The sequence below is a fragment of the Snodgrassella sp. W8132 genome (assembly GCF_016100865.1).
Lineage (GTDB): Bacteria > Pseudomonadota > Gammaproteobacteria > Burkholderiales > Neisseriaceae > Snodgrassella > Snodgrassella alvi.
In genome coordinates this window covers 1,234,785-1,292,455 of sequence record NZ_JACFRQ010000001.1, presented here as the reverse complement: position 1 = coordinate 1,292,455, position 57,671 = coordinate 1,234,785, and the positions used below count along the sequence as shown (strand labels likewise).

The following is a 57,671-nucleotide window of genomic DNA, read 5'->3' as shown; positions in this document are numbered from 1 at the left end:
TTGGCATCAGTGGCTTTATCCATTGCCAGACGCAGGCGTGGATTGGCATTCGGATCGCCACCGCCCAGACGGGCTGCAATGGTAATTTCTTTAATCAGGCGGGTGAAGATTTTGCCGCGTTTGGCATCCTGACGACCTTTACGATGCTGGATATTGGCCCACTTACTATGTCCTGCCATTTTAAATTCCTTATTGCTGTGTTGATTTTACGTACCAAAACAATGCCAAAGCTGAGCGCTTTGGCAAGTTTTAATACCATCAAATAATTGAAATATGGTATTAATTTTACCATATTGCTCTTTTATTGAGTAGATTCTATCCGGATAGTATAAACGGCGGGTAATCTGGATTACTGTTTGCCTGCTGAGGTTTGCCAGTATTTAAGCCATGCCTCGCAGCCGGCATGGATAATGGTGCAGGTTTCTGTAAAATTACCGCTGAAATAAGGGTCTGGTACGTAGTCATATTCGCTGTCTGGTAATAAATCGGTAATTTTGTAGACTTTATCCGGACGGCTACACCCAAAAATACGGGATAAGTCCTGCAGGTTTTTATCATCCATAGCAATAATATGATCGTAAATGGCAATATCCTCCGGCCTTACTTCACTACTTTGAAAATCATTAGTACTGATTTGTTTTGCGTGCAGAATTTCTTTGGTTCCTGAGTGCATGTCTTCACCATTGTGCCAGCCGGAAGTACCGGCACTGGCAATTTCAATCTGTTCACTCAGACCTTTTTTTGTTACCAGGTCGCGCAGAATGTATTCTGCCATGGGAGAACGGCAGATATTACCCAGACAGACAAATAATACTTTAGTTGCAGCCATCAGTGACTCCGTGGAAAAAGTGGGTTATGCCCGACCATATTGATAGATTGGGCATAATTAGGCAATTGGGCTTGTACACTGATTGGTTCATGTAATAGGCGAATATTTTCAACATGGCACTCAGCCAGCAGATCAATGAAATTTTGTATTATGCTGTCAATGTTGTCTGTCTGTGTCAGCGGCCAGCGGAAAATTTGTGGCTGAAGTTCAAATACACTGTCGGTAGCATTGAAACCAAATAATATATTGCCGCCTTCCTGAGCAGCAATAACTACACCAACCCGCGGACTTTGCAGGCGAATCGACCGGATAGCATTAGTCGTAAAGACATCACAGGCCATTCGCAGACGCATGGCACTGCCAGAGCGTAAGGCGTTTAATGGTGATTGTGGCGCAAGCGGGTTGATAAACAGCGTAGCACCGGCTGTAGCCAGATGAGTTTGCCAGACTTGCATGAGCGGCAGGGCATTATCTGCCAGATTGCAGTTAAGGGCAGACTGAATGTCTGGTCCGGAAAAGCCAAGGGCATAAAAAACCTGTACTGATTGTCCGCTTTCAACTATCAGTGGTGTTTTAGGTAACTGACCGAGAAGATCTGCAGCCATCTGTTGGTTTTGTTTAGCAGCATACCATTGACTGGCTTTGATATGGGTCAGGGTAGTATCACTTACAAGATGTGATGCCCAGTGAATTTTATTCCATTCATCAGACCATGGACGGTTTTTGAAGATTTCAGTGATGGCTTCTGCGGGTATGCTGTCTGGCAGAGAGATATTTTCTTTAGCACCACCTACTATTATCACGGGCAAGGCCAGCCATTGTACTTCTGTCTGATTACGTGCTTGTAATACAGTTTCCATACTGTTCCACAGTGCATTGTAAATATCACTATTGGCCGCCATAGCCAGTGCTACAGAAAGGTTGGTATAGTGATTTTGTGCCAGCATACGGCTGATTTCAGTTTGCAGGCTCTCACGGGCAAGGGTAGTTTGTGCTTTTGATGTAGGTGTCACTAGACTGGCTGCATGCAGCAGCAGTTCGTTTTTAACCTGATCGGTAGGAAATGCGCGGGTATCAGGCAAACAATGATGGGTGTTCATGATGTTGATCGGTTTTATTTAGTAGACTTAGTAAATATTCTATTGTAACAAATTAGCTTTGTCTGAAATGTATATACTGATATTTGTCTGATATTTTGTGCTTGCAGCAAAAGCTGTACAACAAGCAAACATATGACTATCCGGCTTGAAACTGAAATGTGCTGCCCATATTTTAAATTAACAACAATCATATATTTGGGCTTTTGAGAAAATTATGAAACAGACACACAGTTTTCAGACTGAAGTAAAACAGTTGTTACAGTTGATGATTCATTCTTTATACAGCAATAAAGAAATCTTTTTGCGGGAACTGATTTCCAATGCTGCCGATGCGTGCGATAAATTGCGCTTTGATTCTCTGAATGATGCTTCTTTGCTGGGAGATGATGCAGAATTCAGGATTAAGGTTACTGCTGATGCAGAAGCTAAAACCATTACTGTATCTGATAATGGTATCGGTATGACTGAAGCCGATATTATTGATCATCTGGGAACCATTGCTAAATCCGGTACCAAAGCATTTCTGGAAAAACTGACTGGCGACGATAAAAAAGATGCCAATCTTATCGGGCAGTTTGGTGTAGGTTTTTATTCTGCATTTATCGTGGCTGATAAGGTAACTGTTGAAAGCCGCAGGGCAGGTGCTGCAGAAAATCAAGCTGTACGCTGGGTGAGTGCAGGAGACGGCGAATTTACTGTTGAACCGATTAGTAAGTCTGCCCGTGGTACAGATGTAATTCTGCATCTTAAAGATGATGAAAAAGATTTGTTGTCTGACTGGACTCTGCGCCGGATTGTAACGACTTATAGTGATCATATTTCTGTGCCGATTTATATGAAGAAAGCGCCTGAATATGATGAAGAAGGTAATGTAAAAGTTTCAGATGAGCTGGAAGTGGTTAATCAGGCTCAGGCTTTATGGCAGCGGCCGAAAAATGAAATTACCGATGAGCAGTACCAGACTTTCTATCGTCATGTATCACACGATTATGATGATGCTTTAGCGTGGACACATTTCCGTGTGGAAGGACGGCATGAATACACCGGATTGCTGTACATTCCGAAACATGCACCATTTGATTTATATGAGCGTGAACCCAAGCATGGTGTACAGTTATATGTAAAACGTGTATTCATTATGGATGATGCGAAAAAGCTGATGCCTTCTTATCTGCGTTTTATTCGCGGAGTGATCGACAGCAGCGATTTGCCTTTGAATGTATCCCGTGAAATTTTGCAGGAAAGCCGTGATCTGGATGCAATTCGCTCTGGCAGTGTTAAAAAAGTGTTGTCTCTTTTAGAAGATCTGAAGAAAAATCAGCCGGAAAAATATACAGAATTCTGGCAGGTATTCGGTAATACACTGAAAGAAGGTATTGCTGAAGATTTCACTAATAAAGACAAAATAGCCGGTTTATGCCGGTTTGCCTCTACGCATAATGATAGTAGTGAGCAAAATGTTACTCTGGCTGATTATATTGGCCGGATGAAAGAGGGGCAGGAAAAAATTTACTATATTACTGCTGATAGTTATGCTGCTGCTAAAAATAGCCCGCATCTGGAAATTTTCCTGAAAAAAGGTGTTGAGGTATTGCTGCTGACTGATCGTGTGGATGAGTGGGTGGTTAATAGTTTATCTGAATTTGATGGCAAGGGTTTGGTAAGTGTAGCCAAGGGTTCACTGGACTTAGGTAATCTGGCTGATGAGGAGGAAAAAGCAGCCCAGGCTAAAACAGAAGAAGACAATAAGGAACTGGTAGAGCAAATTAAAACTGCTCTGGGTGATAAAGTTGACGCTGTTCGTGCCACTGCCCGTTTAACAGAAAGTCCGGCATGTCTGGTTGTTGGTGAGCATGATATGAGCCAGCATCTGGCAAGAATGCTGGAAGCTTCCGGTGCAGCCGGTCAAATTCCGCAGACCAAACCAACACTGGAAATTAATCCGGATCATCCTTTGATTAAAAAAATTGCTTCTGAACAGGACGAAGTACAGCGCAATGAACTGGCTGAGCTGGTATATGATCAGGCTTTGCTGGCTGAAGGCGGTAAACTGGAAAATCCGGCGGCATTTGTAAAACGCATGAATCATTTATTGCTGACACTAAATCAGTAATATTGTTTTTATCAGACCAAAAGAGCTGCTTTCATATAAGCAGCTCTTTCAATTCATTTATAAAAATTTCAAACAAAATGTTCAAATTTTCTTAAAAATAATTATTTATATTATAATTAACAGCTTTTTGTAAAAAATGAAGTTTTTTGGTTTTAGCATACTTATAAATTATTTATGGATAATAATAGTATTTAAAAACCATGTGATTCTTCCGATATGGCACTTAGTGAAGCATAGCTGTTTGGATTTAAGTTTTATGAAGAGAATGGATTACCTAAATTTAAACCCACTGAGCAGTTTCAGAAAAATTATAATAATTTACCGTGTGAATAAAAGTTTAAGTTAAATAGAAATATATTGGCATTTTTAGTCCATGGTATTTTTTATATTTAGCTATGTGGCGTAAAGCTATTTCAATGACATTCTGTTTAATGGTGCTTTATTTTATTATAGTGATGTTTATTCCGTTTAAACCTTCTACTGGTATCAGTGTGGGCGATTTTTCAGCCAGAATGTTTTTTTGGATTCCGGGTTAATTTTCTTATGACTTACATAAAGTAAAAAATCAAAAACTTTCAATATTTTTGAAGGATTATATTAAATAATTTAATAATCTAAACAATATCTAATTTCTAAAATGACTATTTACTGAATCTCAGTAAATAGTCATTTTATTATCAATCTGAAAATATATTTTTTAATATATAAATTTTTATGTGGCTCAGATTTTTCCAGTCTGATATTACAAATGGCATTCTATCAATTTAACAACAGCATCAATGCCAGCGGGCATTGATGCTGTGAGGGTATATACACTTAGTATTTATTTGTACTTTTTATGGTATATCTGAATAAAATATGCCAGAATTAAAAATGCCAGAAAAGGCACGCCAAATAATAAAGTAGCATGGAATATCGGGGTAAACCATGTGGTGATCATGATGCTGATGATTGCCAATAAACCGGCTATAGTGACAAATGGAAAACCGGGTACACGAAATTTCAGTTTTAGCTGCATCCGTTGCATCCGGATGCGAAAACACAGATGTGTCAAAAATACAGCCCCCCAGCTAAATAATGCACCAAACATAGACAAAGCTATCATAACTGGAAAAGCCGTTTCCGGATTTAAAATATAAACCAGTGCGGCGACAGCGATACCGGCAGAGGATAAAGCCAGTGCATTCAGTGGTACGCCATTACTTTTTACTTTACCGAATATTTGTGGTGCTTCGTTAGCACGAGACAGACTGAACATCATACGAGTGGCAATATAGAGCATACTGTTCATGGCTGAAAGTGCAGCAACAATGACAATAAAGTTCAGAATACTGTCGGCAAATGGTATACCTACATTTTTCATTACGCTGACAAACGGGCTGGTGCTTCCTTCTTTAATTAATTCCTGCCACGGTACCAGCATGACAATCAGACTGAGTGCAAGCAGATAAAATATCAATAGCCTTGCAAAAGTTCCTTTAAACGCGGTTTTAACTGCCTGTTCAGGATTGGTGGCTTCACCTGCGGCTATAGCGATCATTTCAATACCGAGATAGCTGAATATGGAAATAATAACACCGGTCCAGATACCGGAAAATCCATGCGGAGCAAAGCCGCCGCTAAACATGTTTTGTTCAATTCTGCTGATACTGCTTTGCGTTAGTAATACACTGATGGCCAGTACAATAAATACGATAATGGCAAAAATTTTAATGGTGGAAAACCAGTATTCAACTGAACCGAAAGCTTTGACACTATAGGCATTAACGCCGATCAGGCAGCATGAAAACAGTGCAATCCATATCCATGAATCAACCTGTGGAAACCAGAATTTCATGTATTCAGCAATGGCAGTAACTTCTGTACCCACAGCCAGAACAATACAGGCCCAGTAACTGTAACGAACCAGAAAACCAGCCAGAGGATGCAGATAAAATTCTGCATAAGCACCAAAAGAACCCGAAGTAGGGTGTTGCACAGTCATTTCTGCCAGACATCCCATTAAAGCCAGTGCAATCATGCCGCCCAGTGCATAACTGATGATAACAGCAGGGCCGGCAAAGCCAATGGCAAATTTGCTGCCCAGAAATAAGCCGGTTCCTATTGCTCCGCCAATGGCAATCATGCTCATCTGACCGGCGGATAGCTTTTTGTGTAATCCTGTTTCCCGAGACTGAATACGCTCGAAATTACCCATCGTTTTTCCTTAAGATGAGAAGCATAAGCCGAGCAGAATATTCATGCCCGGCCTGTACCTGTGTGGATTAAAGAAATGCAAATCAGGTTACCTGTCCGCGCGTGTGAAACTGTGGCTGTGCCCACTCCTCATTAATTAATACCTGTTTCAGATGCTGAACAGCATGCCAGATATCGGTATAACTCAGATACAATGGTGTGACACCCAGGCGAATCACTTCCGGTTCGCGATAATCTCCGATTACACCGCGGGCAATCAGAGCCTGAACTATGGCATAACCATGAGGGTGACGCAGGCTGACATGGCTGCCACGGTGAGCATGTTCACGCGGTGTAATCAGTGTTAAGTTATGTCCGGCACATTCCTGCTCAGTAAGGGCAATCAGTAAATCAGTTAGTTGCAGAGATTTGTGCCGTAATGACTGCATATCTGTTTGCAAAAAGATATCTACGCCGCTTTCTATCAGGCTCATAGATACAATTGGCTGTGTACCGCATAAATAACGACGGATATTGTCTGCGGGTGTATAGCTTTCAGCCATATCAAACGGCCGCGCATGACCCCACCAGCCGGATAATGGCTGGCTGAATGCAGTCTGATAACGCTCATTTACCCACAGCATAGCAGGTGCGCCGGGACCGCCGTTCAAATATTTGTAAGTACAACCAATAGCAAAATCACTGTTGCTGGCATTCAGATCAATAGGTACAGCACCGATTGAATGACACAAATCCCAGATAAGTAATGCACCATGCGAATGTACCAGTGCATTGATTTCTTCCATGTCGTGCAGGTAACCGGTACGATAGTTAACATGAGATAACACTACAACAGCAGTGTTTTCATTAATACGGGCGGGCAGATCTGCCGGTGTATCTATTAGATGAAGCTGATAACCCTGATTAATCAGAGCCATGAAACCTTCAATCATATAAATATCGGTAGGGAAAGAATCACGCTCAGCGATAATGATTTTACGGTTATTGTCATTATTCTGCTGGATATGGATGGCTGAGGCCAATACTTTAAACAGATTCAGACTGGTTGTATCGGTAACAACGGTCTCATTTTCCTGAGCACCAATCAGCTGACCGACTTTATTGCCTAGTCGTACCGGTAAATCCCACCAGCCGGCTTTATTCCAGCTATTAATCAGATCGGTACCCCATTGCTGATTAATTACTGCTTGAGCATTTTCTGCAGCTTTTCTGGGTTTCGCACCCAAAGAGTTACCATCCAGATATATAACCCCTTGTGGTAATTCAAACTGATTTTTTAGGGGAGCCAGAATATCGGCGGCATCCCATTGCTGACATTGTTCTAGTGTAATCATTTTGTGCCGGTTAAATTTCAAAATGAATAGTGTACTGAATTGTTGCCAGTTATGGCGAATAAAATTTAAATTAATTTATCCGAATATTTATCTTAATCAATCTGTGTCAAGATAGATAAATATTATTACTGCTCTAAGCTGTATAAAACCAATATTAAATATTATTCTGTTTTATTCTGCTGGCTGCCGATTTTAAATATTTGTGCCACTATGCCCATTATCAGGATGATGGCCGCCAGTATGCTGGTATATATTACTTCATATTTATAGGTTCCTTCGATAATCATAATAATAATCGAAGCAATAATCAGCCCGATAACCAGATAAGTCAGCCATGGAAAGCACCACATTTTAAATGTCAGTGTCTGCCCTTGTTTTTCCAGTTTTTTTCGCAGAAATAATTGTGAGCAGCTGATAGCGAGATAAACATACAGGGCAATCGTACCGGTAGCAGTCATCAGTACATCGTAAACATCCATTTTGGCGGTAGCGGTGAGATACACTGCAAATAGGGTAAAGACACAGGAAATAAGCACGCCAATTTGCGGACTGCCATTTTTCGAGGTATAGGACATGATCCGATGAGCATCACCGCGTTTTGCCAATGAATATAACATGCGCGAACAGGTATACAGAGCTGAATTAAAACAGCTTAAAACTGAAGTAAGGACAACAAAGTTGACGATATGACGTGCCTGAGGAATTCCCAGTGAGGTTAATACTACACTGTATGTTCCCCATGTGGCATCATTCAGCCGTGGGTCGTTATACGGAATCAGACAAACGGTAATAAAAATCGAACCTACATAAAACAGGATGATGCGCCAGACGACAGATTTTGTGGCTTTACGAATTTCTGTAGCCGGATGGTTGGATTCTGCAGCAGCAACAGTAACGATTTCAGCACCAATATAGGCAAACATAACACCCAGCAATGCTGTTACCACAGATGATGATCCTTTAGGCATGAATCCCTGATCAGTTAAGTGTGTCCAGCCTTTTGCATCTGCCTGACCCCACGGCCATAAATAGATAATAGCCAGACTGCCTACAATCAGAAACAATACAATGGCGACTACTTTGATTAAAGCAAACCAGAATTCAAATTCTCCGTAATTTTTAACATCCATCAGATTGATAACAACCAGAGCTACGGTTACTGCCAGCATATAGCTCCAGATGGGAAATATTGGAAACCAGTTATTAAGAATTTTACCGGCTACATAGGCTTCCCAGCCCATGAGCAATGCCCAGAAAAACCAGTATAACCAGCCAATGCTGAAACCTGCCCAGCGGCCGATAGCAGTATCGGCATATGTGGAAAAAGAACCGCTATCCGGATGCGCTACAGCCATTTCTCCTAACATGCGCATAATCAGCATGACCAGAAGACCGCCGGCACCATAGGCAAGAATGGCTGCGGGTCCTGTATGGTAAATTACAGAGCCGGAGCCAATAAATAAAGCCCCTCCGATCACGCCGGCAATAGAAATCATAGTCAGATGGCGTGATTTAAGTCCGTTTTTCAGTGTGGATGATGTGCTCAAATTAATTCTCCTTTGGAAAGAGTAATATCAGACTGAAACACCTTTAGCTGGCTGAATTCAGTCAACAATGTCCCATCCTGATTTATGCAGTGCATTCAGGATTTTTATAATTGTGAAGAAAGCGGCAGCGAAGCAGATTATGGCTGCCGCGGATTCAGGAATTACTGGTCAATGCCGGCAAGAAGTACATATTTAATTTCAACGTAATCTTCTATACCGTATTTAGAACCTTCCCGACCAAGACCGGATTGCTTGACGCCGCCAAAAGGTGCTGCTTCGTTTGACAGCAGTCCTGTATTGATGGCTACCATGCCATAATCCAGATTTTCGCTGACGCGTACTATTCTGCCGATATCACGACTGTAGAAATAACTGGCCAGCCCGAATTCGGTGTCATTAGCCCAGCTGACAACTTCGTCTTCGCTTTCAAAACGAAATACCGGCGCCAGCGGACCGAAAGTTTCCTCACGGGCAACTTTCATGTCCTGAGTAACATTTTTCAGTAATGTAGGTTGGAAGAATAATTCACCGTGATTATCTGCGGTTCCGCCGGTAACGATTTCCGCCCCTTTGCCAATAGCATCAGTAATATGTTCCTGAACTTTGTTAACCGCACCTGCATCTATTAATGGTCCGACAGTTACGCCCTGATCCAGTCCGTTGCCTATTTTCAGTTTGGCAATGGCCTGAGCCAGTTTATCCACGAATTCATCATATACAGCACTCTGTACATACAACCGGTTGGCACATACGCAGGTCTGGCCGGCATTGCGGAATTTGGAAATCATCGCACCTTCTACGGCTGCATCGATATCAGCATCATTGAAGACGATAAATGGTGCATTACCACCTAGTTCCATAGATACTTTTTTTACTGTATCGGCGCACTGAGCAATCAGTTTACGACCTACTTCTGTAGAACCGGTAAAACTGAATTTTTTTACCCGATCGTCTTCAGTTAATACTTTGCCGATTTCACTGGAGCTGCCGGTAATGACATTGACTACTCCGGGCGGGATGCCGGCACGCTGTGCCAGCTCAGCAATGGCCAGTGCAGATAATGGTGTTTGCGAGGCCGGACGAATAACAAAAGTACAGCCGGCAGCCAGAGCCGGAGCAATCTTGCGGGTAATCATCGCATTCGGAAAGTTCCACGGCGTAATGGCTGCACATACGCCGATTGGCTGCTTAAGTACCATAATCCGTTTGTCGTTTGACGGCGCGGGTATGGTGTCACCATAAATACGCTTGGCTTCTTCTGAATACCATTCCAGATAAGATGCACCATAGGCAATTTCACCTTTAGCCTCAGCCAGCGGCTTCCCCTGTTCTGAAGTCAGGATAATGCCTAGATCTTCCTGATGCTGCATCATTAGCTCAAACCAGCGGCGCAGAAGATTACTGCGTTCTTTAGCTGATTTGGCTTGCCATGGTTTCAATGCTGCATGTGCTGCTGCCACAGCACGTTCAGCTTCTGCTGTACCCATGCGGGGCACGTCTGCCAGATTGTTTCCGGTAGCCGGATTGATAACTGAAATAACTGCGCCATTATCGGCGTTCAGCCATTGTCCATTTATATAGCACTGGGTTTTTAATAATGCAGAATCATGCAATTGCATAGTTTTTTCCTAAAAAAACTGAAACAGACATGACAGGCTGCCGGCAAATATTCTACCGGAGCAGCCTGCAGACAATGAATATTATTGAGCCTGACGCAGGGCAGTTTCAAGTATATTCAATGCTTCATCAAATACATGATCTTCAATAGTAAGCGGATAGAGACAACGAATTACGTTGTAATACTGTCCGCAGGTCAGAATCATCAGACCGTTTTCCAGCGCCAGTTGCTGTACTTTTTTGGTTCGTTCAGCATCTGGTTCTGAGGTGCCGGGTTTAACTAATTCAATAGCGACCATAGAGCCCGGTCCGCGTACTTCTGCAATAGACGGAATAACTTCTTTTAAATTGTTAAAGCGTTCTTTCAATCTGTTACCCAGAATATTGGCGCGCTCGCACAGTTTTTCTTCTTCGATAACATCAATAACTGCATCAGCAGCAGCCAGTCCCAGCGGACTGCCGGCGTAAGTGCCGCCCAGGCCGCCTACTACAGGAGCATTCATGATGGCTTCTTTGCCTACTACACCGGAAAGCGGAAAACCGCCAGCCAGAGATTTGGCAATGGTCATTAAATCTGGCTGTACGCTGGTCAGTTCGGTAGCAAACATTTTTCCGCTACGGGCAAAGCCGGACTGAATTTCATCAAAAATCAGCACGATTCCGTGTTCATCCGCCAGCTGGCGTAAGGCACGCAGAAATTCATTTGGTGTAACATTAAAGCCGCCTTCACCCTGAACTACTTCGATAATGATAGCAGCAACATCGCTGGGCGCCAGATGGCATTTGAAAATATTATGAAGACCGTGCAATGCATCTTCAATGCTAACGCCATGCAGTGCATTCGGATAAGGTGCATGTACGATATCAGCAGGGAACGGCCCGAAATCTACTTTATAGGGTGCGATTTTGCCGGTTAAAGCCATAGTGAGATTGGTACGGCCATGAAAGGCACCGTTAAATGCAATCACACCACGTCTTTTGGTATAGGCACGGGCAATTTTAATGGCATTTTCAACAGCTTCAGCACCAGAAGTAACAAACATTGTGCGCTTGTCGCCGGCAATAGGTGCTCTGGCATTAATTTTTTCGGCAACCTTAGCATACAGCTCATATGGAACAGTATTAAAACAGGTATGCGAAAATTTCTGCAACTGATCAGCTACTGCTTTTTGTACTTTGGGATGCAGATGACCAGTATTCAGAACGCCGATACCTCCGGCAAAGTCAATATAACGTTTACCTTCAGGAGTCCAGAACTCAGCATTTTTAGCGTGATCAATATAAAAATCGCACATGAAACCGACGCCACGAGGGGCTGCGGCCAGTTGACGCTGACGAACATTGCTTGTTTGACTCATAATATTTTCTCCAATAAAGTGCAGACCGGCCTAAGCAGGTTTTTACTAATATCAACGGTATGATATGTGTTCTGACAATATAATTAACTGACTGAATATATCAGTCTTATAATTGATTGGTTTATTCGGTTAAATTACGGGATTAAATTTATACTGTCAATCTGGATAAATATTCTGCTAACGTAGAATATTGAAAAAAATTCAATAAGAATGAAATTAAATGTTTTTATAATTGGTATTATTAGCAATTAATATTAATTATAAATATTATTTTATGAATTAATTGCTTAATTTATGCGTATATTCTTAATTGCTGAGCGTCTGCAGGCAGGCAAATAAAGTGCTGCCTTATTTGATTATTGATTTCAATGATGTATAGATGTCAGTGTTAATTAAAAAGGCTAAACCGGTTGGGTTTAGCCTGATAGATATTGGGGTCGTGTAGTGTTATTCAGTTGAAACTAATCAATACTGCTGTTAAGAAACTATTTTGGTATGGACTGGTTTAGCAATAATGAGACAGAAAATAAATAAAACAGATACCATTGCAAGTGCAATCGCATAAATCATATGGTAGCCGAAGTTGGCAGAAATTACGTCCTGTAACAAACCAAGCAGAATAGTACTGTATAAAGGCAATTGTTAAACAAATTAGAAATTAAATAGTTCAATTGGGAAGCTGATCCTGAAAATACAAGATACAGACATTGGCACACTTGATTAATTTTAATTTTTATTGAACATGTTGAAGTAAGTTTGGTTAACGAAACAACTATTGTAACTCCCACTCTTTTTTGATGGCTTCAATTGATGGATTAGACTTTATTTTACCATTTACAAATACCAGCGGTGGAGCCATTGTTCTGACATATTGATATCTTTTAATCATCTGATTTATTTCTCTTTCTGACATAATGTTTTTCTGTCTGAAATTGTAACTATTAGTTCGGGTCGCAGGAATATTCTGTTTATTTAGTTCTGTGACCAGATAATCAGCAACCTTTGCCTGCTGTGACGGACAATTGACTGGAGCCACAATGACAATTCCCTTACTTTCGGGAAGATTATCTGATATATCCAGAAAACCATATTGATCTGTTCTGGATTTGATATCCTGAACAAATATTTTTTTTTCTTGTATGCTTTTATGCCATTGATAACCCGCAAAACACAGGGCACAGGATGCTACTACTGTTAGAATGATTCTTTTCATTAATCTTCCTCTTTTTGAAATTATCCGGCTATTTACAAATGTATATGCTTAATATCAAAGTAGAGCCAAGCAAAAATAAAGTACGGGTTTATCAATTGGTTTTGTATTATGAAGATTGTAAACTTTCCTTGTTTTATTCGCAATATTTTGTATATTAATGTTAATTAAAAAAACAATTTGTTAAATTTAAATAGGCTTTTTATCACTGAATGATGGAGAATTTGTTTTTCTTTCTAAATTGTCTGAGTAATTCAGAGAAGCTCCTATTATTCTTTTGATAATAAGGTTACCGCTGCATCAATATCTGTATCATTGAAAACAATAGATGGGACTTTCCCCAAGTTCTATAGAAATTTTTTTACTGAAATGCTTATTGCGCAATGAGTTTTGCTCTAACTTCGTTTTTAAAGTATTCCGGGCGGCTGTTACTGCACGTACAGCTTCTGTGGTAACCATTTTAGGATTATCAGCCAGTTTTTCACCGATTGCAGGATTGGATACGAGTATGATTTTTTATCATCAGCATTTAACCATTCACCATCAACTTAGCACTGGGTTTTGAATAATTTAGAATCATACAATTGCGTTTTATTTTCCCTGAAATATGACTATTTAAACGTTTACAACTGTTAAACGATAATATGATTGTGTCGGATAGTTTAGGAAAAATATTTGTTTGTTAATGCGGATTTCTGGCGGTATGAATTTATTTATTACTACAGTGCTTTACTGATGTTGATAATAGATGTTTTAAGATAAGCCTATAGTCAGTTTTAGAACCTTGTTAGAACGGTGATTACGGTGCCGATCAGTGATTAACCTTTGAGGGCAATTTAATTGTTGAAGGCGGTGGCTGAATAATCAGGCACAAGATGAAAGATAAAATTACCATGGCTAAAGAAATGGTATAGATACTCTGATGTCCGAAGTTGGCCGAAATTACGCCCTGCAACATACCGGCCAGAATAATACTGCAAGAAATACAGTTATTAAACAATGTAGAAGCAACACCCGTACGTTTAGGTAATAAATCCTGGAAATAAATCAGACCGATACTGGCTATTATGCCGATAAATAAACCATTAAAGAATTGTAAACCAATCAGCATCCATTCGTTTTGGGTAGAAACCATACCGATATAAAATATGATGCCGCAAATGACTGCAAAACAAATCAGATTTTTATTACCAAAGCGCGGTACCAGCATGCTGGCAATCAGCATAGCGGGAATTTCAATGGCAGCAGCTATGCCCATCAAATGTCCGGGTAGTGAAGGTGAACCGGGCAGAATATCATCAATATATAAAGGCATATCAATCAAATACATCATATTGGCTGTACCCATACTGATTGAAGCGATAAACAGCAAAATGACATTAGGATTATTGAAAATCTTTTCTTTTGGCTCTTGTTTTTTAGTAACAGATGCCGGACGTTTTATGACAGGAAAGTACAGAAAAACGATCAGCATGGCTACAAAAAACATAGCTGCCGCACTCAGATACATAATGGTAAATCCGTAATTCACGGCTAATGCAAATGATAATGGCGGACCGATTACCCAGGCCAGTGATAATTGCGCCCGTAAAATGCCATTGAAAACGACAACGTTGCGGCCGGTTTTATCTGTATATTCACGTGCAGATGCAAAAATTTGCGGCATAGCTGCAGAGGTAAAAGCTGAAAAAAATATGCCTACGGTAACGAGGATAAAGTATTGGCGCGAAAATGCAAATGTAATGCAATTTCCTATGCCCATCAGACAACAAAATAGAATAATATTCCGTCGAACGCCTTTATTATCTGAATATTGTGCCAGCAGAAAGCTGACGACAATGCCGGCAACGGCATTGATTGAGTAAAACAAACCTACCTGATATGGATTAACCTTCACATCTTCGGCAAGATAACGGCTGAGTGTCGGTGCCTGCAATGCACCGGCAATACCAATAATAAATGCGGCAACCAGAAAAGAACCCAGAATAATATAAGCCTTTTGTTTTATCGCAAGGTTTTCTTCCATAACTGACTTTTCTATTCTGAAAAGAAAGAGTTATATCATAATTCATGGTTATAGGTATTTAAAACTCTTAATAAAAATATCATATTTTTTCTAATAAAGTACATAAGTTATTGTTAATTTGTTAATTAAATTTCAAATTGTGGATATTTATTTAATTTGAATTTATTGGTAGTAAATATAAATGCAGTATATAAGAAATCGTGTTTGATAAAAATTAGCAATATGATTATAAAAGCCGATAAATTTTTATCTAAAAATAATTGGCAGAGACCAGTGTTTGTATAAAAAATATTTGATTATTACAAATTAGTTTATACGATTAATTTGAAATGAAATTTTTTGGAAAATTTGAACAGTTTTTCAACGAAAGTTTCAAGTAATTGAGGATACAAAAAGTTGTTAATAGCTTTTTATAGTATCGACGATACCGGACTAAGCTATCGCAAGCTCTTTATTAACAAAATTATGCAGGATTAATCGGTTACAGAGTAAGCCGGATAATCCTGCAAAAGTAAATATTTAAATCAGCTTCTGTGTATGCAGCAGATTTTCAATTTGTTCTTTATTCCATTTATTGCTTACGGCCAGTGTCAGGATAGCCACAGCAGTTTCCAGATTACATTTACCGCCGTTGATAACGCCGGCTGCACGCAATTCATGTCCTTGTGCGTAAACAGCAGAGGCACATCCCTGTAAAACCTGACTGATATTCAGAACAGGTATAGATTGCTCACTAATCTGTCTGATTGCAGCCAGAAAATTCCTATCATTAGGGGTATTGCCATTGCCATAGCTTTGTAAAATTACTCCGTCAGGTGGGTTGTGAGTAAGACTGGTGGTAATCATTGCCAGATTAGCGCCCGGAGTCAGAGTAAAGCAGTGAATTCTGGCTGATGTACTGATGTCATATTGTGCAGATAGGTCTGAATTGCCAACAACAGGCAGATTAGTATTAAACCATCCTTCGGATTCTGACCATTGTGCCAATGAACCAAACTGCGGATTGGCAAATGCGTCTGCTTGTTCTGTACTGATTTTGCTGCTGCCGACAGCCGGCCAGAGCTGTCTGTTAAAGGCAATGGCAGTTTGGGTAAAACCCGGCAGGCTGAATGCAGCTAGTGCAGTACGCAGGTTTTGTGGTGCATCACTGTTATCAGCTTCCAGGGGTAGCATGGCACCGGTAAGGATAACGGGGATATTCAGTTGCGGCCGTGCCAGCGCAATTATATTGGCACTGTAGGCCATGGTATCCGTACCATGCAGAATGAGCAGACCATCATAATTTTCAGCTTTGCTGTCTATCCAGTTAAGCCATGTCTCCCAGTTTGACAGGGTAATCGCTGAAGAATCAATCAGTGGTTCACAAATAAACCAGTCGCATTTGAGCTGGTGACTGTATTCCTGAAATATGGGCGCAGCCAGGCTGGCAAGATTGGCAGCCGGAGCCAGTCCGGCCGGTGTTTGCTGCATACCAATGGTTCCGCCAGTGTAGTAAACAGCCAGATGTTTCGTGGAGTTCATATATGCTGCCTTTCATACGGTTACAGGTATTAGTGCAAGCATATCACGAACGGGTTTTGTTTACTCTGGCTTACGCGTACAATAAGGTCTTTTCTGTGTCTGAAGAATGGTAATCATGATTCGTACTCGTTTTGCTCCCAGTCCTACCGGTTTTTTGCATATTGGTGGTGTGCGCACTGCTTTGTTCTCTTGGGCATTTGCACGTAAACATCATGGTAAGTTTATATTACGAATTGAAGACACGGATTTGGAACGTTCTACGGCTGAATCAGTGCAGGCGATTATGGACGGTATGCACTGGGTTGGTCTGGACTATGATGAAGGTCCGTTTTACCAGACAAAGCGCTTTGACCGTTATGCTGAAGTTTTACGTGAGTTAGTGGCTTCCGGTCATGCCTATTATGACTATACCAGTCGTGAAGAGCTGGAAGCAATGCGGCAGGAAGCTGAGGCACGTGGTGAACACTTCTGGTATGACCGCCGCTGGCGGCCGGATGAAGGTAAAACACTGCCACCTGTACCCGAAGGTGTTCAGCCGGTTGTACGTTTTAAAATGCCGCTAACTGGTGAAACGGCATGGGATGATTTGGTTAAAGGTCATATTGCCATTGCTAATCAGGATCTGGATGATCTGATTATTGCGCGTGCCGATGGTACGCCTACTTATAATTTCTGTGTAGTTGTAGATGATTATGATATGGGTATTACGCAGGTTATCCGAGGTGATGACCATGTCAACAATACGCCTAAACAGATTAATATTCTTTTAGCTATGGGTGCAGCTTTGCCTCAATATGCTCATTTGCCAATGATTCTGAATGAAAAAGGCGCAAAAATGAGTAAGCGCCGGGATGCAGTTAGTGTGGTTGATTATGACCGGCAAGGTATTTTACCTGAAGCTTTACTGAATTATCTGGCGCGACTCGGCTGGGGACATGGTGATGATGAATTCTTCACGATGGAACAGTTTGTTGAATGGTTTGATTTAAAAGATGTCAGCCCTTCAGCCAGCCGTTTTGATCATGAAAAGCTGTTGTGGCTGAATGCGCAGCATATTAAAGCCAGTGATAATTCCCGTCTGGCTGAGCTGGTGCGCCCGCGTCTGGCACAGCAGGGCATTGAAGTGACTGAGCAGCCGGATTTGGCTGAAGTGATAGCACTGGTTAAGGAACGTGCTCAGGATTTAAATCAGCTAGCTGAAGAATGCAGATATTTTTATGCTAAAGCCACTCCCGGAGAAAAGGAAGTAGCTAAACACTGGGATGCTGATGCTCCGGCACGTATGCAGCGCTTTGCAGCCCGGCTTGAACAGTTATCACATTGGGATGTGGAAAATATTCACGCTCTTTTTGCACCATTTTGTGAAACAGAAAATATTAAAATGGGTAAATTGGGTATGCCTTTACGTCTGGCTGTATGTGGTACAGGAAAAACCCCGTCGATTGATCAGGTGCTGGCTTTATTAGGGCGCGATGAGGTATTGCACCGTCTGCGTCAGAACTGAGTTTGATTTGCATTTACACAGGCTGCCGGTCTTGTGATTATTTGTCTACAGACAGATATTACAGTACCGGCAGTCTGTGTTATTTAGGCTAATAGTATTGAGTAAAAATTTTTTTTGTGTAAATAAAAAGCTGATTATGGATGTAAATTGTGTATTTATGGCATTTTTTTGTAAGTTTGATACACAATTAATTATGCCGGTAGGTTGCTGCTGTGTTCTGCCTGTGGCACAATCTGCGCCGGTTTTGGATGAATGTAAATGAATACAAAAGCAAATTTATCACAACGTATTGTTGTTGGCATGTCCGGTGGAGTGGATTCATCGGTTACAGCCTGGCTGCTCAAGCAGGGCGGTTATGATGTGCGCGGTGTCTTCATGCAAAACTGGGAAGACGATAACGATGACGAATATTGTTCTATCAAGCAGGATTCACTGGATGCAGTAGCAGTGGCTGATCTGATTGATATGGATATTGATATTGTTAATTTTGCAGGTCAGTATAAAGATAATGTCTTTGCATATTTTCTTCAGGAGTATCAGGCTGGTCGCACACCCAATCCTGATGTATTGTGTAATGCAGAAATTAAATTCAAATGTTTTCTGGAACATGCGCTGAACGGTGGTGCAGATCTGATTGCAACAGGACATTATGCACGTAAGGATGTACGCGATGGCGTACATTATCTGCTTAAGGGGCTGGATCAGAATAAAGACCAAAGCTATTTTCTGTATCGACTGCAACCATACCAATTACAGCGTGCATTGTTTCCGCTGGGTGATCTGGAAAAATCTGAAGTACGCCGACTGGCGGAGCAGGCTCAGTTACCCACAGCCGGAAAAAAAGACAGTACCGGAATCTGCTTTATTGGTGAACGACCGTTCAGACAATTTTTACAGCGTTATCTGCCTACTAATCCGGGTGCAATGGTGACGCCGGAAGGTAAAATTGTAGGTGAGCATGAAGGACTGATGTATTACACACTGGGGCAGCGCAAAGGTTTGGGTATTGGTGGCGACGGTGAGCCATGGTTTGTTGCCGGAAAAAATTTGTCGGATAATGAGCTTCTGGTTGTACAGGGACATGATCATCCACTGTTGTTCAGTAGCAGCCTGATTATGCATGATTTAAGTTTTACGACACCAGAACGTCCTGCAGAAGGGCGCTATGGCGTGAAAACACGTTATCGCATGCCTGATGCGGCGGCTCAATTGCGTTATCTGGCTGATGATTGCGCGGAACTGGTGTTTGATGAACCACAATGGGCAGTGACGCCCGGTCAGTCTGCTGTACTGTATGCTGGCGCTGTGTGTCTGGGTGGTGGTATTATCAGAGATACCGACAGTCATAGTATTCAAAATAATTAATTTAATCACTTATATCAACAGACTGGCTGGCTACAGTCAGTCATCTTGCAGACAATGCTGATGTTCTGATTTGATGTTTTCTTTGCAGTCTGTTTTGACTGATATTTCCTTACTTCACTTTAAATTAGACGCATTGTTGCAGAGGAAAAAGATAATGGAAAAAATCTGGTTACAAAGTTATCAGGAAGGGGTGCGGGCAGAAGTAGATGTGCGTGCATATTCGTCAATTATTGACGTTCTTGACACCAGTGTGAAGAAATTCGGCCCGCAGCCAAGCTTTTCCAATATGGGTACTACACTCACGTATACTCAAACTGCTACTTTTGTAAATCAGTTCACGTCATATTTGCAGAATGTACTGAATCTGCAAAAAGGTGAGCGGGTAGCAATTATGATGCCTAATGTATTGCAGTATCCGATTGCGGTATTCGGGGTGTTACAGGCTGGCGGCGTAGTTGTTAACGTCAATCCTCTGTATACGCCGAGGGAATTAGCTCATCAGTTGATTGATTCCGGTGCAACTGCGATTATTGTACTGGAAAATTTTGCGCATACAGTGGCTCAGGTTCTGGAGCAGACTGCAATCAAGCAGGTGATAGTGGCCAGTATGGGCGATATGCTTGGCTGGCTGAAGGGTACTGTAGTGAACTTCATGCTGCGCAAAGTCAAAAAAATGGTGAAGCCTTTTCGGATTGAGGGGGCAGTTACTTTTCTGCATGCTCTGGAATTAGGGAAAAAACAACGTTTTACTCCGGTACCGCTTGAGCTGGAAGATTTGGCTTTGTTGCAATATACCGGCGGGACAACCGGTATGTCCAAGGGCGCAATGCTGACGCATGGTAATATTGTAGCTAATATGCAGCAGGCATCAGAATGGATTAAAGCAAATCTGGTGCCTGGAAAGGAAGTAGTAGTAACACCATTGCCGCTATATCATATTTTTTCACTTACTGTGAATATTATGATTTTTGCTAATGCCGGTTCCAAAAATATTCTGATTACCAACCCACGTGATATTAAAGCTTTGGTTAAAGTTCTGAAAAACAATCGGGTAACGGTAATGAGTGGCGTTAATACTCTGTTTAATGCACTGATTCATAATGAAGAATTTAAAACGATTGATTTTTCAACCTGGAAGCTGGTGCTGGGTGGCGGAATGGCAACTCAGAAAATGGTAGCGCAGGAATGGAAAGCCATTACGGGTGTGCCCATTATTGATGCTTATGGTTTAACTGAGGCCAGCCCCGGCGTGTGTGCTAATCCGCTGAATAATCCTGAATATACGGGTACTGCCGGTTTGCCGGTGTCGAATACAGATATTGAAATTCGTGATGATAACGGCAAGGTTCTCGGGGTTGGTGAAGTAGGCGAATTATGGGTTCAGGGGCCGCAAGTAATGAAAGGCTACTGGAACCGACCAGAAGAAACAGCTAAAGTTCTTGATAGCCGTGGTTTTGTGGCTACCGGTGATATGGCTGAAATTGATGCTAAAGGTTATGTAAAGCTGGTAGATCGCAAAAAAGATATGATTCTGGTATCGGGTTTTAATGTATATCCGAATGAGGTAGAAGAGGTTGTAGCCGCTATGCCTGAGGTGCTGGAAGTAGCTTGTATCGGTGTACCTAATGAAAAATCAGGCGAAGCAATCAAGTTATTTGTAGTAAAACGAGATCCGAATCTGACTCGTGAACAAATTATTGCCTATTGCCGCCAGAATCTGACCGGCTATAAAGTGCCTAAAGATATAGAGTTTTGCTCAGAACTGCCCAAATCTGCGGTAGGAAAAATTTTGCGTAAGGATTTGCGAACAGAAAAATAATATTTTGTTATAAAAAACGGATACTGCTAATATAAGAGCAGTATCCGTTTTTTATTCAGTAAATAAAATGTAATAATTTATTTATTATGGGTATCAAATATAATAAATGATATAAACATATTTATAGGTTTTACTTGTTTAATATCCAAATCCTGTCTGGTTGTAATAAATAAATGAATTTACTAATTTTTTAGCTTAATTTATTGTTAAACTGAATCTTAAATCAGTCCAATTCTGATTGTAATTCAAATGGAATATTTAATTTAGAATGAATATTTTTAGTACTTGTTGTTGGCAATAATAAGAAAGCTGGAATTTTATTTTTAATTTTAAATTGTATTCTACTTTCAGTTATTTAGCAGAAATTCTTTAGATTAAGTTGATAACTAAAAAACTGATATTGCTTTCTGGAGCTAATTCTAGTCATGTAAATATGCTCATGCTACTGAGGATAATAGTCAATTTTCTTTCTTATTTGAATACAATTAATATCAATAGCATAATGATATTATTCAGTATATTTATGCAGCAAATATGTCTGAATTAAGTAGTAATCAGGCTGAAATGCTGGGTAAATTCATATCCAGAACACTTTGTTTCTGGCTTTCACGAAATTCTGCCAGTTTTTGTGCCAGCTGCGGATTGTCATTGGCCAGCATGGAAATGGCAAATAAAGCAGCATTGGCTGCACCAGCTTCACCAATAGCAAAAGTGGCTACTGGTACGCCTTTAGGCATTTGGACAATAGACAGTAGTGAATCTTCACCGCGCAAATATTTACTTGGTACAGGTACGCCCAGAACAGGAATGGTGGTTTTGGCAGCAACCATGCCCGGCAGATGAGCAGCCCCGCCGGCGCCGGCTATAATCGCTTTCAAGCCTCGGGAACGGGCGGTTTCAGCGTATTCAAACATTAAATCCGGAGTACGGTGTGCGGATACAACCTGTATTTCATAAGGAATACTGAATTGCTGCAGAAACTGCTCTGCCTGCTGCATAATCGGATAGTCACTATTGCTACCCATAATAATGCCGATTTGCGGAGTGTTCATCGAGTTCCTTTTTTGATTGGTAACAGGTTTTTTAATTGATGCCTGGCTTTAACAGCGGCATTACTGTTGGGATAACTACTGATAATGTGCTGATAAGTAAGGCGGGAAATATCCTGCTGCTGTAAATGAGTCTGACATTGTGCCACCAGATAAAGAGCGTTGGCACTTTGACTGTTTTGCGGATAAAGGCTGTTAAAGCGCTTGCCGATATTAATTACCGATTCACAATTATTCAAACGGGAATGATTTTGCAGCAGTAGCCACATGCGCTCTTGTGCCTGGGCACTGCCATTGCCACCACTATCAGCGTTTTTCAGCAGACGAATGCTTTGGCTATAAAGACCGGCATTATATAGCCGGCGTGCTTCGCTGGTATTATCATTAGTGGCGGAAGCTTTAGCCGGAGTAGTGTGACTGACCGGAGTGCGTACATTCAGGTAGCGCGATAATGTATCTTGTTGCTGACGAATATCATTCATCTGGTTTTGCAGACCATTGATCTGTATCTGTAAAGCATTCAGCTGCGCCTGAATCTGGCCAAGCTGTTCAGTGGATTGGTTAGTATTTGTATGTACTTCTTCCGCTGCAGAAGTGCTAGCTGCAACAGAGGGGGATGGTAGGTTACTGCAAGCACTGATACAAAATGTAACTATCAGGATTAGGCTGAAATAGTATTGATTTAAACGTGAATTCATGTATTTTTCTCCTCTGGTTGTTTGTTATTATCTTTTCTGAATAAGTGTTAAACCATCACCAAGTGGTATAGTTAACGGAATTATCCGCGTATCGTTTATCAGGCCGGCATTGAACTGACGCATGATATGAACACTTTCTGATTCATTAGCGTTGGCTGTCTGTGCAACACGGCCATGCAATAAGACATTATCAATGGCGATAATACCGCCGGGACGAACCAATTGCAGGCAGCGCTCAAAATATTGAGGGGTGGGTATCTTATCTGCGTCTATCAGAGCAATATCGTAATAATTGTTTTGATTATTGGTAATCAGTTTATCGAGGGTTATTATTGCCGGCTGCAGATACAGCTGGATTTTATGGCTGACATTAGCCTCTTGCCAGTAGCGGCGGGCAATATCGGTATAGGTTACGTTAATATCACAGGCAGTGATATGTCCGTCTTCCGGCAGTGCCATTGCCATAGCTGTACTACTGTAACCAGTAAAAACACCAATTTCCAGATAGTTGCGAGCCTGAATCATCCGTGCAAGCCATACCATTAATTGAGCCTGTTCCGGTGCGATACTCATATTACCCTTGCGATGCCGTGCCGTTTCAGCACGCAGCTGTGCCAATAGTGGCGCTTCTGCAGGGTTTATTCCGGCAAGATATTGCCTCAGCTCCGGGGTATTCAGATAACCGTTCTGGCTCATAACGGGTTAAACAGAGATTATTCAGTTAGATAGGTATAACCTTTTTTCGGCAATTTGGCGGCAGCAAAGTTTGCTTCATCTTCCGGATTGAGCTGTACATCCCATAGCATGCCGCGATGTTCGATTTGTGCTTGTGCTTCTTCTGGGTGCTTAGTTAGAAATTCATTCAGAAACTGGGTAGTGTCAGACTGATAATTATACATATCGGTTTCTTCTTACATGATGAGTTCAGAAACGGGTGTATTATATACAAAGTAGGCAGTGATAGTGAAGAAAATGCCGGCAGATTGCACTTGTCCGTGCGGTGAGGAATGATGAGATACGGATAGATAGGTTATACTATAGTACTTTATCGGTCGTGGTTGCTGCGGCACGCGAGTATTTTTTCACAAGCTTTTGTATTATTTATGCTAACAAAGTGGTTACACAAGGTTTTGCCGAGAAAGTCTGCCCGGCGTGGCAAAAGGCGGGAAATCTCATTGGCACAACACCATATTCAGGCAGATGATCTGAGTTTTGCAGCGGAAAAGGTTATCACCCGCTTGCAGAAGGAGGGTTATCAGGCTTATGTGGTAGGTGGTGCTGTGCGTGATTTATTGCTTGGTGTGACACCTAAAGATTTCGATGTGGCAACAGATGCTACACCCGAACAGATACATAAACTTTTCCGGCGCAGCCGCATTATCGGCAGGCGTTTTCCGATTGTGCATGTTATGGTTGGTCCGGAAACTATCGAGGTAACAACTTTTCGGGGCGGGGCAGTCAACAGCCATAATGAGCTAGGCCGGATTATGAAGGATGTCAGTTTCGGTACGCTTGAACAGGATGCAATGCGCCGGGACTTTACTGCCAACGCTCTATACTATGATCCGAAACAGCAGGTAGTTCTGGATTTTCATCATGGCGTTGAAGACATACTTAACCGGCGTCTGGTAATGATAGGTAATCCGGCTGAGCGCTATCAGGAGGATCCGGTGCGCATGCTACGGGCAGCCAGATTATCTGGCAAACTTGGCTTTACCGTAGATAAACATACATCTAAACCGATAGCTGAATGTGCGCAGTTGTTAAAGCGGGAACCGCCGGCTCGGCTGTTTGATGAAGTGCTGAAAATATTGTTCAGTGGTTATGCACAGGCATGTCTGCGCCAGATGAATAATCTTGGTCTGAAAGATATTCATCCGCTACTTGATGCATTAATGCCGGGCGGCGAAAGTAATGATAATATTGTCGCACTGGCTCTGCACAATACTGACGAACGCCTGCGGGCAGATAAATCTGTATCTATGGGCTTTGTACTGGCAGCTGTATTATGGCCGCATATAAGAACAGTATGGCAGCGGGAACTGAATAGTGGTATGCGCTCCAGTGCAGCGATGAATGCGGCGATTACTTCAGAACGTCAGCATGTAGATAAAAACTGGGGTGTGCCGCAGCGATATAGTGTAACCATGCGTGAAATCTGGAGTTTGCAACCGCAGTTTGAAATTATGCGCGGGGCGCGTCCTTACCGCTTACTCGGACAGCCGCGTTTTCGTGCTGCTTTTGATTTTATGTGTCTGCGTGCCAGTCTGGGCGAATTATCACAGGAGACAGTTCAGTGGTGGCAGGCTTTTCAGCATGGTTCAGATGTAGAGCGTGAGCAATTAATTCGTACTGCTTCGCAATCAGAAAAAAATTCAACAAGACAAAAAAGATACCGTAACAGACGCACTAACAAACCTAAGCAGGAGGAAGCATGAATTTAGTTACAGCGGTAATTGCTTTAGGGGCTAATCTTGATAATCCACGTAAACAGGTTGAAACAGCTCTGACAGATTTGAATCAGATTAAAGGGGTTCGGGTCAAGGCAATTTCACCACTTTATATTACTAAGCCGGTAGGAATGACTGACCAGCCGGATTTTGTCAATGCTGTTGTTCTGGTTCATACCACTTTAAGTGCTCATGAACTATTAAATTCTTTATTGGATCTGGAAAACCGACTGGGACGGGTACGTGAGGTTCCAAACGGACCGCGAGTGATTGATCTGGATATAATTGATTATGATCATCAGGATATTAATGATGCGGATCTGACACTGCCGCACCCGCGTGCGTGTGAACGTGCTTTTGTAATGGCACCGCTGGCTGCAATTGCGCCTTATTATGTAATTGGTACTCATGACAGTGCTTCTGTGGTGGCCGCGGCATTATTAAAGAAACAGCCGGATGCAGTAACTATAATTACTGAAATTACTGACGAACAGGAATAAAAACAGGGGAGCAGGGAGTATGGATTATCGCTACATTGTCGTAGAAGGATCTATTGGCAGTGGAAAATCAGCTTTAAGCCGCCGTCTGGCACAATATTTTGATGCTCTGCTGCTGTCGGAAATTCCGGAAAGCAATCCGTTTCTGGAAAAATTTTATCTGAATGCGACTAATCACGGGCTAGCCACAGAGATGCATTTTTTAATGCGTCGTTGCGAGGCAATAAATGTGATTTATGCAGAGGATGAGCGACGCTCGCGGGTTATTGCTGATTTTCTGCTTGAGAAGGATCAGATATATGTGCCGGTAATTTTGCGTGAAGAGGAACAGACTCTGTACTGGCAAATTAAGCAAAAAGTAATGCCGAAATTTCCGGTTCCGGATCTGGTGATTTATCTGGAAGCTGATGACGAGTTGCTTGATAAGCGTTTGCGTCAGCGGGATGACGGAATGGTTAATCTGTTTCCGGCTGGTTATTTACAGCAAATTCACGCTGAGTATCGCCGGTTTTTCCATTTATATCAGCATGCTCCGCTATTGATTGCTAATACTAATGAACTGGATTTTCTTGGTAATGACGATCATTTTGAACTGTTGCTCAATACCATTGCCAATATGCAGGGCAGCCGTAATTATCTCAATTTAAGCGAATAGTTATTTAAAATTGTTTGGTGAAATAATTATTTCCGTTGTCTGCGTGGATATTTCAGTCAATCTGATTTGTCGTAAATTAGCTATATCGGCATTTTATGCTGTTTAATTTGAGTAAAAAAATATCAATGACATTATTCTGTTAATTTGGTATTTATTTTCTCTTTGCGATGGATTTCAGACTTACAAACTGTACTTTTTATAGAAAAAAGTACAGTTTTTGTATATGGAATTGCAGAATTCGGATACGTATTTTTCCGGCATTACCGAGGATGAAATTACTGGTTTAGTACCAACATTGGATATATCCATATTAGATAAATAATTTTAAAGATATTCCAGTCATCAGATGGGAATAAAGGATGGCAAAATATTTGTTAATCTGTTCTGGTTTGGCTGTAGTCTGTGGTATTTTGCCGGTCATTACAACTAGCCGGATATTTGTTGTAACAAATTTGGGTTTCTTTAGCCGGAATGCAGGTTAAAAATAAATAAGCTGTTATTACCGGCAGTATTTTCTGATAAAACATAAATAGCGGATTTATCTGTATATGCATACTATTCATACTTTAAGGAAAATGAAGGCAGCCGGTGAAAAAATTGCCATGCTGACTTGTTATGATGCCAGTTTTGCCCGTCTGATGAGCGATGCCGGTGTTGATATATTGCTGATTGGTGATTCGCTTGGTATGGCGGTACAAGGGCAAACATCTACTATACCGGTTAGTGTTGATGATATCTGTTATCACACGGCTGCTGTAGCACGAGGTAATCAACAGGCAATGATTCTGGCTGATCTGCCTTTTGGAGCCTATCAGCAAAGCAAAGAACAGGCTTTTGCTGCTGCAGTACGCCTGATGGTTGCTGGTGCACATATGGTGAAACTGGAAGGGGGTGCATGGATAGCAGAAACCACACAGTTTTTACAGCAGCGAGGTATTCCGGTATGTGCACATATCGGTCTTACGCCGCAATCCGTTCATACACTCGGTGGCTATAAAGTACAAGGTCGTGGTGAAGCCGCGGCACAATTAATGGTCGATGCTCAGGCTCATGCACAGGCTGGTGCTGATATGGTATTAATGGAGTGTGTACCCGGCCAGCTGGCAGCAGAGGTGACAGCAGCACTTAGCTGCCCGACAATCGGTATTGGTGCAGGTGTCGACTGTGACGGACAAGTTTTGGTAATGCATGATATGCTGGGTATTTATCCGGGTAAAACAGCTAAATTTGTCAAAAATTTTATGCAGGATCAGGATAGTATTCAGGCAGCTGTCAGTGCCTATGTTCGCGAAGTAAAAGCAAAAACTTTTCCGGCAGCAGAACATATTTTTGCTAATTGAAAGTTTGAATTAAATTTCTGTTTTTAATTGAAAATATTATATTTTTATGTGGGTTTTTCTTTACAAATAGTCAATAGGCATATTTTGCGGATATTTATACGGGCTTGTTTTTTTTTCTGGAAGTATATATAAGTTAATTCGTTGACAAATAAAAATTTTCAGGGAGATGCTTATGGCGCTCGCCAAGCCTTACCCCCGTGCTTTGACTATTGCCGGATCTGATTCCAGTGGCGGAGCAGGTATTCAGGCGGACTTAAAAACTTTTGCTGCGCTGGGTGCATACGGTACCAGTGTGATTACAGCCATTACTGCACAGAATACTTTTGGTGTACAGCAGGTTATGGTAGTAACGCCGGATATGATAGAGGCGCAGTGTGCGGCAGTAATGTCTGATATTCGTATCGATGCGGTCAAAATCGGTATGCTGGCTGATATTGACAGCATCCGTACGGTTGCTCAATCACTGCAACAATATCATCTGCCTTTTACTGTACTGGATCCGGTTATGGTGGCTACTTCCGGTTCAGCTTTGTCGATAGAAAATACTGTGCAGACAATGAAGCAATTGCTAATGCCGCTGGCTGATATTCTGACACCTAATCTTTTTGAACTTTCTATCATGACACATAAGCCGATAGCCACTACGGATCAAGAAATGCTCGAACAGGGACAGATTTTACTGGATGAAGGCTGTCATGCAGTACTGGTAAAAGGCGGGCACCGTAATAATTCTGAAGATGCTGCAGACTGGCTGATGGAACGGGATAATGAACCGGTATGTTTTAAAAGTCTCCGGATTCATACTTCACATACTCATGGTACTGGTTGTACTCTTTCAGCTGCGATAGCCGCTTTGCGACCACAGCATGAAAATCTGGCCAATACAGTCGCAGCTGCCAAAAGTTATGTACATGGTGCGATTGAGGCAGGACAACACTGGCATCTGGGACATGGGTATGGTCCGTTAGCGCATTTCTGGCGTATAAGGCATGATTAGTAGTTTTGCCGCTATGCTAAAATTGGCAGCTTGACCGGTATAAGGCCGACTGCAAGGCATAAATTGCCTTTTTATCAGACAGGGGAAGTTCTAATGCAGACATGGCATCAGGCAATTGGTGCAGAAAAACAGCAACCATATTTTCAGCATATTCTGGAAACAGTACGTGCTGAAAGGCTGGCCGGTAAGGTGATTTATCCACCGGCACAAGATGTGTTCAATGCGTTTAAGGCAACTGAATTTGCCCAGGTTAAAGTGGTTATTCTTGGTCAGGATCCTTATCATGGTCCGCAGCAGGCGCATGGTTTGTCTTTTTCTGTACGGCAAGGTGTAGCCATTCCTCCTTCACTAGTCAATATATATAAAGAACTGGCTGAAGATATACCCGGCTTTCGTATTCCGCAGCATGGCTATTTGCAGCACTGGGCAGAGCAAGGTGTATTGTTGCTTAATACCGTTTTAACCGTGCGCGCCGGTCAGGCACATTCACATGCAGAGCTGGGCTGGGAAACTTTTACCGACCATGTGATTGCTGTCTTGAATGCTGAACGTGAACATATTGTATTTATGCTTTGGGGCAGCCATGCACAAAAAAAAGGTGCTATGATTGACCGGAAAAAACATCTGGTATTAACTGCACCTCATCCGTCTCCTTTATCTGCATACCGTGGTTTTTTCGGATGCAGGCATTTTTCACGGGCTAATGCATATCTGCAGGAGCACGGAATAAGCCCGATAGACTGGCAATTGTAAGATATCCGGCTGACCAGAAGCCGGCCTGATAAACAGTACGGTTGTGTTTTTGCCGGAAACATCAATAAAACCATGTTAAATCTGAATCCGCAACAACACGAAGCTATTCACTATCTTGATGGACCATTACTGGTGCTGGCTGGTGCCGGCAGTGGTAAAACGCGTGTTATTACTGAAAAAATTGCTTACCTGATTACACAAGCACACTATCCTGCCCAGCAGATAGCTGCAATTACTTTTACTAATAAAGCGGCACGGGAAATGCAGGAGCGTGTTGGTCATTTATTAAGTAAACCGCAAACCCGCGGTTTAACTATATGTACTTTTCATTCGCTGGGTATGCGCTTTTTGCGTGAGGAAGCAGCAGCTGCGGGATATAAAAAACAATTTTCTATTCTCGACAGTGCCGATGCGGGCAAAATCATCAGTGAATTACTGGGCAGCACCGGTAGGGAAATGGTGTTTAAAGCCCAGCATCAGATTTCACTGTGGAAAAATAGCCTGCTTTCTCCAGAAGCTGTTATTCGGCAGGCTGATGATACATGGACACGTCAGATGGGACAGTTATATGCCTCTTATCAGGATACTCTGACCAGCTATCAGGCAGTAGATTTTGATGATCTAATCCGGATACCGGTTGAGCTGCTCCAGTCACAGGCAGATATTCGCTATAAGTGGCAGCTTCGTTTGCGTTATCTGCTGGTAGATGAGTGTCAGGATACCAATACCTGTCAGTATGCGCTGATGCGTCTGCTTACCGGTGCAGAAGGTAAGTTTACTGCCGTAGGTGATGATGATCAGAGTATTTATGCCTGGCGTGGTGCCAATATGGAAAATCTGCGTCTGCTGCAACAAGATTATCCGGATTTAAAGATTATTAAACTGGAGCAAAATTATCGTTCTACTGCACGTATTCTGCGTGTAGCCAATCAGGTGATTGCCCATAATCCCAAACTTTTTGCTAAAACATTATGGAGTGAATACGGGTTGGGTGACATGATTGATGTTATTGCCTGTAAAAATGAGGCTCACGAAGCTGATGTAGTCGTCAGCAGAATTGCTCATCAAAAATTGATTGGTGGTGATGCCGTACATTACCGGGATTTTGCGATTTTATATCGGGGTAATCATCAGGCGAGAGTTTTTGAAGAGGCATTGCGTAGCCGGAGAATTCCATACAGACTTTCAGGCGGACAAAGTTTTTTTGATAAGGCCGAAATCAAAGATGTACTGGCTTATGTTCGTTTACTTGCTAATCCGGATGATGATCCGGCATTTCTGCGCGCAGTAACGACACCACGGCGAGGAGTAGGTGAAACCACACTGGCTAAGCTGAATAATTATGCCAAAGTAGCACAATGCAGTTTATTTGAAGCTGCACGCAGTATGGATGCGCTGGCAGAGTTGTCAGCAAAAAGCCGTGAACCGTTACAGCAGTTTATGGCTTTGCTGGCTGATTATCAGGCACGTGCTACTGTGGAAGATGCCAGACAATTGTTGCATAGTTTGCTTGCTGATATAGCTTATGAAACACATTTGCTCAATACGGAAGAAGGACGGGCCGGAGAAATTAAATGGCGCAATGTGCAGGATTTGCTCAGCTGGATAGGCAAAAAAGGTGAAGAAGATGGCCGGAATATTTTGGAAATAGCCCAGACTATAGCACTAATGACATTGCTTGATGGTAAAGAAGATGAAGATGCAGATATGGTGAGTATGTCCACTCTGCATGCGTCTAAAGGTCTGGAGTATCCGCATGTGTTTCTGGTAGGCTGTGAAGAAGGAGTATTTCCGCATGCTGACAGTATCGAAGAAGGCAATATTGATGAGGAACGCCGGCTGATGTATGTGGGTATCACCCGTGCGCGGCAAACTCTTACTCTTACACATTGTCATAAACGCAAACGTGCCGGTTCCTGGGAATTTCATGAACCCAGCCGTTTTATTGATGAAATGCCGGGCGAAGATATTCGTTTGCTGGGACGTAAGGGCAGTGAACCCATTGTTAGTCAGTCGGAAGGTAAAAGTATTCTTGCCGGAATGATGGCACGGCTGGATAGTCTGCAATAGCAGTCTGTAACGTCATGTGGTTTGCACCATTACATGTTAAAATACAAATTGTTTGCTGCCTGTGCAGCTTGATTATGGAAAAAATTATGAAAATCGCCAAAAATTCTGTTGTGACACTGGACTATGAAATGTTCAATGCTGATAACCAGCTGATCGATAAAACTGAAGAACCGATTAGCTATTTGCATGGTGGCTATGACGGTATTTTTCCGTTGGTTGAAGAACAGTTACATGATAAGACGGTTGGCGATGTAGTAGATGTAAAACTGGCACCAGATGATGCATTTGGCGAACAGGATGAAGATCTGATTCGTATTGAACCATTGGATGTGTTTCCGGTTGAAGTTGAAGTGGGCATGATGTTTGAAGCAGATGACCCGGAAACTGGTGATGTAATGGTTTATCGTATTACCGATGTAGCAGATGGTAAAGCGGTAGTCGATGGTAATCATCCGTTGGCTGGACAGTGTATTCGTTTTAAAGCAACAGTAAAAGACATTCGCCCTGCTACGGCTGAGGAGCTGGAACATGGTCATGTACATGGAGCGCATGATCACCATCATCACTAATTAGTTACATCATTGGATAATTAAATCTGAAAAAAGGAAGTTTCGCCGAAAGCGCAAACTTCTTTTTTTATTTCCGGCAATATTCAGCTTCTCACTGAAATACTGCATGTTATTGTCTCTGATTTACTGATTCACAGTATTAGTTTCAGACGGTATGATAAACCATGCATTCATATTCTTATTAATGCCATTATGACTCCCGAACAAATTCTTGCAGCAGCACGTCCGTATTCATTGTTTCTAAGCCGTTTACTGGATAATCAGTTACTTAATACAGACAAACTTTATCCTTGGCTGGAGCGGCAACTGACCATTGATGATTTCCGGAATTTCGCTGACTGGGCGCAATTACAGAGTAGTGAAAATGAAGATGAACTGGCACGCCAGTTACGCCTGCTGCGCCGTTATGTAATGGCACATATTATGGCTCGTGATTTGGCGCGGGTAAGCGATTTAAATGAAGTCACTGTAACTATTACCCATCTGGCGGATTTCGCTATAAATATTGCTGAGCAGTATGCACATGCCTACTATGCTGGTTTGTACGGACAGCCAGTCGGCCAGTACAGCGGGGATAAGCAACGCCTTAGTATTGTAGGTATGGGGAAAATGGGTGGCTATGAGCTGAATGTATCTTCTGATATTGATTTAATTTTTGTGTTTCCGGAAGCCGGAAATACTGATGGTAAACGACAGAAGAGCAATCAGGAATTTTTTACAAAAGTCGGACAGAAAATCATTGCTCTGTTAAATGATATTACCGGAGATGGTCAGGTCTTTCGGGTTGATATGCGTTTGCGTCCAGATGGTGATTCTGGAGCTCTGGTAATCAATGAAACCGCACTGGAGCATTATCTGATTCAGCAGGGACGGGAGTGGGAGCGTTATGCATGGACAAAGGCGCGTCTGGTCACTGACTATCCGAATAATATCGCAGCACTGGTACGACCTTTTGTGTATCGCAAATATCTGGATTTTAATGCTTATGACGGCATGCGCAACCTGCACCGGCAGATACAGCGTGAAGTTACCCGTAAAGGTATGGCCGATAATATCAAGCTTGGTGCCGGTGGTATCCGCGAGGTGGAATTTGTTGCCCAGATATTCCAGTTAATACGGGGCGGACAGGTACGCAGCCTGCAATTAAAAGGTACACAGGAAACGCTGCATGCTTTGCTTCAGCACGGAATGCTGTCGCAGGATAGTGTCGATACATTACTGAAAGCCTATTATTTTTTGCGGGATACCGAACACCGGCTGCAATACTGGGATGACCAGCAAACCCAGATGTTACCAACTGGTGAAAAGCAACAGCAAATGCTGGCACAAAGTATGGGTTACAGCGACTATAAGGATTATCTGGCTGCCCTGAATCAGCACAGACAGGCTGTGCACCAGATTTTCGAAGCAATATTTACTGAACCGGAAGACAAAGCCAAAGTAAACGATCCGGATATGCTGCGTGTATGGCAGGATGAAAGTGACAACAAAGAAAAAATCGCTTTGCTGACTGCGCACGGGTTTGATGCGAAAAATGTATTGCAGCGTCTGCAACAACTGCATCATGGTAGTCAGTACCGCCAGTTATCGTCCACTGCGCAACAGCGCTTTGACGAAATCATACCGTCAGTGCTTAGTATTGCCGCAAAATGTCCGCAAGCAGATGTCACTTTAGCCCGTTTACTGGATTTTCTTGAGGCCATCGGCCGGCGCAGCTCTTATCTGGCATTTATGCATGAGCATCCTGAGGCTCTGGAAAAACTGGCTGGTTTAATGAGCCAGAGCAGCTGGGTGGCTACTTATCTGCAGCAGCATCCGGTATTGCTGGATGAGCTGCTCAGCAATGAATTAATGCGTATAGATACTGATTGGGCAGCTCACTCGATTGAACTCGAGCATCAGCTTAATGAGTGTCACGGTGATGTTGAAGCCCAGATGGATGTTTTACGCCGGTTTCAGCATGCATGGACTTTTCGTCTGGCTGTGCAGGATCTGGCTGGTTTGTGGACAGTTGAGTCCTTATCCGACCAGCTTTCCGCTTTAGCAGATCTGATTATTCAAGCTGCACTTACAAGAGTGTGGACTGAGTTACCACGCAGGCATACTGATACTGCACATTTTGCCGTGATTGGTTATGGCAAATTAGGCGGTAAAGAGCTGGGCTATACTTCTGATCTGGATTTGGTTTATGTATTTGATGATAATCATCCGGATGCTGTCGATACTTATACTCGTCTGGCACGCCGCTTGACCAGCTGGCTCACTGTTCCGACTGGCGCCGGCATGCTCTATGATATTGATTTACGTCTGCGTCCGAACGGAGATTCCGGTTTTACCGTCACACATATTCAGGCTTATGAGCGCTATGAACGTGAAAGTGCATGGACATGGGAACATCAGGCTTTAACACGCGCCCGCTTTATTGCCGGAGACAGTATAGTTGGCAGACGCTTTGATGCTGTACGGAATGAAATACTGTGTCGTCAGCGTGGTGCAGAACAGCTTCGGAAAGAAATTATTGCCATGCGCGAAAAAATGTTCCCTACACATCCACCAGTTGACAGTAATGTGAAATATGCCCGCGGCGGTGTCGTTGATGTGGAATTCATTGTGCAGTATCTGATTCTTTCTTTTGCACATCAGTATCCGCAATTATTACAAAATTATGGCAATATTGCTTTACTCAGTATTGCGGCTGAACTGGGGCTGATTGACAGTAAACTGGCGGAAGGCAGCCGTACTGCATATCGTTATTATCGACAGCTACAGCATAACACCCGTCTTCGTGACGCAGTCGCTACGCCCATAGATGCTTCCTTACTTGAATATTATCAGATAGTGAAGAAACTATGGAAACAGGTATTTGCCGCCGAACCGTCGGAGTAAATATTTTATCTGTCGGTTTTCACTTCCGCTAAATATAAAATCCTTATTCATCAGTTAAATTCCATCGTTATGCTGCTTGATATGAACTAAGCAGACAGCTACAATCAAAGGTCGAACTAGCTTTCAAACTGGTCTACTGTAGTGAACCAACTGATATTTGACTTTGACGATCGTAGCTATCCCGGATTTGATAAATTTCTTGGCCATACCAATGCGGAACTGATTTATGTGTTACAGCATCAGGCTGACCCGTTTATCTTTGTCTGGGGGGAAGCAGGCAGTGGTAAAAGCCACTTGCTCAAAGCATGGGTAGCACAAGCACAGTCACGCGGGCTGAAAGCTGAATACGTTGATGCAGCCAGAGAAGGCCTGGGACACTGGCTGTTCGATCTGGACTGTGTTGCCGTAGACCAGATTGAATTACTCAGTGCCACTGAACAGCAGCAACTATTTTCTCTTTTCAATCATTTTCGCAACAGCCGACACGGTAATCTGCTTTTAAGTTCAGCAATTCCTCCTCAGCAGCTAATGATCCGTGAAGATTTACGTACACGCATGGCCTATTGTCTTGTCTACGAAATCAAACCATTAAGTGATGAAGAAAAATTCAATGCTCTGGTAGGCATGGCTCATGCAAGGCAAATACCGGTTGATGCAGAAGTAATCCGCTATTTGCTGGCTCACTGGCGCAGAGATCTGGATAGCTTGCTGCTGATGCTCAATACCCTGAATGATTATTCACTGGCGCAGGGTCGACGCATCACTCTTACATTATTGCGCCAGTTACTTAAACAACAGGAAAATGCATGAATCTGGCTATTTTTGACCTTGACCACACACTGATTAACTGTGATTCAGATAATGAATGGCCGAAGTATCTGATGCAAAAGGGGCTGGTAGATAAATCGTTTGTTGACATGAAAAACGACAAATTCTACCAAGATTACCTGAATGGCTGTCTGGATATTGATGAATTTCTGAAATTCCAGCTTGCACCACTCGCGCGTTTTAGCCGCGCAGAGCTGGATGAAATGCATAATGAGTATATGCGCGATTTTATCGTGCCGCATATTTCTACTATGGCTAAAATGCTGGTACAAGGTCATCGCGATGCTGGTGATGAAATGCTGCTTTTGTCTGCTACTAATGAATTTATTATCGCACCCATTGCAAAAGCGTTTGGTATTCAGAATATTATCGGCGTGCAGTTAGAAACAGATGCAGATGGTAATTATACCGGACACTATACAGGTACGCCCAGTTTTAAAGAAGGCAAAGTTACACGACTGCAGCAGTGGCTAGCACAGCGCGGGCAGCAGCTGGAAGATTTTACTAAAGTGTATTTTTACAGCGATTCGCATAATGATTTGCCCTTGCTCAATTTGGTAACTGATCCGGTTGCCGTTAATCCTGATGAGAAACTGGTGCAGTATGCTCATCGCCATGGCTGGCCGATACTGAATTTTATGTAATGACGTATCATAATTTTGGCAGACAGCGTACAGATTTCAGTCTAAGTGATCGCTATCAGTCCGCTTTACGTGATTTAAATGCAGCATGGTTGGCCAATTGAAATGGAAGGTGGCGATTATCAGATACTGGATAATCCTAAGCTGGCTGTAAAAAACTCTAGGTTGAAATTCATACTAGTCTGAAGCCGGCGTTCCTGATATCAGATGCGCCGGCTTATTGATATACCAGTTAAAATTTGCTGAAATCATTGTCTGATTAATAGCATAGTTTTTATTTAAATAAATCATATTCTGAATAATATGGTCAGATTATAAAACTATAATTTCTCTTTTAAATTAGTTTAACTGAACTGTATTTCCTAAATTTATATAAATTAATCAGTAGGTTGTATTGTATGAAATATAATGATTCAGACTGAATATAAATTAACCGGTAAAAATAATTTTAATAAATACTGACTGTTGTTTTATAAAAATAAGAAAACGTTTTTTCCGGTTTAAAGAATAGTTGTTTTAAATCCAGCAGAATCGCAAGAACCGGATGTTTACAATGAATGGCAATTGATTATACTGATAATAAAGCGGTGTATGATTTTGTTAATTAACGCTATAATGTGAATAACTTTTATCTTGGCCATATTTAGTAAATTGCTCGGGTAAAAGTGACTTTTTAGCGTGCTCTTTCAAGAACAGCTTACTGGTGTTGAAAACCTAAGACTGAGAAAAGATATGGATGAATTAATCAAAGAAGCAGCATTACATTTTCACGAAGAACCCCGTCCCGGTAAAATTCAAATTACGCCTACCAAACCATTGGCTACCCAATATGATTTGTCACTGGCCTATTCACCGGGTGTGGCTGCACCGTGTATGGAAATTCACCGTGATCCCCTGAATGCATACAGATATACTGCACGCGGTAATCTGGTTGCAGTTATTTCCAATGGTACAGCGGTACTGGGTTTGGGTAATATCGGTGCTCTGGCTGGAAAACCGGTGATGGAAGGTAAGGGAGTACTGTTCAAAAAATTCGGTGGTATTGATGTATTCGATATCGAAATTAATGAAACTGATCCGGACAAACTGGTAGATATTATTGCTTCATTGGAGCCGACATTTGGCGGTATTAACCTTGAAGATATTAAAGCACCGGAATGTTTTTATATTGAGAAAAAACTGCGTGAGCGTTGCAACATTCCGGTATTCCATGATGATCAGCATGGTACAGCAATTATTACTGCAGCAGCGATTAAAAATGGTCTTGAAGTTGTTGGTAAAGATATCAGTCAGGTTAAACTAGTATGTTCCGGAGCCGGTGCAGCAGCGATTGCCTGTCTGGAGCTGCTGGTTGCGCTGGGTATGAAGCGTGAAAATATCACTGTGTGCGATTCAAAAGGTGTGATTTACCAGAATCGTGAAGAAAACATGGTGGAATCGAAAAAATTATTCGCCATACCGGATAATGGTCAGCGTAAGCTTGCTGATGCTGTTCATGACAAAGATATTTTCCTTGGATTATCTGGTCCGAATGTGTTGAGCGTGGATATGCTCAAAACTATGGCCAAAGATCCGATTATTCTGGCTATGGCTAATCCGACTCCGGAAATCTGGCCGCCTGAAGCTAAAGCTGCACGACCGGATGCGGTAATTGGTACCGGACGTTCTGATTTTCCGAATCAGGTAAATAATGTTCTATGCTTCCCGTTTATTTTCCGTGGTGCACTGGATGTAGGTGCAACTACCATTAATGAGCAGATGAAGCTGGCCTGTGTGCATGCTATTGCTGAACTGGCCAAAGCTGAGCTAAGTGATGAAGTTTCTGCTGCTTATGGCAATACCGAGCTTTCTTTTGGACGTGAATATCTGATTCCGAAGCCATTTGACCCTCGTTTGATTGCTGTAGTGGCGCCTGCTGTAGCCAAAGCAGCTATGGATTCCGGTGTGGCAACCCGTCCGATTGATGACATGGAAGCCTATGTAGAGAAACTGAGTCAGTTTGTCTATAAATCCAGCCTGTTTATGAAACCGGTATTCTCTCAGGCAAAAAAAGAACTGAAACGTGTGGTATTGTGTGAAGGTGAGGATGAGCGTGTTCTGCATGCAACGCAGCACATTGTTAACCACAAGCTTGCCTTTCCGATTCTGATTGGCCGGCCGGCAGTAATTGAAGCACGTTCGAAAAAACTGGGTCTGACTATACAGCCAGGCAAGGATTTTGAGATTGTAAATAATCAGGATGATCCTCGCTACCGTGAATACTGGCAGGCTTATTACGAGCTGCGTAAACGTCACGGTGTCACCGAGGAAATGGCTCGGCGCCGGATGATTAGCAGTTCTACTCTGATTGGTGCAATGCTGGTGCGGATGGGTAGTGCTGATGCATTACTGTGTGGCACGGTAGGTCGCTTCCATGATCATTTCAATATTCTGGAAGAAGTAATCGGCTATAACAATCCTGAACAGAATGCCTGTGCTATGAACGCACTGATTATGACCTCAGGTAATATGTTTATTGCTGATACCTATGTTAATCCAGAACCGACTGCAGAGCAGATTGCTGCTAATACACTGATGTGTGTTGATGAAATGAAACGTTTTGGTATAGAACCAAAAGTGGCTTTGTTGTCCAATTCAAACTTCGGTTCACTTGATCAGCCAAGCAGCACCAAAATGCAGGAAGCGCTTGCTTTAATTAAAGAGGCAGCTCCGGAACTAAACGTGGATGGTGAAATGCAGGGTGATCTTGCACTGGATGAAAAACTGCGTCAGAAACTGATGCCGGACTGCAAACTAAAAGGTGCAGCAAACTTGCTGGTAATGCCGAATGTTGAAGCAGCGAATATCAGTTACAATCTGTTACGTACTTCATCTCATGGCGTAACAATTGGCCCGATTCTGATGGGTATGAATGAATCTGTACATATTGTTACTCCTATGGCTTCTGTACGCCGTATAGTAAATATGGTGGCTTTGGCTGCTGTAGATGCCCAGCGTAAATAATCGCTGAATTCTGGAAGAATCATGCAGGCTGTCTGTGTTTTCAGACAGCCTTTTTGTGTCAATTATGGAGACAGTTTATGAGTAATGTGTCAGCACCCCAGACTGCACCTAATTATATTACCCCTTCGGGCCATCAGGCTTTACAGGATGAGCTTTATCAGCTTGTTCATAAAGAACGCCCTGAAATTGTTAATGTGGTGAACTGGGCGGCGGGTAATGGTGACCGAAGTGAAAATGGTGATTATTTGTATGGGAAACGCAGGTTGCGTGAAATTGACCGACGTATCCGCTTTCTGACTAAAAGACTGGAAGCTGCACAGGTTATTGATCCGGAAGCACGTGAACCCAGTGATCAGATTTTTTTTAGTGCTACTGTAACTATTTTACGCGGCAATGGTCAGGAGCAGACTGTACATATTGTTGGTACAGATGAAATTGATACCAGTAGAAATAAAATTTCCTGGGTTTCACCGCTTGCGCGTACTTTATTAAAAGCACATGAAGGTGATGAAGTGCGTTTGCATGGCCCTGATGGAGTGGAAAATATTGAAATATTAACAGTAGAATATATTCGCATTGAATAATGTACACATACTCATGAATAGTGTTAATATTCGTTATAAAATTTAATTTTAACAAATTATATACGTATGTATTGCTGCAAAAATATATGTATAAAATAAATTTTGTATAAATAATACAGAATTATTTCCAGTAGTTACATTTTGCGATAACAAACCCGATATCACTGCCGGATTTTTTATTATTACTGTATCCAAACATGAATCCAAAACTCGAACCGATTTTCAAACAACTCAATGCCCTTATTCTGGGCAAACAACAATTGCTGATACAAATTGTTACCTGTGTACTGGCACGCGGGCATATTCTGCTTGAAGATGTACCAGGAGTTGGTAAAACCACACTGGCGCATGCACTGGCAGCGGTACTAGGATTAAATTATCAGCGCGTACAATTTACTAACGATATGTTACCGGCTGATTTGCTGGGTGTCAGCATATTCCAGCCAAATTCCAATGAGTTTATTTTTCATCCGGGACCAGTTTTCAATTCTTTTTTACTGGCTGATGAAATTAACCGTGCTTCTCCCAAACTGCAATCGGCTTTGCTCGAAGCTATGGAAGAGGGGCAGGTATCTGTGGATGGTAAAACCTATGCGCTGCCGAAACCATTTCTTGTAGTTGCTACCCAGAATCCGACAGAACAGCTTGGTACTTACCCTTTACCTGAATCGCAGCTGGATCGGTTTATGATGTGTCTGAGTATTGGCTATCCGGCAGAAAAAGAAGAAAAACAGCTCTACATCTCTGGCGGCCGTCGCCAGTTTGTGCCACGCATTAAAGCAGTATGCAATGCGGAAATATTACAGCAATGGCAGGCAGAAGTATCCAAAATAAATTTATCTGCAGCTGCAGCGGATTATGTTTATCGGCTAGTTGCAGCTACGCGTACTCCGGGCACATTCGCAGTCGGGCTGAGTCCGCGTGCCGGATTGGCAGTAGTTCAGGCTGCAAAAGCATATGCATGGGTACAGGGAAGGGCACATGTTGTTCCGGAAGATGTGAAAGCTGTCTGGGTAGCAGTAGCGGCACACCGCCTGCAACCTTTACAAAGTCAGTCCCGAAGCAGTACTTTACTCACAGGAATGCTGGACCATGTGGCTGTGGTCTGAGACACCTGCTCCTACACTTATTGACGGGCACACAGCTTTGCGTGCACGTAATATACGTGTCAACCTGACACGTATGGGCTGGGGTGTGGCTATTGCCAGTTTTCTGTTATGGGTTATGGCAGTTAATTATCAGGTAAACGTAGCTCATGCACTGGTGTTCTGGTTAGTGGGCATTTTATTATTTGGTGCACTTGCCGGTGTCCGCCAGCTTACCGGGATAGTATTGGCGATTAAACCCCAACAGGAATATTTTGCCGGTAAAGAATGTGTTCTGACTTTGCGAGCCTGTGACAGCTGCAAACGTACACGCTGGTTATGGCTGCAAACAGCACAGGAAATAACCGGTACAGCCAGTGATTGGGAATTGTGGACAATTACACCAGAAAATACTGAATTTCTCTGGAAATTACCTCCACAGCGCCGCGGTATTCTGCCACCGTTAATACTTGCCGGAGCCAGTATGGCGCCATTTGGGTTACTGATGATTAAAACTCAATGGGAATTTACTGAAGAACTTGTGATTTTTCCGGAACCTTTAGAACATACTATTTCAGCACAGCGTAGCAGTGATGACGAACCCAGCGTCCAAATCAGTCTGAGCGGTCAGGATCCGGCTTATCTGCTGCCTCATCAGAGTTCAGCTTCAATGCGCCAGATAGCATGGAAACATTATGCCAAAACAGGTGATTTATTGGATAAATATTTTGAACAGGGAGGTAAGCGGGTAGAGCCGCTACTGATTTCCTATCGGGATTATCCTCAGGGAACTAGCCTGGAAAAAATGGCGAGTATGATGTGCTATCGGGTACTGGCAGCAGATGCTATCGGGGAAAAATATATACTGGAGTTACCAAGACAGCGCTATGAGGCAACGACAGGTCAACGGACAAAATGTCTGAATGCTTTGGGTAGATGGTAATGTGGCTTGCTGATCCGGTTTTTTTACGTAAATCCCCATCTGTACGCACTCAGCTTATTCTGTTACTGATGCTGGCATGGGTATCGTTACCCTTATTATTTGAATTACCTCTGAGTGTGTGTGCTGCATTCGCTTTGTTGTGGATTGCGCGCGTTGCTTTGCTGTTTACCAGTATTAAAAAATTGCCGTTATGGGCATTAATAATATTGCTGGTGGCTACTTCTGTATGGGTATATTTTCGTGTGGGAACGATTATTGGCCGGGATGCCAGTGTTTCTTTGCTCATGTTAATGATAATACTCAAGGCATTTGAGGGTGAAACTTTACGTGACTGGCAAATATTATTATTAGCTCAGCTAGTACTGATGGGCGGCGGTCTGCTGTTTAATCAAAGTATATTAATGGCTCCCTGGCTGATTGTAGCGTTGTTCTGCCTGATTTCATCTCTGGGATTACTGGCGGGCATTAAACCGATGACGGCAATACGGCAGGGCGCAGTAATTTTAATTCTGTCTTTTCCACTGGCCGTTATTTTATTTATAGCGATGCCGCGCAGAAATACGCCATTATGGGGTGTGCCGCAGCCGCAGCAATCATCTGTTACAGGATTGTCGGATACCCTTGAATCAGGGAGTGTCAGCAATCTGATTTTGAGTAATGAACTGGCTTTCAATGTTATCTTTGATAATGATGCTATCCCACGCAATGCTGATATGTACTGGCGTGTAATGGTAATGGGTAATAACACGGATGGAAAATGGCATGCGGTAAAAGAACAGTATACGGATGAAGATACTTTACAGCTGCCAAGTAGAGCTTTGCTGGAACAGCGTACCGACAGCAAAATGGTAGGATATCAGTTGATTATTCAGGATGATCACGGGCGATTACCGGCTCTGGATCAGCCTTTGCCTAATGAACAGTTTGGTTTCAGCCGACGAGTTGGTAACGTTGTCAGGGTCAATAATAGTCGCGAAGGTTTGCGTAGGGTACATTTATATTCTCAGATGACACCATACTTGCGTCAACAAATGGATCAGGGTTTACTGAATTATTATACGCAGTTGCCGGCTGAATTGAATCCTGAAACCCGCAGACTGGCAAAACAGCTAGCCGATAAGTCCGGTGGCAGCGAAGAGTTTATCAATCATATACTAACTTATTTCAAAAGCAATCATTTTCAATACACTCTAACCCCAAAACGGAACCAAGAAACACAGAATAAAATAGATTATTTTTTATTCGAGGGACATGAAGGTTTTTGTGAAGATTATGCAGATGCTATGGTATGGCTGGCTCGTTCAATCGGTGTACCGGCACGAATCGTAATTGGTTATCAGGGAGGAGAATATCACCCTGACAATAAGTTCTGGCAAATTCGCAGTAAGGATGCCCATGCATGGACTGAAATCTGGATTGCTGAAAAGGGTTTATGGAAACGGGTAGATCCGACCACGGCAGTTTCATCAGTGCGTATAGACAAAGGGGTGGAAAGTGCTTTACCGGCAGAACAGCGTGCCGGATTATCTTCAGCTTTTCCGTTATTACAGAAATATCTGGATAATGGTCAGTTTTACTGGCAGCAATGGGTGGTTAATTATGATAGGGGTAGTCAGAAGTCAATACTTAGCTGGCTGAATTTAAAAAATATACCTGTATATGTACTGATAATAATCATTATAATCGCAATTGTCATTACGTCACTTCCACTGATTTTCTGGTTACGCCGTCAGGGTAATGTGCAGACTCAGCCATTAACCGATGGTATTAATCTGCTTAAGCAGACTATTGTAGAAGGTGAAGAGTCAGAATTATCTGCAATCGGTCCGCTTGAGTTACAAAATATACTGGCAGAGCATAATTTGCTTAATGAAGATTTAGCTGCTTTATTGACACAGTATATAGACTGGCAGTATGGAGCAGCAGGAATGCCAGACATGCGCAGCCAGCGCAAATGGTTGCGTAAAATGAAGAAAGCTGTACGCAATCTGTAATTATGCCGATTATCCCGATGCATCATATCGAAGTTGTCTGGATAAATTATTAAGCACAGAAACGAAAACTACCCAGCAATCAATGTTATCAAGAGCTGGGTAGTTTATTATTACATTTAATGACCATATTAATTTTTAGATCAGTCGTGTTTCCGTGTGGTCTGGAATGCCTGACTTTCCGAAATCACTACTGACAGATAACTTTTACTCGGTTCGAATAAAAGTTAAGAAATAACAATACTTTAAATTCTTTGGAATGAAAAGGAGTAATTAATGTTAATAATTAACTATTTGATTTTAAAAAATATAAAAATAGAATAGATTGTTGTTAAAAATATAATATTTTTTAATTTTGAAGTTGCTTTTAGATTGTTGATGCTGCCGGATATTTGTATTTTGTATCACTAAAATTTTATTTCATATTAATTAGCTATCTTTATGAATTAGAAAAATATTTTATGTTAAATGTATAAAAAATTTTGATGTCTATTTTCAAAATGTCAGAAGATAAAAAGAAATAAAGAATATTAACTAGCCACAACGCCAAATTTTTTTTCCTAAAATTATAAAGTTATCTAGATGATTATAAGAAATCTTAATAGTTTCATAATCACTATTTGAGCTTATGAGATTTATACCATCAACAGTTTGACGGATTTGTCTTATAAAAAAATGTTTATTGTAAATAATAGCATATGTTTCATCATCAACAGGTTCAACATCATTAGTGTTTATTATAACAATGTCGTTATTTTCCAAGTTAGGAGCCATGCTGTTACCTTTTACACGCATGGCACGCAGATCATCAGGGATTAAATTTTTAGATCTGAACCAATTATTATTTATGAGCAGGGGTTCTTCAAATTCTGATAAAACCCATTTAATATTTTCATGATTTTTTGATAAATCAATAGTGTATATCATAACTTTTTTATATCCGTCACTGGGACCGGGGTTTTCAGTTAGTTTTGGATTTTCATCTGTTTGTATAAAATTTTCCCCTGTATATAGCCATGTAACCGTTACTCCTAAAATTTTTGCTACTTCCTCTAACCGTTTTCTTTTTGGAGCTGTGGCTTTAGTCTCATCTTTATTTTCCCATAGTTGGATAGCTGTAATTGATATATTTAACTTCTCTGCTAATTCAGCTTGGGTTAAACCTTTATTAGTTCTAGCTTGTTTAATACGGCTATGAATAGTGTGCATAAATTTTGACTTATTTTTATTTCAAATAATAAGAGATTCAAGAATACAATTAAATTATTAATTTAAATAATTATTTTTGATTAATGTGTAAAAAAGTGCCCGCTGTATCAATCTGTCAGCGGGCCTGTTAAAAGGTTTAGATGTTATTTTTGATCATATCAATAACTTCTTTGCCTTTACCTTCGAGGATGGCTTTAGAACCATACCAGACCATGTTTTTCACATTTTCATAGCTGATTGCCGGTGGCATTATCAGTTCTTTATCACTAATTACGACATCCAGTAATGCCGGGCCTTCGTGTGCAAGGAATGTTTTTACAGCGGCCTCCAGCTCAGAAGATTTGCTTACGCTTTGAGCACTGAAACCACAGCCTTCTGCAATGGTTTTGAAGTCACCGTTTTTCAGGTCAACATAGACTTCTACCAAACCTTCGCCTTTTTGTTCCTGCTCCACGAAGTTCAGGGAACTGTTGTTGAAAACAACTATTTTAATCGGCAGATTTTCCTGTTTGGCAGTAAGCAAATCACCCATCAGCATGGCTAAACCGCCATCTCCGGATAAAGAAATGACCTGTCTGCCCGGAAAGGCTTTCTGGAAACCATAAGCCTGAGGCATACCGTTTGACATGGTGCCGTGTTTAAGACTGGTCAGGAAGCGTCGTTTGCCATTCATGGTTAAATAACGGGCTCCCCACAGCATTGGAGTTCCTACATCTGCGGTAATCAATGCATCATCACTGGCATACTTATCTATCAATTCTATTAGTTGCTGCGGGTGAATTGGATGTTTGTCATCCGGAGTGGCATACGTTTCAAATTTATCCATAATTTTGGCAAATAAAGCGGTATGGTGCTCCAGAAAACTGCTGTCGTTACGAGTCTGTATTTTCGGCAAAATTGTTTGCAGAGTGGTTTTAACATCACCAACCAGCCCCAGATTAATCGGATGACGCAAGCCTAACTGAGTAGCTTCATGGTCAATCTGGATGATATTGGCCTTTTCCGGATAATATTCAGACCATGCAAAGCTGCAACCGAGTAATAACAAGGTATCGCAGTTTTTGATGGCATCATAACCAGCCTTAGTACCAAACATCCCGGTCATACCCACCTGATAAGGGTTATCCCAGGCAATGCTGTCTTTAGCACGGGAAGTGTGTACAACTGGTGCTTTTAGTTTTTCTGCCAGTGCAATTACTTCATCATGTGCATCTTTAGCGCCAAAACCAGCGTAAATGGTAATTTTATTTCCCTGATTAATCGCTTTAACCAGTTCTTCTATTTCGTTATCATTCGGACGGGTAACTGGCTGCGGATGCCATATTTTTACTGGTTTTTCAGCTACTTCCATTTTGCTGATGTCGCTGGGCAGGATGACAACGGCTACACCGCGTTTATTAATGGCGGCCTGTGCGGCCTGAGTGAATATACGCTGAGCTTCTTCCGGCTGGTTTACCATCTGGCAGAAAACGCTTGTATCCTGATAGACCTTGAGGAAATCCACTTCCTGCGGGAATCCGGTGCCCATAGAAGTGGCAGCCAGCTGACTGGCAATAACGATTACTGGTGCATTATTGCGGTTGGATTCGTATAAGCCGTTAATCAGATGCAAGCTGCCGGGACCACAGGAACCAGCACATGCAGTAAGTTTGTTTGTAATCAGAGCTTCAGCGCCGGCAGCAAAGGCAGCTGCTTCTTCGTGACGTGTATGCACCCAGTTAATGCTACTTTTTTCTATCGCTTTGCCAACAAAGTTCAGCGTATCACCGATAATGCCGTAACAGTTGCTGACACCGGCTTCGGTAAGAACATCAACCAATATTTCTGATACAGTTTTCGTTTTAGACATGCTGTATTTCCTCTTAAAATTGATTATTTATTTCAAAAATAATAAAGTAAATATTTTCTTACTATTTATTTATATAACCATATGTTATAAATAAATAAAATTTTATATTAATTCTTTATCAATATTGTTTGTATTGTAATATTGTGTAATCAACAAAACAAGATTATTGTTGAAAATCATTTAAAATCGATATTTTTGAATAAATTTTTATAAAAATGGCAGCCTTTATGTTTTGCCGGCTGCCAAAAAACTGCTGATTAATCAGATTGCGCGGTCATCAAACAATGGAATGCGGGTAATCCGGCTAATGCTGTGCATATAATCCAGCACCGGCGCAGTCCATTCGATTCCTTTGACCATAGTTATATTGCGCAGTAAGGGAAATAAAAGAATATCTTCCATTCCGAAAGTACCATTACTACTATGATCATTTACAATTAACGGCGATAGTGCAATCAGATCGGCATTGAACCGGTTAATATAGGTCTGACTGTTTTGTAAATGGTGCTGAAAATCACCAAAAATAGCAGTTTTTTTGTTGATGAAATAGTTGATGGCATTCTGAGTAGCAAACTCAGGCAGGTTAATACTGATGCAGCGCGGTAAAGTCAGGAAATTACGGTAAGTATCAACAATTTTTATCCAGCCTTCAATTTCAGGGCGTACAGTATTGTTTATAAGAGCAGTACCAGAAAGCTGATCAATGTAGTGAACGATATCCAGACTTTCACCCATGGCAGTACCATCATTTTTTACCAGAATCGGTACCATTTTTTTTCCGATTAATTTATTCGGAGTGTCTTCGTCATCATTCAGCAGATAGATATTTTCTACCGGTACTATTTTTTTACCGAATATCATTCTGGCTCGTACACAGTAGGGACAATGGTCATAAATATAAAGTTGCATTCAGATTTCCTTTTCGGATTTAGTGTGTTGATTAAATGTACAATATACAAAAAATATCATGTTTTAATATTTATACTGATAGTTTCGTATTGTTAAATAAGCGATAAATACTGTCAGGTAACAATAATACTGATTAAAATAATCTGTTATTGTAGATTGTGTATTACAAATATTAATTAATATTATACATATATTAATTAAACTTAGTTTACGGTTTTTTCATGAGTTGCGATGTCTTTAATCAAAATCTGGATTTTTTTCAAAACTTACAATTACATTTGGCTGATGCCCTGGCAAAAGAAGATGGTACTGCGGGGTTTGTAACAGATGAATGGTCTGGCAAATTGGGAAACGGGCGCAGTATGGTGCTCAAACAAGGAGCTGTGTTTGAACAGGCTGGCGTTAATTTTTCTCATGTTAAAGGTACCGCTATGCCGGCTTCAGCTGTGCGTAAACGCCAGTATCTGGCAGGAGCTCCTTATGAAGCAATGGGGGTGTCACTGGTGGTACATCCGTGTAATCCTTTTGTACCTACCAGTCATGCGAATGTACGTTTATTCATTGCATATCCCGAACGCAGTAATCCGGTCTGGTGGTTTGGCGGCGGTTTTGATTTGACCCCTTTTTATCCATTTATTGAAGATGTAGTGCATTGGCATAAGGTTGCTTATGATGCGTGTCTGCCTTTTGGTGAAACGGTATATTCTGAATTTAAAGAGTGGTGTGACCGTTATTTTTATCTGCCTCATCGGCAGGAACAGCGAGGCGTAGGAGGATTATTTTTTGATGATTTAAACCGCTGGGATTTTGCTCGTAGTTTTGCTTTTATACGAGCAATAAGTGCTGCTTATTTACAAGCTTATCTGCCTATTGTGGCGCGGCGCAAAAATATGGATTTTGGCGAGCGTGAACGTCAGTTTCAGTTATACAGGCGCGGACGTTATATTGAATTTAATTTATTGTGCGACAGAGGCACTCAGTTTGGTTTACATGCCGGCGGGCGAACAGAATCTATTCTGATGTCTATGCCGCCTTTAGCCCGCTTTGAATATCAGTATGAACCAGTACCTGGTTCTGCTGAAGCCGGTCTGGCCGGATATTTACAGGCGCGTGACTGGCTGACAGAAGCAGAAAACTGTCTGGTTTGATTAGTAAAATTATTATATATACTGTTTAACTTTGTTTTTTGTTCAATCCTTGCTGGCAGGATAGTGCTGTAAGCAGACACAGGCAAATTGGCATTATCATGTCGGGCGTAATATTGGTTATTTCCAATACAAATAATATGGCGGTAAGAGGCATTTTTTGCTGTACTGCCAGAAAAACGGTAGCTCCGGTCACAACTGCGGCGACTATGGGAACAGGTGGCAGCATGCTGTTCCATGCTGTGGCTGCCAGTAATGCAATCAGACCGCCAAGCATCATCGAAGGAGTAATAAATCCCCCGTATGCTCCGGCACGGGTGGCCAGTAGAAGCGCCAGCCATTTACCGATTAATAGTGCCAGAGCATAATGCCAGCTTATCTGGTCATTAAATAACAGTTCATTACCGGCTTTTCCGTTACCAAGTATCTCCGGCAGTTGTATGGACAAAACCCCGATGAGTATAAAGGCACCGATACTGATAAAGATCAGCTTGGGGCTGGTACGCACAGCCGGTTTGCAACAGGCGAGCTGGTATTGTAACAGCCATGAGAATGCAACAATCAGTGGTCCCAGCAACAACGACCAGATTAACAGTGGACTGTTCAGGGTAATTGCCGGTAGCTGATAGGCTGGCTGGCTACCCAGTCCGATCCGGCCTACCCATGCTGCGGTTGTACAGCAGATTAAAGCCGCAATAACGGTATTGCGCTGGAAACTGAATAATAAAGTTTCCAGTGCAAACAGAGCACCGGCCAGAGGTACATCAAAAACCGCGGACAGACCGGCGGCTGCACTACAGGCAAGCAGGACTTTTCTCTCTTCTGTACTGATGTTAAATCGCCGGCCGATAAAATCTGCAATGGCTGAACTGATTTCACGTGGTGCTGTCTCACGTCCGAGAGGTGAACCCATGCCTACTGTGAATATCTGTAACATACCATGAAAGAAAGTAGAAACTAACGGTATAGGTGTGGCACTGTTGCCAATTGCTTCCCTGATATCAACCAGTTTGGGAGCAAAACGGTGCAGCAGGTACCAGCCGGCGCCCGCTATTACGCCACATGCACTTAATGCAAGTAAACGATGTATGGCTGTGGTTTGTTCGACAATATTACGAAATGTGATGCCATCTGTACGGACTATTCCGTACACTAACTGCTGAATGAAATGCAATAATCCGATAAGTGACATGCCTGCCACGCCGGCGATGGCACCACAAAATAGTAATAAGGCAATCAGTTTCGGATTTAATCTGAACATGGCATGATAAATTTGCGATAAATCAAAGGTACTTTTGCTTTTTAAATAACGATATTGTAAACGACAGCACAGACTTTGCCGAATTTTGGCACGCGTCTGTGTTAAAATCAGAATATTTTGTCAGGAATTTAAAGGAAGTATTACGGTGATCAGTACCAATAAAATTACGATGCAGTTTGGCGCGAAGCCATTGTTTGAGAATGTATCGGTTAAGTTCGGTGGGGGCCATCGTTATGGGTTGATTGGTGCCAATGGCTCGGGTAAATCAACTTTTATGAAGATTCTCGGCGGTGATCTTGAACCTACTAGTGGTGAGGTGGCCATTGATCAAGGCCTGCGTCTGGGTAAGCTGAGACAGGATCAGTTTGCGTATGAGGATATGCGCGTACTGGACGTGGTACTGATGGGGCACACAGAAATGTGGGCAGCCATGACAGAACGCGACGCCATTTATGCTAATCCGGATGCCACTGAAGATGATTATATGCGCGCGGCCGATCTGGAAACAAAATTTGCCGAGTATGACGGCTATACTGCTGAGGCACGGGCGGGAGAATTACTTGCCGGTGTCGGTATCGATGAACATCTGCATAATGCCAGCATGAGTGAAGTTGCACCGGGTTTTAAACTGCGTGTATTACTGGCACAGGCACTGTTTTCCAAACCAGATGTGCTGTTGCTGGATGAACCGACCAATAATCTGGATATTAATACTATTCGCTGGCTGGAAGGTGTGTTGAACAGCTATGAATCCACCATGATTATTATTTCGCACGACCGCCATTTTCTGAATGAAGTATGTACTTATATGGCCGATGTGGACTATGGTGGCATTACTCTGTATCCGGGCAATTACGATGATTATATGCTTGCCTCTACACAGGCACGTGAACGTACTTTAAAAGATAATGCTAAAGCTAAGGAAAAACTTCAGGAATTACAGGAGTTTGTGGCACGTTTTTCTGCCAATAAATCCAAGGCAAGACAGGCAACCAGCCGGGCGAAACTGGCTGATAAAATTAAGGCAGATATGGTGGAAGTGAAACCTTCCAGCCGTCAAAGCCCGTTTATCCGCTTTAATTTTGATGATAAGAAAAAGCTGCATCGGCAGGCACTTGAAGTTGAGGATTTATCAAAACGTTTTGACCGGCAATTGTTTAAAAAACTGAGTTTGATGCTTGATGCCGGTGAACGTCTGGCTATTATCGGCCCTAACGGTGCTGGTAAATCTACGCTGCTGAAATTACTGGCTGGTGCATATAATGAAGCATACAATGATGGCATTAAAGCAGATAGTGGTACTATAAAATGGGCAGAGAAAGCACAGGTTGGCTATTACCCGCAAGATCATGAAAATGATTTCGATGTATCTATGACTCTGACAGAATGGATGCGTCAATGGGGCAAGGAAGGCGATGATGAGCAGGTGATTCGCGGTACTTTAGGCCGTCTGCTTTTTGGCAGTAATGAAGTCGGCAAGCAGGTACAAGTACTTTCCGGTGGTGAAAAAGGCCGTATGCTATATGGTAAACTGATTTTGCAGGAACCTAATGTGCTGGTAATGGATGAACCTACAAATCACATGGATATGGAAAGTATTGAGGCGCTGAATATGGCGCTGGAAAAATTCCCGGGTACTCTTGTGTTTGTATCTCATGACCGCCAGTTTGTTTCCAGTCTGGCTACACAGATTATTGAGCTGGATGGTGAAGGTGGTTATGAATATTATCTGGGTGATTATGAAGGTTATCTGGCTAAAAAAGGTGTAGTTTAATATTTATAAGCTGCCTGTGTTTACAGGCAGTTTTTTTATATGGGAAAAAAAAATGAATACCGGCAAAAGTAACGCAGTTGAGCTGATTGAATGTAATGAAAAAGAACATGCGGCAGCCATTCTGGCGCTGTTTAACGATACTATCGCCACCTCAACTGCACTGTATGATTATGAGCCCCGTTCACTATCATTTATGCATGGCTGGTTTGCAGCTAAACGTGAGCGCAATTTTCCGGTTATCGGTGCAGTAAATAGTCAGGGTGAACTGTTGGCTTTTGCTTCATGGGGTGCATTCCGTGATTATCCTGCCAATAAATATACGGTGGAACACAGTGTATATGTGCGTAATGACTGTCGCCGGCAGGGACTGGCACGCAAACTGATGCAGGAACTGATTGTACGTGCACGTCAGGCTGATTTACATGTATTAATGGGTGTGATTGATGCAGCCAATGACAGCAGTATTGCTCTGCATAAACAGCTTGGCTTCAAACATGTTGGCACATTGCCTCAGATTGGTTTTAAATTTGGTCACTGGCTGGATGCGGCACTTTATCAGTTAATTCTGGATACACCAGCTCAGCCTGTCGATGGTTAATAGTAACTCGGTTTTTTACAAAGCTCGCCATCAATACAAAATCATATCTTAGCCGGCTTTAAGCCACCAGTGCACAGTTACTAAACCCAGAATAGTCAGCAGTAAAGAACCGCCTGTATGCAGCAGTATATGTGTTACTGCCAGAGTATAACGTTGTGACAAAAGCATTTGCACGGCTTCGAGTGAGAAGGTGGAAAACGTAGTCAGCCCGCCGAGAAAACCAGTAATAACAAACAGACGCCATTCCGGAGCGATCTGGGTAAAGTGTATACACAATGCACTGAACAGACCAATCAGATAAGCACCGATCCAGTTTGCCAGCAGTGTGCCATAGGGCAAACCGGAATGAAGCGTATTCAGCGAGATTCCCAGAAGCCAGCGCATGATGGCACCCAGAGCTGCGCCGGCAGCAATGGCAAATAAAGATAAATACATAATCAATCCAATCATACGACGAATATACAATTAATAATTTTAAACTAAAGCCGGACATGCCATATTGCCTTCTGCTGCTGAAATGACTACGCTAGTGTTTTTAGACATGTAGAAAGTATCAATATGGATCTGACTGAAACCAAAATTTCCAGTAAAGAAGTTTATCGCGGTTCCTTTTTAAATGTTTTAGAAGACACTGTTCGTTTACCCAATGGCAATCAGGCACAGCGGGTAGTTGTACAGCATCCGGGTGCCGCGGCTGTACTTGCGGTTACGGCTGAGCAAAAAGTGGTATTGGTACGACAGTGGCGCTATCCGGTAGGTGAGGCTTTACTGGAAATCCCCGCTGGTAAGCTGGACGGAAAAAATGAAGATCCTGCGCATGCTGCTTTGCGCGAACTGGCTGAAGAAACCCCTTATACTGCTGCTGAAGTAAAACTGATACATACTTTTTATACTGTTCCCGGTTTCGGTGATGAAAAAATGTATCTTTATCTGGCTGAACATGTGCAACCAAATAGTGTTCTGGCGACGGATGAAGATGAAATTATTGAACCGGTGTTGCTCAATCGTGAGCAAGTGCGTTCGGCACTGGCAAATAATCAGATTCATGATGGAAAAACGCTGATTGCTTTGCAGTACTGGTTGTTATATTGTTAATAAATTTATATTTGTCATGAAAATAATCCCGTTACCCGCTCTTTCTGATAACTATATCTGGCTGTTGCAGCAAGAAAATCAGGCTATAGTAATTGACCCGGGCGAAGCACCTGTTGTCATAAATTATCTGACTGAACACAACCTGACCCTGGATGCTATCTGGCTTACTCATTCTCATTATGACCATATTGATGGGGTGGCGGAATTAAAAAAACATTATTCGCAATGCCAGATTACCGGTTGCATTGATTGGCATATTGTGAATATACCCGTAACTGAAGGCAGTAAATTTCAGGTATTCGGTCAGCATGTAACAGTTTGGCATATTCCCGGGCATACTACAGATCATTTGGCTTATTTAGTATGCGATTCTGCCAGTCGTTACAGAGTATTTTGTGGTGATACGCTGTTCAGTGCAGGCTGCGGACGAGTGAATGGGACTATGGCACAATTGTTCAGCAGTTTGCAGCGTTTAAACAGTCTGCCGCCTGATACCTTGTTTTATCCGGCACATGAATATACCGCAGCAAATTTGAAATTTGCACAAGCCGTTGAACCGAATAATTCTGCAATCAGAAAAGCATTAGTACAGGCAGATAAATTACCTACCTTACCGGTAAGTCTGGCACATGAACGCACAATCAATCCTTTTTTGCGTACCAGTCAGCCGGAAGTGATGGCCACATTACGCCAAAAAGGCCTCTCAGAGCAGCAGCTTGCCCAACCATTGGCAGTGTTTACTTATTTAAGGGAGTGGAAAAATCATTTTTAAAATTAATCACAGTGTGACTTTCTGCATGCTATGATTATTTCAACATAATAACGAAGGAATAAATGAGTTGAAACTGAGCTAAAGAATGGCGACTGATAATCTCAGCCGGCATATAAAGCTTTCAATTTATCTGAATATGAAAAAATTATCATATTGCATGGACTGGACTAAGTTGCTCAGTACCCAGCGCTTTAAGCCGGAAAATGGGTGTATTGTGCCTACAGTGACCGCTTCAAGTGAAGAGGGGGCGGATGCACTGCGTACTGATTTTCATATTGATTATGATCGTGTGGTTTTTTCCAGTGGTTTTCGTCGTCTCGCCCGTAAAACGCAGGTTCATCCGTTTGCCTTACATGACCATACACATAATCGTCTGACTCATAGTGTTGAAGTTGCCAGTGTCGGGCGCAGTCTTGGAAATCGGGTCGGTGTAATGCTGAATGCCGGCCATTTCCTGCCATCTGGCAGCCATGCTGCTGATATCGGGGCGATTGTACAGGTTGCCTGTCTGGCTCATGATTTCGGTAATCCGCCATTTGGTCATACAGGTGAAGATGCATTACGTGAGTGGTTCCGTGATCCGCAGCATGCTCATTATTTACAGGAATTGCGCAATACAGAACGCAATGATATCGAAACTTATGAAGGAAATGCACATAGCTTGCGTCTGGTAGCCAGTCTGGAAATGTATCAGAATGATGGCGGAATGCGTCTGACTGCTGCTGTTATCGGTGCTTTAATTAAGTATCCGTGGACCAGTTCTGCGCCGCATAGGCGGAATAAATTCAATATTTATCAGACTGAACTGCCCTTTATGCGTTGTATTGCAGAACAGCTGGGGTTACCGCAAACCGGTGAAAATCAGTGGATGCGTCATCCGCTTTCATATTTAATGGAAGCTGCTGATGATATTTGTTATGCCTTGCTGGATTTGGAAGATGCTGTCGAAATGGGATTATTACAGGTGGCAGACGTAGAGCAAATTCTATCCAGACTGACTAATAAAGAATATTTCTGGCAGTCTTATAGCAGTCAGGAGCGTTGTGCCCGATTGCGCGGAATTGCTATCGGAAGAGCAGTAGACGATATTGCACATACTTTTATTAAGCATCATCGGGATTTATTGAACGGTTCATTTCGCGGTAAGGATTTGCTTGCTCTGGCAAGTCCGGATGTTAGTGAAGCCCTGAACGCTGCAAAAGAGTTGGCTCGCACACGTATATTCCGCCATCAAAGCAAACTGATTACTGAAATAGCTACTTTTCCTTGTCTGGGTTCGATACTGGGTTTGCTTGTACCTGCGGTGCATGCCTTTATTAAAACCGGTCAGCTTAGTAAAAGGCAGGAGCTGGCATTGTCATTATTAAAAGAACAAAAACTGGATAAAAAGGATGGTTTATATCTGGGATATATGAAAGTTCTGGATTTTGTAGGTGGTATGACTGACAATACTGCGGCAAAGCTGGCGCGTGAAGTATCCGGAATCGGAATGCTGTAGATTTTTTGCTTATATAGTTGCAAAATAAATATATAAAAATCAATATATTTATCTATTTGTTTTCATTTTTATCTATTTTTGGCTTGCCAAAAGACCATTTATTGCGTATTATCGCGCTTCTTGATTTTCGGTGACTCTTAAACGAGTTCGAAAGCAGTGCACCCGTAGCTCAGTTGGATAGAGTATCTGGCTACGAACCAGAGGGTCGGGCGTTCGAATCGCTCCGGGTGCACCATCAAGCTAATGCGCCCATCGTCTAGCGGTTAGGACATCGCCCTTTCACGGCGGTAACCGGGGTTCGATTCCCCGTGGGCGTGCCAGATTTTAAAACCTGTTTGATTTTTCAAACAGGTTTTTTTATTTTAGCTTGAAATATTGCTGGTTTAATTGTTTAGTCCTGAGAATATAGCTGCTGAATTTTGTCATTAATTTTTTCAGGTTTCACTGGAGCTGTTAATACAGATAAATATTTTATACACCCAAATAAGCAGACCGTTGAGATAGCCATCGTTGCAAGTGTTTATTGACTACTTCAGGTTGCTGGCTAATCAGAACAGGCGCTAAATCACGTGCTTTTTCCAGTATGGGCAGATCTTCTTCCAGATTGGCAAAACGCAGCATCGGCACACCACTCTGGCGTGCTCCCAGAAACTCTCCCGGTCCGCGAATATTCAAATCTTGCCGGGCAATTTCAAAGCCGTCGGTATTTTCATAAATTACTTTCAAACGTGCTTTGGCTACATCACTAAGAGGTTCACTGAATAACAATACACAGCGGCTGGCTGCTGCTCCACGTCCCACCCGACCGCGAAGCTGATGCAATTGTGCCAGTCCCATACGTTCAGCATGTTCTATTACCATCAGACTGGCATTGGGTACATCTACACCAACTTCAATCACTGTTGTAGCCACCAGTACCTGAATACTGCCTTCAACAAATGCTGTCATAACAGCTGCTTTTTCTGCCGGCTTGAGCCGTCCAT

At 42.2% G+C, this 57,671-nt stretch carries 47 protein-coding genes and 2 tRNA genes (2 of these 49 cut by a window edge); 28 read left to right on the top strand and 21 right to left on the bottom strand.

The window, feature by feature from the left end; genetic code table 11:
- The 3 genes from H3U82_RS05740 to H3U82_RS05730 all read right to left on the bottom strand — a co-directional run.
- On the bottom strand, positions 1–179 hold the beginning of the coding sequence (locus tag H3U82_RS05740) for a YebC/PmpR family DNA-binding transcriptional regulator (protein ID WP_025330323.1). The gene continues 550 nt to the left of window position 1, outside the view; the window shows 179 of its 729 coding nt (coding positions 1–179); its start codon is at positions 177–179; its stop codon lies off the left edge, out of view.
- Positions 180–349: 170 nt separating this feature from the next.
- Positions 350–829 carry a low molecular weight protein-tyrosine-phosphatase gene (locus H3U82_RS05735; RefSeq protein ID WP_025330324.1) on the bottom strand — a complete coding sequence of 160 codons (480 nt, stop codon included), beginning with the start codon at positions 827–829 and terminating at the stop codon, positions 350–352.
- Positions 829–1,929 carry a conjugal transfer protein gene (locus tag H3U82_RS05730; protein WP_198209605.1) on the bottom strand — a complete coding sequence of 367 codons (1,101 nt, stop codon included), beginning with the start codon at positions 1,927–1,929 and terminating at the stop codon, positions 829–831. Before H3U82_RS05730 ends, H3U82_RS05735 begins: the two co-directional genes overlap by 1 nt.
- A 214-nt stretch (positions 1,930–2,143) precedes the next feature.
- Between H3U82_RS05730 and htpG the strand changes: the two genes are divergently transcribed.
- Positions 2,144–4,042 (top strand): molecular chaperone HtpG, encoded by a 1,899-nt coding sequence (gene htpG, locus H3U82_RS05725; protein WP_198206676.1) that lies wholly within the window; start codon positions 2,144–2,146, stop codon positions 4,040–4,042.
- A gap of 823 nt (positions 4,043–4,865) precedes the next feature.
- Here the strand turns inward: htpG and H3U82_RS05720 are convergent.
- The 8 genes from H3U82_RS05720 to H3U82_RS05685 all read right to left on the bottom strand — a co-directional run bounded on the left by H3U82_RS05720 (position 4,866) and on the right by H3U82_RS05685 (position 16,851).
- On the bottom strand, positions 4,866–6,239 hold the full coding sequence (locus H3U82_RS05720; RefSeq protein WP_084586555.1) for an amino acid permease: 1,374 nt from the start codon (positions 6,237–6,239) through the stop codon (positions 4,866–4,868).
- Positions 6,240–6,321: 82 nt separating this feature from the next.
- Positions 6,322–7,572, bottom strand: coding sequence for a kynureninase (gene kynU / locus H3U82_RS05715; RefSeq protein WP_078474310.1), 1,251 nt, complete (start codon positions 7,570–7,572; stop codon positions 6,322–6,324).
- Positions 7,573–7,733: 161 nt separating this feature from the next.
- A complete protein-coding gene (locus H3U82_RS05710; RefSeq protein WP_232336111.1) occupies positions 7,734–9,119 on the bottom strand; it encodes an amino acid permease in 1,386 nt (461 codons plus the stop codon).
- A 161-nt stretch (positions 9,120–9,280) separates the two neighbouring features.
- Positions 9,281–10,738 carry an NAD-dependent succinate-semialdehyde dehydrogenase gene (locus H3U82_RS05705; RefSeq protein WP_174829951.1) on the bottom strand — a complete coding sequence of 486 codons (1,458 nt, stop codon included), beginning with the start codon at positions 10,736–10,738 and terminating at the stop codon, positions 9,281–9,283.
- Between the two features lie 81 nt (positions 10,739–10,819).
- Positions 10,820–12,094, bottom strand: coding sequence for a 4-aminobutyrate--2-oxoglutarate transaminase (gene gabT, locus H3U82_RS05700; RefSeq protein ID WP_198209603.1), 1,275 nt, complete (start codon positions 12,092–12,094; stop codon positions 10,820–10,822).
- 772 nt (positions 12,095–12,866) lie between these two features.
- Entirely contained in the window at positions 12,867–13,307 is a 441-nt protein-coding gene (locus H3U82_RS05695; RefSeq protein ID WP_110414056.1) for a hypothetical protein, read from the bottom strand.
- A gap of 808 nt (positions 13,308–14,115) precedes the next feature.
- A complete protein-coding gene (locus H3U82_RS05690; RefSeq protein ID WP_198209601.1) occupies positions 14,116–15,330 on the bottom strand; it encodes a sugar efflux transporter in 1,215 nt (404 codons plus the stop codon).
- 519 nt (positions 15,331–15,849) lie between these two features.
- On the bottom strand, positions 15,850–16,851 hold the full coding sequence (locus H3U82_RS05685; protein WP_198209599.1) for an asparaginase: 1,002 nt from the start codon (positions 16,849–16,851) through the stop codon (positions 15,850–15,852).
- Positions 16,852–16,963: 112 nt separating this feature from the next.
- Between H3U82_RS05685 and gltX the strand changes: the two genes are divergently transcribed.
- The 3 genes from gltX to H3U82_RS05670 all read left to right on the top strand — a co-directional run bounded on the left by gltX (position 16,964) and on the right by H3U82_RS05670 (position 21,539).
- On the top strand, positions 16,964–18,355 hold the full coding sequence (gene gltX / locus H3U82_RS05680) for a glutamate--tRNA ligase (RefSeq protein ID WP_198209992.1): 1,392 nt from the start codon (positions 16,964–16,966) through the stop codon (positions 18,353–18,355).
- Positions 18,356–18,613: 258 nt separating this feature from the next.
- Entirely contained in the window at positions 18,614–19,720 is a 1,107-nt protein-coding gene (gene mnmA / locus H3U82_RS05675; RefSeq protein WP_078474316.1) for a tRNA 2-thiouridine(34) synthase MnmA, read from the top strand.
- Between the two features lie 154 nt (positions 19,721–19,874).
- Positions 19,875–21,539 carry an AMP-binding protein gene (locus H3U82_RS05670; protein ID WP_198209596.1) on the top strand — a complete coding sequence of 555 codons (1,665 nt, stop codon included), beginning with the start codon at positions 19,875–19,877 and terminating at the stop codon, positions 21,537–21,539.
- A gap of 554 nt (positions 21,540–22,093) precedes the next feature.
- Here H3U82_RS05670 and purE read toward each other — a convergent pair.
- From purE to H3U82_RS05650, 4 genes are read right to left on the bottom strand one after another with little or no spacing between them, the layout of a single operon-like run.
- Entirely contained in the window at positions 22,094–22,591 is a 498-nt protein-coding gene (gene purE, locus H3U82_RS05665) for a 5-(carboxyamino)imidazole ribonucleotide mutase (protein ID WP_100125275.1), read from the bottom strand.
- Complete coding sequence (locus H3U82_RS05660) at positions 22,588–23,286, bottom strand: tol-pal system YbgF family protein (RefSeq protein ID WP_110414062.1); 699 nt, start codon at positions 23,284–23,286, stop codon at positions 22,588–22,590. The genes purE and H3U82_RS05660 overlap by 4 nt, the downstream gene beginning before the upstream one ends.
- A 27-nt stretch (positions 23,287–23,313) precedes the next feature.
- Entirely contained in the window at positions 23,314–23,982 is a 669-nt protein-coding gene (locus H3U82_RS05655; protein ID WP_198209594.1) for an O-methyltransferase, read from the bottom strand.
- 17 nt (positions 23,983–23,999) lie between these two features.
- Complete coding sequence (locus H3U82_RS05650; RefSeq protein ID WP_025330343.1) at positions 24,000–24,185, bottom strand: DUF3460 family protein; 186 nt, start codon at positions 24,183–24,185, stop codon at positions 24,000–24,002.
- Between the two features lie 204 nt (positions 24,186–24,389).
- Here H3U82_RS05650 and pcnB point away from each other — a divergent pair, with 204 nt between their 5' ends.
- The 16 genes from pcnB to H3U82_RS05570 all read left to right on the top strand — a co-directional run bounded on the left by pcnB (position 24,390) and on the right by H3U82_RS05570 (position 44,581).
- The gene (gene pcnB / locus H3U82_RS05645) at positions 24,390–25,724 is read left to right on the top strand and encodes a polynucleotide adenylyltransferase PcnB (RefSeq protein WP_084554071.1); all 1,335 of its coding nucleotides are present in this window, start codon (positions 24,390–24,392) and stop codon (positions 25,722–25,724) included.
- On the top strand, positions 25,721–26,236 hold the full coding sequence (gene folK, locus H3U82_RS05640; RefSeq protein WP_084550483.1) for a 2-amino-4-hydroxy-6-hydroxymethyldihydropteridine diphosphokinase: 516 nt from the start codon (positions 25,721–25,723) through the stop codon (positions 26,234–26,236). The genes pcnB and folK overlap by 4 nt, the downstream gene beginning before the upstream one ends.
- A 19-nt stretch (positions 26,237–26,255) precedes the next feature.
- Positions 26,256–26,888, top strand: coding sequence for a deoxynucleoside kinase (locus tag H3U82_RS05635; protein WP_025330346.1), 633 nt, complete (start codon positions 26,256–26,258; stop codon positions 26,886–26,888).
- A 548-nt stretch (positions 26,889–27,436) separates the two neighbouring features.
- Positions 27,437–28,228 carry a 3-methyl-2-oxobutanoate hydroxymethyltransferase gene (gene panB, locus H3U82_RS05630; RefSeq protein WP_198209591.1) on the top strand — a complete coding sequence of 264 codons (792 nt, stop codon included), beginning with the start codon at positions 27,437–27,439 and terminating at the stop codon, positions 28,226–28,228.
- Between the two features lie 172 nt (positions 28,229–28,400).
- Positions 28,401–29,225, top strand: a complete 825-nt coding sequence (gene thiD / locus H3U82_RS05625; RefSeq protein ID WP_037392786.1) for a bifunctional hydroxymethylpyrimidine kinase/phosphomethylpyrimidine kinase — start codon at positions 28,401–28,403, stop codon at positions 29,223–29,225.
- Positions 29,226–29,318: 93 nt separating this feature from the next.
- On the top strand, positions 29,319–29,978 hold the full coding sequence (gene ung, locus H3U82_RS05620; protein WP_025330350.1) for a uracil-DNA glycosylase: 660 nt from the start codon (positions 29,319–29,321) through the stop codon (positions 29,976–29,978).
- A 72-nt stretch (positions 29,979–30,050) separates the two neighbouring features.
- Positions 30,051–32,048: a DNA helicase Rep gene (gene rep, locus H3U82_RS05615; protein ID WP_198209589.1), complete on the top strand. Its 1,998-nt coding sequence runs from the start codon at positions 30,051–30,053 to the stop codon at positions 32,046–32,048.
- A gap of 86 nt (positions 32,049–32,134) precedes the next feature.
- Complete coding sequence (locus tag H3U82_RS05610) at positions 32,135–32,617, top strand: peptidylprolyl isomerase (RefSeq protein WP_025330351.1); 483 nt, start codon at positions 32,135–32,137, stop codon at positions 32,615–32,617.
- Positions 32,618–32,809: 192 nt separating this feature from the next.
- Complete coding sequence (gene glnE / locus H3U82_RS05605; protein WP_110414067.1) at positions 32,810–35,503, top strand: bifunctional [glutamate--ammonia ligase]-adenylyl-L-tyrosine phosphorylase/[glutamate--ammonia-ligase] adenylyltransferase; 2,694 nt, start codon at positions 32,810–32,812, stop codon at positions 35,501–35,503.
- A 141-nt stretch (positions 35,504–35,644) separates the two neighbouring features.
- Complete coding sequence (gene hda / locus H3U82_RS05600; RefSeq protein WP_025330353.1) at positions 35,645–36,313, top strand: DnaA regulatory inactivator Hda; 669 nt, start codon at positions 35,645–35,647, stop codon at positions 36,311–36,313.
- Positions 36,310–36,975 carry an HAD family phosphatase gene (locus H3U82_RS05595; protein WP_037392796.1) on the top strand — a complete coding sequence of 222 codons (666 nt, stop codon included), beginning with the start codon at positions 36,310–36,312 and terminating at the stop codon, positions 36,973–36,975. The genes hda and H3U82_RS05595 overlap by 4 nt, the downstream gene beginning before the upstream one ends.
- Before the next feature lie 729 nt (positions 36,976–37,704).
- Positions 37,705–39,975 (top strand): NADP-dependent malic enzyme, encoded by a 2,271-nt coding sequence (locus H3U82_RS05590; protein ID WP_025330355.1) that lies wholly within the window; start codon positions 37,705–37,707, stop codon positions 39,973–39,975.
- A 77-nt stretch (positions 39,976–40,052) separates the two neighbouring features.
- Entirely contained in the window at positions 40,053–40,559 is a 507-nt protein-coding gene (greB, locus tag H3U82_RS05585) for a transcription elongation factor GreB (protein WP_084547692.1), read from the top strand.
- Between the two features lie 197 nt (positions 40,560–40,756).
- Positions 40,757–41,668, top strand: a complete 912-nt coding sequence (locus H3U82_RS05580) for a MoxR family ATPase (protein ID WP_025330357.1) — start codon at positions 40,757–40,759, stop codon at positions 41,666–41,668.
- A complete protein-coding gene (locus H3U82_RS05575) occupies positions 41,652–42,587 on the top strand; it encodes a hypothetical protein (RefSeq protein ID WP_110414068.1) in 936 nt (311 codons plus the stop codon). The genes H3U82_RS05580 and H3U82_RS05575 overlap by 17 nt, the downstream gene beginning before the upstream one ends.
- Positions 42,587–44,581, top strand: coding sequence for a DUF3488 and transglutaminase-like domain-containing protein (locus H3U82_RS05570; protein WP_198209587.1), 1,995 nt, complete (start codon positions 42,587–42,589; stop codon positions 44,579–44,581). The genes H3U82_RS05575 and H3U82_RS05570 overlap by 1 nt, the downstream gene beginning before the upstream one ends.
- A gap of 531 nt (positions 44,582–45,112) precedes the next feature.
- Here H3U82_RS05570 and H3U82_RS05565 read toward each other — a convergent pair.
- The 3 genes from H3U82_RS05565 to grxB form a co-directional block, all read right to left on the bottom strand.
- Positions 45,113–45,787 (bottom strand): LexA family transcriptional regulator, encoded by a 675-nt coding sequence (locus H3U82_RS05565; RefSeq protein WP_110414070.1) that lies wholly within the window; start codon positions 45,785–45,787, stop codon positions 45,113–45,115.
- Between the two features lie 136 nt (positions 45,788–45,923).
- The gene (locus tag H3U82_RS05560) at positions 45,924–47,636 is read right to left on the bottom strand and encodes a thiamine pyrophosphate-dependent enzyme (protein WP_110414071.1); all 1,713 of its coding nucleotides are present in this window, start codon (positions 47,634–47,636) and stop codon (positions 45,924–45,926) included.
- A 261-nt stretch (positions 47,637–47,897) separates the two neighbouring features.
- On the bottom strand, positions 47,898–48,545 hold the full coding sequence (gene grxB / locus H3U82_RS05555; RefSeq protein ID WP_198209585.1) for a glutaredoxin 2: 648 nt from the start codon (positions 48,543–48,545) through the stop codon (positions 47,898–47,900).
- 221 nt (positions 48,546–48,766) lie between these two features.
- On the opposite strand from grxB, the gene hemF reads away from it, so the two are divergent.
- Positions 48,767–49,693, top strand: a complete 927-nt coding sequence (hemF, locus tag H3U82_RS05550) for an oxygen-dependent coproporphyrinogen oxidase (protein WP_110414073.1) — start codon at positions 48,767–48,769, stop codon at positions 49,691–49,693.
- A gap of 25 nt (positions 49,694–49,718) precedes the next feature.
- Here hemF and H3U82_RS05545 read toward each other — a convergent pair whose 3' ends face one another.
- Positions 49,719–50,951 (bottom strand): chloride channel protein, encoded by a 1,233-nt coding sequence (locus H3U82_RS05545; RefSeq protein ID WP_110414074.1) that lies wholly within the window; start codon positions 50,949–50,951, stop codon positions 49,719–49,721.
- A gap of 145 nt (positions 50,952–51,096) precedes the next feature.
- Between H3U82_RS05545 and H3U82_RS05540 the strand changes: the two genes are divergently transcribed.
- Both H3U82_RS05540 and H3U82_RS05535 read left to right on the top strand, forming a co-directional pair.
- Positions 51,097–52,725: an ABC-F family ATPase gene (locus H3U82_RS05540; RefSeq protein WP_025330365.1), complete on the top strand. Its 1,629-nt coding sequence runs from the start codon at positions 51,097–51,099 to the stop codon at positions 52,723–52,725.
- A gap of 52 nt (positions 52,726–52,777) precedes the next feature.
- Positions 52,778–53,323: a GNAT family N-acetyltransferase gene (locus tag H3U82_RS05535; protein ID WP_110414479.1), complete on the top strand. Its 546-nt coding sequence runs from the start codon at positions 52,778–52,780 to the stop codon at positions 53,321–53,323.
- 48 nt (positions 53,324–53,371) lie between these two features.
- Here H3U82_RS05535 and crcB read toward each other — a convergent pair whose 3' ends face one another.
- Entirely contained in the window at positions 53,372–53,758 is a 387-nt protein-coding gene (crcB, locus tag H3U82_RS05530) for a fluoride efflux transporter CrcB (RefSeq protein ID WP_037392000.1), read from the bottom strand.
- Between the two features lie 123 nt (positions 53,759–53,881).
- Here crcB and H3U82_RS05525 point away from each other — a divergent pair, with 123 nt between their 5' ends.
- The 5 genes from H3U82_RS05525 to H3U82_RS05505 all read left to right on the top strand — a co-directional run bounded on the left by H3U82_RS05525 (position 53,882) and on the right by H3U82_RS05505 (position 57,008).
- The gene (locus tag H3U82_RS05525; protein ID WP_110414076.1) at positions 53,882–54,418 is read left to right on the top strand and encodes an NUDIX hydrolase; all 537 of its coding nucleotides are present in this window, start codon (positions 53,882–53,884) and stop codon (positions 54,416–54,418) included.
- A gap of 16 nt (positions 54,419–54,434) precedes the next feature.
- A complete protein-coding gene (gene gloB, locus H3U82_RS05520; protein ID WP_110414077.1) occupies positions 54,435–55,190 on the top strand; it encodes a hydroxyacylglutathione hydrolase in 756 nt (251 codons plus the stop codon).
- Between the two features lie 157 nt (positions 55,191–55,347).
- On the top strand, positions 55,348–56,688 hold the full coding sequence (locus tag H3U82_RS05515) for a deoxyguanosinetriphosphate triphosphohydrolase (RefSeq protein WP_110414480.1): 1,341 nt from the start codon (positions 55,348–55,350) through the stop codon (positions 56,686–56,688).
- A gap of 158 nt (positions 56,689–56,846) precedes the next feature.
- Positions 56,847–56,923 (top strand) — tRNA-Arg (locus H3U82_RS05510).
- A 10-nt stretch (positions 56,924–56,933) separates the two neighbouring features.
- Positions 56,934–57,008, top strand: a tRNA-Glu gene (locus H3U82_RS05505).
- 151 nt (positions 57,009–57,159) lie between these two features.
- Here H3U82_RS05505 and recG read toward each other — a convergent pair.
- Positions 57,160–57,671, bottom strand: the 3' portion of a protein-coding gene (recG, locus tag H3U82_RS05500; protein WP_110414481.1) for an ATP-dependent DNA helicase RecG. The gene runs 1,525 nt beyond the window's last position; 512 of the gene's 2,037 nt are visible here — the last part of the coding sequence; the start codon falls outside the window, past its right edge; its stop codon occupies positions 57,160–57,162.

Bases quoted from the DNA above. Each gene is read 5' to 3' on its own strand.
- gloB (WP_110414077.1), top strand. From the start codon at position 54,435: ATGAAAATAATCCCGTTACCCGCTCTTTCTGATAACTATATCTGGCTG.
- greB (WP_084547692.1), top strand. From the start codon at position 40,053: ATGAGTAATGTGTCAGCACCCCAGACTGCACCTAATTATATTACCCCT.
- H3U82_RS05575 (WP_110414068.1), top strand. From the start codon at position 41,652: ATGTGGCTGTGGTCTGAGACACCTGCTCCTACACTTATTGACGGGCAC.
- panB (WP_198209591.1), top strand. From the start codon at position 27,437: ATGCATACTATTCATACTTTAAGGAAAATGAAGGCAGCCGGTGAAAAA.
- H3U82_RS05720 (WP_084586555.1), bottom strand. From the start codon at position 6,239: ATGGGTAATTTCGAGCGTATTCAGTCTCGGGAAACAGGATTACACAAA.
- H3U82_RS05610 (WP_025330351.1), top strand. From the start codon at position 32,135: ATGAAAATCGCCAAAAATTCTGTTGTGACACTGGACTATGAAATGTTC.
- H3U82_RS05690 (WP_198209601.1), bottom strand. From the start codon at position 15,330: ATGGAAGAAAACCTTGCGATAAAACAAAAGGCTTATATTATTCTGGGT.
- H3U82_RS05730 (WP_198209605.1), bottom strand. From the start codon at position 1,929: ATGAACACCCATCATTGTTTGCCTGATACCCGCGCATTTCCTACCGAT.
- H3U82_RS05670 (WP_198209596.1), top strand. From the start codon at position 19,875: ATGGAAAAAATCTGGTTACAAAGTTATCAGGAAGGGGTGCGGGCAGAA.
- crcB (WP_037392000.1), bottom strand. From the start codon at position 53,758: ATGTATTTATCTTTATTTGCCATTGCTGCCGGCGCAGCTCTGGGTGCC.
- H3U82_RS05695 (WP_110414056.1), bottom strand. From the start codon at position 13,307: ATGAAAAGAATCATTCTAACAGTAGTAGCATCCTGTGCCCTGTGTTTT.
- H3U82_RS05565 (WP_110414070.1), bottom strand. From the start codon at position 45,787: ATGCACACTATTCATAGCCGTATTAAACAAGCTAGAACTAATAAAGGT.
- H3U82_RS05545 (WP_110414074.1), bottom strand. From the start codon at position 50,951: ATGTTCAGATTAAATCCGAAACTGATTGCCTTATTACTATTTTGTGGT.
- grxB (WP_198209585.1), bottom strand. From the start codon at position 48,545: ATGCAACTTTATATTTATGACCATTGTCCCTACTGTGTACGAGCCAGA.
- H3U82_RS05525 (WP_110414076.1), top strand. From the start codon at position 53,882: ATGGATCTGACTGAAACCAAAATTTCCAGTAAAGAAGTTTATCGCGGT.
- H3U82_RS05635 (WP_025330346.1), top strand. From the start codon at position 26,256: ATGGATTATCGCTACATTGTCGTAGAAGGATCTATTGGCAGTGGAAAA.
- purE (WP_100125275.1), bottom strand. From the start codon at position 22,591: ATGAACACTCCGCAAATCGGCATTATTATGGGTAGCAATAGTGACTAT.
- rep (WP_198209589.1), top strand. From the start codon at position 30,051: ATGTTAAATCTGAATCCGCAACAACACGAAGCTATTCACTATCTTGAT.
- glnE (WP_110414067.1), top strand. From the start codon at position 32,810: ATGACTCCCGAACAAATTCTTGCAGCAGCACGTCCGTATTCATTGTTT.
- H3U82_RS05560 (WP_110414071.1), bottom strand. From the start codon at position 47,636: ATGTCTAAAACGAAAACTGTATCAGAAATATTGGTTGATGTTCTTACC.
- mnmA (WP_078474316.1), top strand. From the start codon at position 18,614: ATGAATACAAAAGCAAATTTATCACAACGTATTGTTGTTGGCATGTCC.
- H3U82_RS05595 (WP_037392796.1), top strand. From the start codon at position 36,310: ATGAATCTGGCTATTTTTGACCTTGACCACACACTGATTAACTGTGAT.
- H3U82_RS05650 (WP_025330343.1), bottom strand. From the start codon at position 24,185: ATGTATAATTATCAGTCTGACACTACCCAGTTTCTGAATGAATTTCTA.
- H3U82_RS05705 (WP_174829951.1), bottom strand. From the start codon at position 10,738: ATGCAATTGCATGATTCTGCATTATTAAAAACCCAGTGCTATATAAAT.
- pcnB (WP_084554071.1), top strand. From the start codon at position 24,390: ATGCTAACAAAGTGGTTACACAAGGTTTTGCCGAGAAAGTCTGCCCGG.
- H3U82_RS05515 (WP_110414480.1), top strand. From the start codon at position 55,348: ATGGACTGGACTAAGTTGCTCAGTACCCAGCGCTTTAAGCCGGAAAAT.
- H3U82_RS05570 (WP_198209587.1), top strand. From the start codon at position 42,587: ATGTGGCTTGCTGATCCGGTTTTTTTACGTAAATCCCCATCTGTACGC.
- gabT (WP_198209603.1), bottom strand. From the start codon at position 12,094: ATGAGTCAAACAAGCAATGTTCGTCAGCGTCAACTGGCCGCAGCCCCT.
- kynU (WP_078474310.1), bottom strand. From the start codon at position 7,572: ATGATTACACTAGAACAATGTCAGCAATGGGATGCCGCCGATATTCTG.
- folK (WP_084550483.1), top strand. From the start codon at position 25,721: ATGAATTTAGTTACAGCGGTAATTGCTTTAGGGGCTAATCTTGATAAT.
- H3U82_RS05580 (WP_025330357.1), top strand. From the start codon at position 40,757: ATGAATCCAAAACTCGAACCGATTTTCAAACAACTCAATGCCCTTATT.
- htpG (WP_198206676.1), top strand. From the start codon at position 2,144: ATGAAACAGACACACAGTTTTCAGACTGAAGTAAAACAGTTGTTACAG.
- H3U82_RS05660 (WP_110414062.1), bottom strand. From the start codon at position 23,286: ATGAATTCACGTTTAAATCAATACTATTTCAGCCTAATCCTGATAGTT.
- ung (WP_025330350.1), top strand. From the start codon at position 29,319: ATGCAGACATGGCATCAGGCAATTGGTGCAGAAAAACAGCAACCATAT.
- H3U82_RS05535 (WP_110414479.1), top strand. From the start codon at position 52,778: ATGAATACCGGCAAAAGTAACGCAGTTGAGCTGATTGAATGTAATGAA.
- thiD (WP_037392786.1), top strand. From the start codon at position 28,401: ATGGCGCTCGCCAAGCCTTACCCCCGTGCTTTGACTATTGCCGGATCT.
- H3U82_RS05590 (WP_025330355.1), top strand. From the start codon at position 37,705: ATGGATGAATTAATCAAAGAAGCAGCATTACATTTTCACGAAGAACCC.
- H3U82_RS05685 (WP_198209599.1), bottom strand. From the start codon at position 16,851: ATGAACTCCACGAAACATCTGGCTGTTTACTACACTGGCGGAACCATT.
- H3U82_RS05735 (WP_025330324.1), bottom strand. From the start codon at position 829: ATGGCTGCAACTAAAGTATTATTTGTCTGTCTGGGTAATATCTGCCGT.
- hemF (WP_110414073.1), top strand. From the start codon at position 48,767: ATGAGTTGCGATGTCTTTAATCAAAATCTGGATTTTTTTCAAAACTTA.
- H3U82_RS05655 (WP_198209594.1), bottom strand. From the start codon at position 23,982: ATGAGCCAGAACGGTTATCTGAATACCCCGGAGCTGAGGCAATATCTT.